Annotated in this window: 46 protein-coding genes (1 of these 46 running past the window's edge); 38 read left to right on the top strand and 8 right to left on the bottom strand. The window is 41.0% G+C overall.

The features are described 5' to 3' along the window. From I2D69_RS06280 to I2D69_RS06240, 9 genes are all read left to right on the top strand, one after another. Positions 1-573, top strand: partial view of a histidine kinase gene (locus I2D69_RS06280; protein WP_173715717.1) — the 3' portion only. Its footprint begins 1,161 nt before the window's first position; the window shows 573 of its 1,734 coding nt (coding positions 1,162-1,734); its start codon lies off the left edge, out of view; its stop codon occupies positions 571-573. 34 nt (positions 574-607) lie between these two features. Further along, complete coding sequence (locus tag I2D69_RS06275) at positions 608-1,678, top strand: response regulator (protein WP_173769400.1); 1,071 nt, start codon at positions 608-610, stop codon at positions 1,676-1,678. A gap of 297 nt (positions 1,679-1,975) precedes the next feature. Beyond that, complete coding sequence (locus I2D69_RS06270) at positions 1,976-3,280, top strand: extracellular solute-binding protein (protein WP_118577669.1); 1,305 nt, start codon at positions 1,976-1,978, stop codon at positions 3,278-3,280. A 155-nt stretch (positions 3,281-3,435) separates the two neighbouring features. Next, positions 3,436-4,314, top strand: a complete 879-nt coding sequence (locus I2D69_RS06265) for a sugar ABC transporter permease (protein ID WP_173734799.1) — start codon at positions 3,436-3,438, stop codon at positions 4,312-4,314. A 14-nt stretch (positions 4,315-4,328) separates the two neighbouring features. Continuing rightward, on the top strand, positions 4,329-5,156 hold the full coding sequence (locus I2D69_RS06260) for a carbohydrate ABC transporter permease (RefSeq protein WP_118577667.1): 828 nt from the start codon (positions 4,329-4,331) through the stop codon (positions 5,154-5,156). A 4-nt stretch (positions 5,157-5,160) separates the two neighbouring features. Continuing rightward, the gene (locus I2D69_RS06255; protein WP_195379576.1) at positions 5,161-6,462 is read left to right on the top strand and encodes a trehalase family glycosidase; all 1,302 of its coding nucleotides are present in this window, start codon (positions 5,161-5,163) and stop codon (positions 6,460-6,462) included. A 204-nt stretch (positions 6,463-6,666) separates the two neighbouring features. Then, positions 6,667-8,412, top strand: coding sequence for a glycoside hydrolase family 43 protein (locus tag I2D69_RS06250; RefSeq protein WP_195379575.1), 1,746 nt, complete (start codon positions 6,667-6,669; stop codon positions 8,410-8,412). A gap of 281 nt (positions 8,413-8,693) precedes the next feature. Then, positions 8,694-10,310 (top strand): DUF5605 domain-containing protein, encoded by a 1,617-nt coding sequence (locus I2D69_RS06245; RefSeq protein WP_195379574.1) that lies wholly within the window; start codon positions 8,694-8,696, stop codon positions 10,308-10,310. A gap of 149 nt (positions 10,311-10,459) precedes the next feature. Then, entirely contained in the window at positions 10,460-11,830 is a 1,371-nt protein-coding gene (locus I2D69_RS06240; protein ID WP_148461482.1) for an MATE family efflux transporter, read from the top strand. A gap of 118 nt (positions 11,831-11,948) precedes the next feature. On the opposite strand, the gene I2D69_RS06235 is transcribed toward I2D69_RS06240, so the two are convergent. After that, positions 11,949-12,788, bottom strand: a complete 840-nt coding sequence (locus I2D69_RS06235; protein ID WP_195379573.1) for a NifB/NifX family molybdenum-iron cluster-binding protein — start codon at positions 12,786-12,788, stop codon at positions 11,949-11,951. Positions 12,789-12,984: 196 nt separating this feature from the next. On the opposite strand from I2D69_RS06235, the gene I2D69_RS06230 reads away from it, so the two are divergent. Both I2D69_RS06230 and I2D69_RS06225 read left to right on the top strand, forming a co-directional pair. Further along, on the top strand, positions 12,985-13,716 hold the full coding sequence (locus I2D69_RS06230) for an ATP-binding cassette domain-containing protein (protein WP_173718622.1): 732 nt from the start codon (positions 12,985-12,987) through the stop codon (positions 13,714-13,716). Continuing rightward, complete coding sequence (locus I2D69_RS06225; RefSeq protein ID WP_118577643.1) at positions 13,716-14,639, top strand: SufD family Fe-S cluster assembly protein; 924 nt, start codon at positions 13,716-13,718, stop codon at positions 14,637-14,639. The genes I2D69_RS06230 and I2D69_RS06225 overlap by 1 nt, the downstream gene beginning before the upstream one ends. Positions 14,640-14,813: 174 nt before the next feature. Here I2D69_RS06225 and I2D69_RS19995 read toward each other — a convergent pair whose 3' ends face one another. Continuing rightward, positions 14,814-15,896: a hypothetical protein gene (locus I2D69_RS19995; RefSeq protein ID WP_243243771.1), complete on the bottom strand. Its 1,083-nt coding sequence runs from the start codon at positions 15,894-15,896 to the stop codon at positions 14,814-14,816. A gap of 296 nt (positions 15,897-16,192) precedes the next feature. Here I2D69_RS19995 and I2D69_RS06215 point away from each other — a divergent pair, with 296 nt between their 5' ends. From I2D69_RS06215 to I2D69_RS06205, 3 genes are all read left to right on the top strand, one after another. Further along, complete coding sequence (locus I2D69_RS06215; RefSeq protein ID WP_173734793.1) at positions 16,193-16,627, top strand: Hsp20/alpha crystallin family protein; 435 nt, start codon at positions 16,193-16,195, stop codon at positions 16,625-16,627. Between the two features lie 635 nt (positions 16,628-17,262). Next, on the top strand, positions 17,263-18,213 hold the full coding sequence (locus I2D69_RS06210) for a 3'-5' exonuclease (protein WP_118577640.1): 951 nt from the start codon (positions 17,263-17,265) through the stop codon (positions 18,211-18,213). Between the two features lie 124 nt (positions 18,214-18,337). Further along, positions 18,338-19,621 carry a hypothetical protein gene (locus I2D69_RS06205; RefSeq protein ID WP_195379572.1) on the top strand — a complete coding sequence of 428 codons (1,284 nt, stop codon included), beginning with the start codon at positions 18,338-18,340 and terminating at the stop codon, positions 19,619-19,621. 137 nt (positions 19,622-19,758) lie between these two features. Here I2D69_RS06205 and I2D69_RS06200 read toward each other — a convergent pair whose 3' ends face one another. After that, on the bottom strand, positions 19,759-20,991 hold the full coding sequence (locus I2D69_RS06200; RefSeq protein WP_243243770.1) for a D-alanyl-D-alanine carboxypeptidase family protein: 1,233 nt from the start codon (positions 20,989-20,991) through the stop codon (positions 19,759-19,761). Between the two features lie 617 nt (positions 20,992-21,608). On the opposite strand from I2D69_RS06200, the gene ileS reads away from it, so the two are divergent. Genes ileS through I2D69_RS06185 form a run of 3 tightly spaced genes read left to right on the top strand, consistent with a single transcriptional unit; the run spans position 21,609 to position 29,159 of the window. After that, positions 21,609-24,761, top strand: coding sequence for an isoleucine--tRNA ligase (gene ileS / locus I2D69_RS06195; RefSeq protein ID WP_195379570.1), 3,153 nt, complete (start codon positions 21,609-21,611; stop codon positions 24,759-24,761). A 28-nt stretch (positions 24,762-24,789) separates the two neighbouring features. Then, positions 24,790-27,264, top strand: coding sequence for a glycogen/starch/alpha-glucan phosphorylase (locus I2D69_RS06190; protein WP_334285807.1), 2,475 nt, complete (start codon positions 24,790-24,792; stop codon positions 27,262-27,264). A gap of 56 nt (positions 27,265-27,320) precedes the next feature. Then, complete coding sequence (locus I2D69_RS06185) at positions 27,321-29,159, top strand: AAA family ATPase (RefSeq protein WP_330656000.1); 1,839 nt, start codon at positions 27,321-27,323, stop codon at positions 29,157-29,159. A 54-nt stretch (positions 29,160-29,213) separates the two neighbouring features. Here I2D69_RS06185 and I2D69_RS06180 read toward each other — a convergent pair whose 3' ends face one another. Continuing rightward, on the bottom strand, positions 29,214-29,975 hold the full coding sequence (locus I2D69_RS06180) for a PIG-L family deacetylase (protein WP_195379568.1): 762 nt from the start codon (positions 29,973-29,975) through the stop codon (positions 29,214-29,216). A 135-nt stretch (positions 29,976-30,110) separates the two neighbouring features. On the opposite strand from I2D69_RS06180, the gene I2D69_RS06175 reads away from it, so the two are divergent. The 4 genes from I2D69_RS06175 (at position 30,111) to I2D69_RS06160 (ending at position 35,698) form a co-directional block, all read left to right on the top strand. Continuing rightward, the gene (locus I2D69_RS06175) at positions 30,111-32,147 is read left to right on the top strand and encodes a beta-galactosidase (protein WP_195379567.1); all 2,037 of its coding nucleotides are present in this window, start codon (positions 30,111-30,113) and stop codon (positions 32,145-32,147) included. 504 nt (positions 32,148-32,651) lie between these two features. Then, positions 32,652-33,068, top strand: coding sequence for an IS200/IS605 family transposase (tnpA, locus tag I2D69_RS06170; protein ID WP_148461503.1), 417 nt, complete (start codon positions 32,652-32,654; stop codon positions 33,066-33,068). 55 nt (positions 33,069-33,123) lie between these two features. Then, complete coding sequence (locus I2D69_RS06165) at positions 33,124-34,380, top strand: transposase (RefSeq protein ID WP_226814884.1); 1,257 nt, start codon at positions 33,124-33,126, stop codon at positions 34,378-34,380. Between the two features lie 301 nt (positions 34,381-34,681). Then, the gene (locus I2D69_RS06160; protein ID WP_243243769.1) at positions 34,682-35,698 is read left to right on the top strand and encodes a DUF4143 domain-containing protein; all 1,017 of its coding nucleotides are present in this window, start codon (positions 34,682-34,684) and stop codon (positions 35,696-35,698) included. A gap of 58 nt (positions 35,699-35,756) precedes the next feature. Here I2D69_RS06160 and I2D69_RS06155 read toward each other — a convergent pair whose 3' ends face one another. Then, entirely contained in the window at positions 35,757-36,878 is a 1,122-nt protein-coding gene (locus tag I2D69_RS06155; protein WP_173734787.1) for a DUF362 domain-containing protein, read from the bottom strand. A gap of 147 nt (positions 36,879-37,025) precedes the next feature. After that, the gene (locus I2D69_RS06150) at positions 37,026-37,565 is read right to left on the bottom strand and encodes a nitroreductase family protein (RefSeq protein WP_118577635.1); all 540 of its coding nucleotides are present in this window, start codon (positions 37,563-37,565) and stop codon (positions 37,026-37,028) included. 177 nt (positions 37,566-37,742) lie between these two features. Here I2D69_RS06150 and I2D69_RS06145 point away from each other — a divergent pair, with 177 nt between their 5' ends. From I2D69_RS06145 to I2D69_RS06125, 5 genes are all read left to right on the top strand, one after another. Continuing rightward, positions 37,743-38,228 carry a sigma-70 family RNA polymerase sigma factor gene (locus tag I2D69_RS06145; RefSeq protein WP_118577634.1) on the top strand — a complete coding sequence of 162 codons (486 nt, stop codon included), beginning with the start codon at positions 37,743-37,745 and terminating at the stop codon, positions 38,226-38,228. 64 nt (positions 38,229-38,292) lie between these two features. After that, positions 38,293-38,793 (top strand): hypothetical protein, encoded by a 501-nt coding sequence (locus tag I2D69_RS06140; RefSeq protein ID WP_227200824.1) that lies wholly within the window; start codon positions 38,293-38,295, stop codon positions 38,791-38,793. Between the two features lie 156 nt (positions 38,794-38,949). Beyond that, a complete protein-coding gene (locus tag I2D69_RS06135; RefSeq protein WP_195379565.1) occupies positions 38,950-39,741 on the top strand; it encodes a GNAT family N-acetyltransferase in 792 nt (263 codons plus the stop codon). Positions 39,742-39,936: 195 nt separating this feature from the next. Beyond that, positions 39,937-40,473: a DUF3877 family protein gene (locus tag I2D69_RS06130; protein ID WP_148461508.1), complete on the top strand. Its 537-nt coding sequence runs from the start codon at positions 39,937-39,939 to the stop codon at positions 40,471-40,473. 138 nt (positions 40,474-40,611) lie between these two features. Continuing rightward, positions 40,612-41,004 carry a VOC family protein gene (locus tag I2D69_RS06125; RefSeq protein WP_148461509.1) on the top strand — a complete coding sequence of 131 codons (393 nt, stop codon included), beginning with the start codon at positions 40,612-40,614 and terminating at the stop codon, positions 41,002-41,004. A 165-nt stretch (positions 41,005-41,169) separates the two neighbouring features. Here the strand turns inward: I2D69_RS06125 and I2D69_RS06120 are convergent, their stop codons facing one another. Next, positions 41,170-42,738, bottom strand: coding sequence for a response regulator (locus I2D69_RS06120; RefSeq protein WP_195379564.1), 1,569 nt, complete (start codon positions 42,736-42,738; stop codon positions 41,170-41,172). After that, entirely contained in the window at positions 42,735-44,465 is a 1,731-nt protein-coding gene (locus I2D69_RS06115; RefSeq protein ID WP_195379563.1) for a sensor histidine kinase, read from the bottom strand. The genes I2D69_RS06120 and I2D69_RS06115 overlap by 4 nt, the downstream gene beginning before the upstream one ends. A 294-nt stretch (positions 44,466-44,759) precedes the next feature. Here I2D69_RS06115 and I2D69_RS06110 point away from each other — a divergent pair, with 294 nt between their 5' ends. The 12 genes from I2D69_RS06110 (at position 44,760) to I2D69_RS06055 (ending at position 57,443) form a co-directional block, all read left to right on the top strand. Then, complete coding sequence (locus I2D69_RS06110) at positions 44,760-46,061, top strand: extracellular solute-binding protein (protein ID WP_195379562.1); 1,302 nt, start codon at positions 44,760-44,762, stop codon at positions 46,059-46,061. A 24-nt stretch (positions 46,062-46,085) separates the two neighbouring features. Next, positions 46,086-46,967: a sugar ABC transporter permease gene (locus I2D69_RS06105; RefSeq protein ID WP_148461513.1), complete on the top strand. Its 882-nt coding sequence runs from the start codon at positions 46,086-46,088 to the stop codon at positions 46,965-46,967. After that, on the top strand, positions 46,964-47,809 hold the full coding sequence (locus I2D69_RS06100; RefSeq protein ID WP_195379561.1) for a carbohydrate ABC transporter permease: 846 nt from the start codon (positions 46,964-46,966) through the stop codon (positions 47,807-47,809). The genes I2D69_RS06105 and I2D69_RS06100 overlap by 4 nt, the downstream gene beginning before the upstream one ends. 83 nt (positions 47,810-47,892) lie before the next feature. Then, positions 47,893-49,281, top strand: a complete 1,389-nt coding sequence (locus tag I2D69_RS06095) for a glycoside hydrolase family 32 protein (RefSeq protein WP_195379560.1) — start codon at positions 47,893-47,895, stop codon at positions 49,279-49,281. Positions 49,282-49,570: 289 nt separating this feature from the next. Beyond that, positions 49,571-50,878 carry an extracellular solute-binding protein gene (locus I2D69_RS06090; protein ID WP_195379559.1) on the top strand — a complete coding sequence of 436 codons (1,308 nt, stop codon included), beginning with the start codon at positions 49,571-49,573 and terminating at the stop codon, positions 50,876-50,878. A 59-nt stretch (positions 50,879-50,937) separates the two neighbouring features. After that, entirely contained in the window at positions 50,938-51,828 is an 891-nt protein-coding gene (locus I2D69_RS06085; protein WP_118577622.1) for a sugar ABC transporter permease, read from the top strand. After that, entirely contained in the window at positions 51,825-52,661 is an 837-nt protein-coding gene (locus I2D69_RS06080; protein ID WP_195379558.1) for a carbohydrate ABC transporter permease, read from the top strand. Before I2D69_RS06085 ends, I2D69_RS06080 begins: the two co-directional genes overlap by 4 nt. A 4-nt stretch (positions 52,662-52,665) precedes the next feature. After that, positions 52,666-53,535, top strand: coding sequence for a PfkB family carbohydrate kinase (locus I2D69_RS06075; RefSeq protein ID WP_195379557.1), 870 nt, complete (start codon positions 52,666-52,668; stop codon positions 53,533-53,535). Positions 53,536-53,565: 30 nt separating this feature from the next. Further along, complete coding sequence (locus tag I2D69_RS06070) at positions 53,566-54,558, top strand: SIS domain-containing protein (protein ID WP_195379556.1); 993 nt, start codon at positions 53,566-53,568, stop codon at positions 54,556-54,558. Positions 54,559-54,596: 38 nt separating this feature from the next. Beyond that, complete coding sequence (locus I2D69_RS06065) at positions 54,597-55,577, top strand: SIS domain-containing protein (protein WP_118577618.1); 981 nt, start codon at positions 54,597-54,599, stop codon at positions 55,575-55,577. Positions 55,578-55,756: 179 nt separating this feature from the next. Further along, entirely contained in the window at positions 55,757-56,509 is a 753-nt protein-coding gene (locus I2D69_RS06060) for a GntR family transcriptional regulator (RefSeq protein ID WP_173681746.1), read from the top strand. A gap of 61 nt (positions 56,510-56,570) precedes the next feature. Next, positions 56,571-57,443: a YitT family protein gene (locus I2D69_RS06055; protein WP_118577616.1), complete on the top strand. Its 873-nt coding sequence runs from the start codon at positions 56,571-56,573 to the stop codon at positions 57,441-57,443. Positions 57,444-57,671: the final 228 nt, after the last annotated feature.

The raw sequence follows: 57,671 nt of genomic DNA, 5'->3' as shown, positions 1-57,671 counted from the left end.
GAGCTGCTTTTGCTTCAGTCTCAGATCAATCCCCATTTTCTTTATAATACACTGGATTCTCTGTACTTTGTTGCAATCATGCATGGGGATGACCAGATGGCAGAAATGGTAGAGGCACTTTCTGATAACTTTAAGCTGGCGCTGAATAATGGAAGCAAATATATTAAAGTTGCGGATTCTGTGAAATGGATGCAGGGCTATATGAAGCTTCAGAATATGCGCTACAATAATCGTTTTGAACTGTTCGTGGATATCAGCAGAGAAATTCTTCAGCGTGAAACGATCACCTTTATTTTTCAGCCATTTATTGAAAATGCCATGTATCACGGTCTGGAGCCGAAGATTGGAAAAGGAAAGATTTCCCTTCGCGGCTGGCAGGAGCAGAATAATATGATTTTCACTATTGAAGATGATGGTGTGGGAATTGACGATATGTCCAGACTGGAGAACGGTTATGGAGTGCGCAATGTAATAGAGCGTATAAAGTTGAATTACGGGGAAAAATACGGCGTAACATTTGAAAGCAGTCCAGGAAATGGAACGAAGGTAACGATTGTGGTTCCAGTAAGATAAGGGATAGGGAAATGCAGATACAAGGAGGATTTTCATGTATCGCTTAGTGGTAATTGATGATGAATATATAGTTGTGCAGGGAATTAAGGCTTTAATTTCCCGCCTGAAGCTGGATTATGAGGTAGTAGGGGCTGCTTATGACGGAATCCAGGGACTGGAAGTGATCCGAAGTGAGAAACCGGATGTAGTAATTACGGATATCCGAATTCCGGGGCTGGATGGTCTGTCTGTGATCGAGGCGGCGAAGGAAGAATGTCCGGATACATATTTTATTGTGATCAGTGGCTATTCTGAATTTGTGTATGCGCAGAGGGCGCTTACTCTTGGCGTAAAAGATTATATTGATAAGCCGGTTACAGCAGATAAACTGAAAAATGCCCTTACCAGAATTGAAGATGAATGGGCGAAGACTCGTCATGAGGATAATCGTAAGGCACAGGCTAATCGCGAGAAATTTCAGGAATTGGAAAGAACTTTTGAGAGCAGTGTAAAATGTATTACAGACTGTGATGCTGCAGCATTTCGGGAAGAATGCCGGCAGGCAATCAGATGCCTGCAGGAACTTTACCCGGAACTGCAGGATTTTCGCAGGGAATTTTACAAGCATCTCTGTGTGCTCAGCGATGTACTGATCGAAAGTCAGAAGCAGGTGGAACGAGGGTCACTTGTCTCTTTTCAGGAGATGGTAAAATGTCAGAGCATAGAAGAAGTACAGGCCTATGGGGAAAGCGTTCTGTCTGATATCAGCAAGCATCTGACAGCAGACCAGACCGGAAGCAAACACAGAGTTATCCTGGAGCTTCTTACTTATCTGGACGAGCATTATGATCAGGATATCGGGCTGAGTGAGCTTGCAGACAGAGCTGGAATGAGCACGGCGTACTTAAGTGTTCTTTTTAAAACAGAGGTTGGTACATCTTATGTGAAATATTTGACGGACCTTCGCATAAAAAAGGCGAAGAAGCTGTTGCAGGATGGATATAAGGTTAATGAAGTCAGTGAAATGGTGGGATATAATAATTACAGATATTTCTGTGATATTTTTAAAAAACACGAGGGCATGACTCCCAATGAGTATAAGGGAAACGTGTGGAAAGCAGAATGATAAAAACAGGATTTGCAAAAATGCACATATTCAAATTGCTGAATATGTGCATTTTATATATTTAGCACAATTGAATGCCTGGACAAGTGAAACTTTTTATAAAAAACAGTCTAAAAAAACTGTACATTACCAAAAAAATTAGGCACTGGTAAAAAAACAGAACAATGGTATTATATAACCATAAGATATTTCCCGGGGATACAAAGAAACAAATTAAACGTGACCGAAAAGTAAATGGCTATCAAGAGTAAATTATAACAAAGTTCAATAATTTTGAAAATTCTGGAGGAATTTATAATGAAAAAGAGAGCATTAGCTATTTTAATGGCAGCATTAACAGCAAGCACAATGTTTGCAGTTCCTACATTTGCAGCAGATTACTCAGGAGAGGATCCGCAGCTTGAGAAAAACATCAAAATCCTTACCATCTGGGCAGAAGATAATGACAATGGTATGCTGTTAAACAAAATCTGCGAAGACTATCAGAAAAATGTAAACCCGAATTTCACATGGGAATATGAGATGGTTGCTTCTGACAACCTTCAGCAGAAAATTGCTACACTTGCAGCATCCAATGATCTTCCAGATTTGTTCGCTTACGAAGCAGGTGCTCCACTCAGCGTTCTCATCGATTCCGGAAAGGTTAAAAATATTACAGAAGCTGTTGACGAGATCGGAACAGCAGATTATTTAAACAGCGGTGCTGTTGAGCTTCTGAAAGGATTATCCGGAACAGATGATCTTTATGATCTTCCTCTTGGACTGAATGTAGAAGGCTTCTGGTACAACAAAGCCCTGTTCGAGCAGGCAGGATGCGAAGTTCCTACTACATGGGATGAGTTTGAAGAGGTTCTTCAGAAACTTTCCGATGCGGGTATCCAGCCTCTTACAACCGGCGGATCTGACAAATGGGGTGCAACCCGTCTGATCAATGCATACGCAGTAAGAACCGCAGGAAACGACATTATGACAAAAGCAGCTGACGGCGAAGTTCCTTATACAGATGAGAAACTTGTTGCAGCAGCTGATAAGATTGCAGAGTGGGCAGAGAAAGGATACTTCGGAGAAGGTATCACAACAGTTGATATGAACACAGCTGGTTCCATGCTGATGAGTGGAAAAGCAGCTATCTTCTACAATGGTTCCTGGTTTACACAGAACCTGACAGATGATTCCCAGAACCCGGCAGGCGAGGACGGAATCGGATTCTTCAACATTCCGGTTGCAGATGAGTCCATCAGCTCCGCTACTTCTTACTCTATGAACTGTGGTAACATTCTTGCACTTGACAACGACAAATATGATGAGGCTACTGGCTGGTTCCTGAAATACTTCATGGAGAACATCGGAAACGTAGCTATGGAAGATCAGGGAACTGTTAAAGGTTACACATATGATGTTGCAGCAGATGATATGGATAACTACACCAAGCTTGTTCTTGACGAGATTGACAAATCCACAGAAGGATTTGCATGGTGGGAAGCAAAAATGCCTAGCGAAATCTCCAAGACAGCTCAGGAAAATGTACAGCCTCTGTTAAACGGCGAAATGACTGGCGAAGAATATATGCAGTCCATCCAGGATGTATATGACATGCAGTAAGTAACAGCTTTGGCAATATAAGCTTTGAACTTCAAATGGGAGTGTTTGCCAGCAGACACTCCCATTTTTATGTTAGAAGATAGGATGTTAGATGTGGGAGCGCCAAAGGCGCAGAGCATCTGACTTTCGTATGAAATCAGAAAGGAAGGAATTTTATGAACAAGGTATTAGGTAATAAGAAAGCGATATCCCTTTTCGTAGTTCCGGCATTAATTATTTACACCATCATCGTAATGGTACCGGTTATCTGGTCGTTGTATTATTCATTCTTCAGCGGCAGCCCGGGACTTCAGTGGGAATTTGCCGGATTTGACAATTATGCAAGACTTTTCAGAGACAAGAACTTCTTAAATGCATTGACAGTAAACTGTAAATATGTATTGGTAGTAACCGTTGGCCAGGTTGGAATGGGACTTTTACTTTCCCTGATGTTTAAATTCTGGCTGAGAAGATGCAAAACCATCGTAAGAACTCTGGTTTTCTTCCCGGTAGTACTTCCTACTGTTGCAGTAGGTCAGCTGTTTGCAAAGATCTATGAGATTCAGCCAAACTATGGTCTGTTAAACTCATTGCTTGACTCTCTTGGTTTTACGAACCTTGTTCAGCCATGGATCGGCCAGTCCAGCACAGCTCTCTGGGCATTGTGCGTAATGGATATCTGGGTAGCCATGGGATTCTATTCCGTAATTTTCTATGGAGCACTCCTTGATATCTCTGATGATATCCTGGAAGCAGCCAGAATCGACGGCTGCGGTGGATGGCAGTTATTTAAAAACATTCTTCTTCCGCTTCTTCGTCCGATGGTAATTACCAGCCTTGTATTCAGCTTCTCTGGAACTGTAAAAATGTTCGAGTCTGCTATGGCTCTTACAAAGGGCGGACCTGGAAGTGCAACAAAATCACTGTCCATGTATATGTATGACGTTGCATTTACTTATAATAAGGTTGGTTACGCCAGCGTTATCGCAATCGTGATCTTCCTGATCTGTGTAGTTGGATCTCTTGTTATCAACAAATTTGATGTGAAAGACTGAAAGGAGGAAATATTATGAAAAAAGTAAAAGCAGCTTTTCGAGGAATTGTAATTTTCCTTCTTTGCGTAATTGAGATCTATCCGTTATTCTGGATGCTTACTGCATCCTTCAAGAAACAGGCTGAGTGGAGTGAGAAGCCAGCTTATGCGCTAAATGATGGCTTTTATTTCCAGAACTATTCTGATGCATGGACGAGGGGACATATGTCCACCTTCTTTAAGAACAGTTTGATCACTACATTAGTAGCACTTGTATTTATTGTATTTTTCTCAGTAACTGTAGGATTTGCTGTAACAAAGATGAAATGGAAATTCAGAAATGCAGTTGCACAGTATTTCCGTTTCGGTATCATGATTCCGGTAGCAATTGCTTTGATCCCGCTGTTCCAGATTTACAGCAGATCAAACCTGTTAAATACCAGAACATGTCTGATCATTACGTACATAGCATTTGGTCTGTCGCTGTCCATTTATCTGGTTCAGGGATATCTTCGTTCCTTCCCGGATGATATTATGGAGGCAGCCGTTATTGATGGCTGTGGTATTTACAGACTGATGTGGCATATTGTAACACCACTTATGAAGAACTCTATTGTAACCGTACTGGTTCTTCAGTTCTTCTTTAAATGGAACGACCTTCTGTTTTCCATGACATTCATTAGTGATTCTGCGCTGAAGACTGTTCAGACAGGACTTCTGTACTTCTCTGATGAGTTTGGATCCAAGAACTGGGGTGCAATTTTCGCTTCTGTATCCATGAGTGTATTCCCGCTTCTGATTCTGTACATGGCACTGAATAAGAAACTGATGGAAGGTATGACAGCCGGAGCTGTAAAGGGTTGATTTTATGGAAGATAAAAGGACAGAGCAGTATAGACAGGAATTAAAAGAATTTGTAATGTCTCATACGGAGGATGTGCTTAAGAATCCGCGAAGCTTTATCCGTTACCCGTTTATTGATCCGGGCTCTGTTTACGATGGAAATGTATGGGACTGGGATACCTACTGGTCCGTATATGGCTTTCTGAATCTGGCGGATTCCTACCAGGATCCGTCTGTGAAGCCAAGAATTATAGAGCACGCACAGGGAAATATCCGCAATTTCTTCGACCATCAGCTGGAAGATGGATATATTCCCATGATGATCGAGGTGGCAGACTGGCCGGAGCCTTATCTGAATATGAGGCATAAGGAAGGCAAGATTATGAATATGCATAAGCCCTTTCTTTGCAGTCAGATGTGCCTGATCAGTGATTATACTGGTGACTATGCCTGGACGGAAGAATTTCTTTCAGGCGTGGCGAAGTATTTTGAATGTTATGATCACTATTATTTTCATGAAAACAGCGGACTGTATGTATGGCAGGATGATATTATGATCGGCATGGACAATGATCCGGCTACTTTTGGCCGTCCGCCATTTTCCACTGCCAATATTTATCTGAACAGCTTTATGTGTGTGGAGCTGGAAGCTGGTGCCAGATTATACAGAAAGTTTGGCAAGGAGGAAGAGGCGAAGAAGCTTCTGGATAAGCGCGAGGCGCTGATCGGTGCTATCCAGCAGGAATGCTGGGATAAGCGTGATCGTTTCTTCTACTCAGTTGATGTGGATATTAAGACGAGGAAATACGACTGGTTCCATCAGGGACTGGGAGTCTTCTGGAAGACATTGCCTATCAAAGTACGTGTATGGTCTGGCTTTATTCCCATGTATGCAGGAATTGCCACAAAAGAGCAGGCTGCAGATATGGTGAAGCATATTTTTGATCCTGATACCTTTGGTTCTGACTTCGGTCTGACCACGCTTTCAAAGGATGAAAAAATGTTTGACCTGTCTGTTACCAATAATCCGTCCAACTGGCTTGGCCCGATCTGGCTGGTTGCAAACTATGTGGTATTTCGCGGACTTTTGAACTACGGATACCGCATGGAGGCAGAAATTATGTACAAGCGCACCATGCGCCTTATGGGAGAGGACCTGGAGAAAACAGGATGTCTTCATGAGTATTACAATCCATTTAATGGAGAACCGGTTATGAATGGTGGCTTTATTAACTGGAATATACTGGCATTGAATATGGCAGATGAGCTGGAAGGAAAGAAACCAATGTGTCTGCCAGAGCTGCTGGAAAAACAGGCAGAAAAGTAATCATTAGAATAAGGTTTTCTGCTGTGAGGTAAGTAAATATAGGAAAAGGATTGCAGAATACGTGTAATTTTGCAGTCCTTTTTTGTTTGACCGGTAAAAAACATCTTTCTGAAACAAAGTGTGTACAAAAAAATTTAAATAGCTTATACTTAGAATGTGTTTTAAGTTTATTTTGTAAAATGAAACAGATAAAGGAGCAAAAACATGATTCAGAACCCGATTCTTCCGGGATTTTGCCCGGATCCAAGTATTATACGTGTTGGAGAAGATTATTATATTGCAAATTCAAGCTTTGAATGGTGGCCTGGTGTGAAAATCTATCATTCTAAAGATCTGAAGCATTATGAACAACTGCCATCGCCGCTGAACAGAATGAGCCAGCTTAATATGGTTGGTGAGGATGATTCCTGTGGCGTATGGGCACCGGATATTTCCTGGGACGGGGAATACTTCTGGCTGATTTATACGGACGTGAAAACTCGTACCGGAGGACTTTTTAATACCCATAATTATCTTGTAAAATCAAAGGACATCCGTGGCGGCTGGTCTGAGCCGGTTTATCTGAACAGCTCAGGTTTTGACCCATCTGTATTTCATGATACAGATGGCAAAATGTATATTGTGAATATGATCAACAATTTCAAGGGAATTCTGGTGCAGGAGTATGACCCTGAGAAGGAATGTCTGGTGGGAGAGGCGAAAAATGTTTTCCCGGGAACCGGACGCGGCTATACAGAAGGTCCACATATTTACCATATTGGAGAATATTATTATCTGCTGATGGCAGAAGGCGGAACCGGATATGAGCATATGGTAACTATGGCGAGATCCCGTTCCATCTGGGGACCATACGAGGAAGATCCAGGCAATCCGGTACTTACCTCTGATGTGGATAATCCAGAGAAACTGCAGAAATGCGGACATGCAGATCTTGTATGCACTCAAAACGGGGAGTGGTACATGGTACATCTTTGTGCAAGACCGCCGAAGGGGAGCAGACAGTGCGTGCTTGGTCGTGAGACTGCAATTCAGGAAATGGTATGGAACAAAGAGGGCTGGCTAAGACTGGCCTGCGGTGGACGATTTGGACAGTGGGAGACAGAGGAGCCGACAGGAATTCAGGAGTATCTTTTTCCAGAGGAAGAGGGGAAGGATTATGGAAAAGAAGACTTTGATTTAGAAATTGTAGACAGTGCTGGAAATAATGAAACTGCAAAGAATGCGGACATTGCTGAAATTCCTTCGAAAACAAAAGAGTATCTGAATGAGAAGAATGCTGTGGACGAAGAATGTGATAAAAAGTTAAGTATGCCAGTGAAGAAGACCTCTGCGCTTTTAGATGTGCGCTATACTTCCCTGCGCCAGCCCTATGACAGCTACACCAGCCTGACAGAACGTCCTGGCTATCTCCGCCTCTACGGTCAGGAATCCCTGAATTCCTGCTATAACGTAAGTCTGGTGGCGCGGCGGCAGCAGGACCGCTATGTTCAGGTGGAAACCTGTGTAGAGTTTGCCCCGACCTGCAGAGAGCAGATGGCAGGACTTGCCTATATGTATGATACTGGCAATTTCTACCTTTTGGTAAAGACCAGAGAGGAAGAGTTTGGCTCCCAGACACTCGATTTGAAAAAGCCTGCAAAGCTGCGCCTGATAAAGAGCGATCACTTTGATGTAGAAGATGTGATTCCGGCAATCTCCATCCCGGAGGAAGGCCCCGTATACCTGCGCGTGACCACCACCCAGGAAGGACTTTACGCAAAATTCTTCTACTCCCTGGATGGAAAAGACTATCAGGAACTGGCTGAAGTCCCCACCAACATTCTCACCGACGAGCAAAGCGATGGATTCACCGGTGCTCACTTCGGAATGTACTGTCACGATATGACGGGGGTGAGACGGTATGCGGATTTTGATTATTTTGAGATTGTCAAAACGCGTAAAGAACAATAGAAAAGGCATTCAGCCACTTTTTCAAACACGCTCTGGACAGATTAAAAATTCATACATTTTCTTAATAAAGTAACGTTGCAAACCCCATGTTTTCTGACGTATTATGATAGTAGAAAGCATGGGGGATTTTTATTTACACGGGCAGTAAATCAAAGTCTGCATCCTCATAAGATGTCAGATGCGGCAGTGATATCGAGACAAATCCGCAACGCGTATTTGGAGTTTTGAAAGAGAGATATATAAAATATAAGAGATCTAAAATGGAGAAGGAGACAAGAAAAATGAAATTAAATTATGCAAAAACAATAGAAAAATGGGGCATTTTTGAAGTGACCGTAAGCGGTCCCAAGGAGGGGAATCCATTTTGTGACCAGTGGATTAAAGGTACTTTTTGTTGTAAAAATGAGAAGAAAACGGTAGATGGGTTTTATGATGGAGATGGTACTTATAGAGTAAGATTTATGCCGTCTTTTACAGACGAGTATACCTTTGAAATTGAGGCTTCCTTTGATATTAACGCGGGGGAAGAAGTGCCGGATGAAGAAGCGCCTGAACATAAGCTAGGAACTGCTGATGGTGGGAAGGCAGCAGAAAAATGTGCTGTCAGAAATATACTGACCGGAAGTTTTACTGTAACTTCTCCTTCAGCAGACAACCATGGTCCGGTTCGTGTTGCAGGTACCTATTATCTTGCCTATGAGGATGGAACACCCTATCACTGCATTGGAACTACATGTTATGTATGGAATCTGCAGAACGAAGAATTGCAGAAGCAGACACTGAAAACTCTGGAAGAAAATGCTTTTAATAAGATCCGCTTCTGTATTTTTCCCAAGCACTATGACTACAACCTTCATGAGCCAATTACCTATCCTTATGAGGGAACACCCTGCGACAGCTCTGTGTTAAATGAGAATAATTTCGCGGAATATAATGGCTGTGCTCCGGGCAATGACTGGGACTTTACCAGATTCAATCCAGCCCATTTCCAGCATATTGAAAAGTGTATTCAGGCACTTATGAATCTGGGAATTGAGGCTGATCTGATTGTTATGCATCCATACGACAGATGGGGATTCTCCATGATGAAAGCAGAGGATGATGACCGTTACTGGAAGTATGTGCTGGCACGTTTTTCCGCATACCGAAATGTATGGTGGTCCCTGGCTAATGAGTATGATCTGATGCATGAGAAGACTCTTTCTGATTGGGAAAGATATGCCGGCATTATCTGTGAGAAGGATCCTTACCATCATCTCAGATCCATTCATAACTGTAAGGCATATTACGATTATAACCTGCCTTGGATTACCCACTGCAGCATCCAGAGAACAGAGACATACCGTTCCTCCGAGCTGGTAAATGAGTGGCGTGAGAAATATCATAAGCCTGTAATTCTGGATGAAATCTGCTATGAGGGCAACATTCAGTTTGGCTGGGGAAATATCAGCGGTGAGGAAATGACAAGAAGATTCTGGGAGGCATTCTGCCGCGGAGGATATCCGGGACACGGTGAAACCTATCTCAGCCCGGATCGTATTCTCTGGTGGTCTCATGGCGGCGTTCTTCACGGAACCTCACCGGATCGTATTAGATTTCTTGCAAAAATCATGGAAGAAACACCGGGACTTGGTGTGGAACCAATGCCTTGTAAATGGGATGAGGTTGCCTGCCGTGCTGCCGGTTTCCCGGCGAGGAAAGATTATTTTATTTACTATTATTCCTTCATGCGGCCGGGCTTTCGTGACTTCTACTTTGATGATACTACAGAGTATCAGGTGGAAATTATCGATACCTGGGAAATGACTATTACAGATGGAGGTATCCACAAAGGTAAATTCCGCGTGCAGCTGCCGGGGAAAGAGTATATGGCAGTGCGCCTACAGATAGCGAAATAATAACCATATTCATACAAAAATCCCAGTTGTGTATGCAGCTGGGCTTTTTGAGCATAAAATTCTTGAATCGTTTTTCAGAATTTGTTATGATTCATATCAGAATTTATGAGAAATAAACAGAAATACTTTTAAACAGGGGAGGAGATTTTTTGGAAGAAACAAACATCAGTCAGGAGCAAAATCCATTGGGAACGGCTCCGGTAGGTGGTTTGATCGGGAAATTTGCAATTCCGGCTATTATCAGCATGCTGGTCAGTGCTTTGTACAATATAGTGGACCAGATTTTTATTGGCCAGGGCGTGGGGATGCTGGGAAATGCGGCTACCAATGTTGCATTTCCTGTAACAACTATTGCAACGGCGTTGGCACTGCTTCTGGGAATTGGAGGTGCGTCTAACTATAACCTGGAAATGGGTGCCGGAAGAGAGAAGAAGGCAAGCTCCATAGCCGGAACTGCACTTTCCACACTGGTGATTACCGGTGTGATTCTGGCAGTGGCAGTACTTCTGTTTTTGCGTCCGCTTCTAAGCTTATTTGGTGCAACGACAGATGTTATGCCCTATGCGGTGGATTATCTTGGGATTACAGCAGTGGGACTCCCTTTTTATGCATTATCCATTGGAGGCAATCATATTGTCCGCGCAGACAGAAGCCCCACATATTCTATGACCTGTGTTCTTACAGGTGCCATCATCAACACAATTCTGGATCCCCTTTTCATCTTTGGGTTTGGTTGGGGAATCAAGGGTGCTGCCTGGGCAACGGTGATCGGACAGGTTGTTTCCGGAATTTTGGTGATTATTTATTTTGGAAAATTTCGTAAAATGTATCTGGAGATGAGCATGTTAAAGCCTTCTTCAGAGTGCCTGAAAGCTATTATTTCTCTCGGAATGGCGTCCTGTATTAATCAGATCGCTATGGCGGTTGTTCAGATTGTACTGAATAATATTTTACGTTATTATGGCGGTTTATCTGTCTATGGAAGTGATATTCCAATCGCCTGTGTAGGAGTTATTTCAAAAGTAAATCAGGTGTTTATGGCGATTTGTATTGGAATTTCCCAGGGCTGTCAGCCAATCTGGGGCTTTAATTATGGAGCAAAAAAATACGACAGAGTAAGGCTTGCATACCGTTATTCTGTGACTGCATGTACGGTGATTGCCACCATATTTTTCCTTTGTTTCCAGCTATTTCCCCATCAGATTGTGAGCATTTTCGGAACAGGAAGTGACCTTTATTTCCAGTTCGCAGAACGCTATCTGAAGATTTTTATGTTTATGACATTTGCAAATGGGATTCAGCCAATGTCCTCAGGATTTTTTACATCTATCGGAAAAGCAAAGCTTGGAATCGTCATGTCCCTGACCAGACAGGTGCTATTTCTTTTGCCATTGATCGTTGTTTTCTCATTAATAATGGGAATTGACGGGGTGATGTATGCTGGACCGATCGCAGATGCAGCGGCATTATCATTGGCGATATTGTTTGCACGAAGAGAGCTTGTGGCCATGAAGAAATAATAAAAAAGACTGATATAAATGATACTGTACTTCAGGAGGTTGTTGGAGTCCGGTATGTTATATCAGTCTTTTTTATAAATACAGCTGATTAACCGTTAGGTTAAATCTGTGTCAGATATTAATGGCAGGAATGACTTCCGCAGCCATGATCGCCACAGCTGTGACCTGCTTCATGATCATGGTGATCGCAATGTACATTGGGGTTATAGCCAAGATTTCCTGCGAGTAATGCGTTTACAGCTTCATCAGCGTTGCCGCTGACACCACCGAAAAGACGGATTCCAGCCTGGGCAAGTGCATTCTGGGCACCGCCGCCAATACCGCCGCAGATCAGGGTATCTACGCCATGTGCAACCAGGAATCCAGCCAGTGCGCCGTGACCGCTTCCATTGGTATCGACTACTTCGGCACTTACAACCTTGCCATCTGCAATGTCATAGATCTTGAATGCTTCTGTGTGTCCAAAGTGCTGAAAAATTTCTCCATTTTCATAAGTAACTGCAATCTTCATAATGATATCTCCTTCATTTTGTAAATTTGATTTGGGAAGTGAACTATTAAATCGGTCAGCGGCTGGCAGTTCCTGTGAAAGGTCTAAGCTGGTAAGCGGAGTCTGTTTAGATCCCTTTCGGCAACAGCATTTCCCGCAGCGCGTATGCTCCCGTCCTTCGCAGAGCCGGTAATTTCCCCCGGCTATGACAAGGCGCTGTCCAAGGACGATACATCGGGCAATTTTTCCCCGGGCAGTTTCATAAATTTCTGTGACAGTTGTCCGGGAAATATCCATCTGGGCAGCACATTGCTCGTGAGTTTTCTTCTCCAGATCTACCAGACGGATGACTTCATATTCATCCAGAGTCAGAGTGACAGCTTCCGACTCTCCGGGACATTCTTCCGGAGAAAAAGATTCATATTGGGGTGCCTGGCAGATTCTGCGGCATCTGGGCGGTCTTGGCATATACGTCACCTCCTTGTTTTCGACATATGTCGATTATAAACCAGAAGAAGAGAAAATTCAATACTAGTTGACAATTTTTTTTATTTGGAGTACAGTCCAAGAAGAGATAAAATCGTTATTGCTCAAAAACATTTTTTTTCTGGAATTTCGGGCACAATTGGAGCAGTAATGTAAAATTAACAGAAGAGGTACGAATATGCTGAAAGTAAAGAACCTGACTTTTGAAGTGAATGAAGAAGGGAAAAAGCGCTGTCTGGTAAATCACATCAGTTTTGATGTTCAGGATGGGGAAATGCTGGTAATCACCGGACCTAATGGAGGTGGAAAATCCACCCTGGCCAAGGTACTGGCTGGCATTGAGAAAGCAAACAGCGGAGAAATTTATCTAGATGATGAGAACATTACAGGATACGATATTGATCATCGTGCAAATGCGGGAATTGGCTATGCATTTCAGCAGCCACCCCGCTTTAAAGGTATGACCGTGGCAAGAATGTTATCTCTTGCAGCAGGAAAGAATTTAACGGAAAAAGAGAGCTGTGACCTTCTCTCAGCTGTAGGACTTTGTTCCGAAGATTACCTGAACCGTCAGCTGGATGGAACCCTTTCCGGCGGTGAAATGAAGCGAATTGAGATTGCCACAGTTTTGGCGAAGTCTCATAAAGTAAGCATTTTTGATGAACCTGAAGCAGGAATCGACCTGTGGAGCTTTTCCATGCTGATCAAGCGCTTTGAGGAGATTCATCGTGAGAAAAAGGAGTGCCTGATCCTGATTTCCCATCAGGAAAAAATCATCAATATGGCAGATAAAATCATGGTAATTGAAGACGGTGAAGTAAAGAAATATGGTACGAAAGAAGACGTTTTCCCAACCTTATTTCAGCAGGAAAAATGTCAGAAATGTCTGAATGAAGGAGGAAAATGTTGATGGTTAAAGTAGAAGAAACAACCCAGGGTGTGCTTGATAAGATCAGCGAAGGCTTTGCGCAGAAAGGTGCTTTTAATCTCCGTCAGAATGGTATTTCCATCTGTCACGGTGACAGCGAACATATCAAAATAAAGAAAAAAGAGGACAAGCCGGGAATCGATATTTTCATTGACGGGGAGACAAAGGGAGAGAAGGTTTTCATCCCGGTAGTGGTAAGTGTATCTGGAATGACCGATCTGGTTTACAATGATTTTTATGTGGCAGACGGTGCAGATGTTGACATTGTTGCAGGCTGCGGAATCCACAATAGTGGCTGTAATGACAGTCGTCACGATGGTATTCATACTTTCCATGTGGGTAAAAATGCTAATGTACATTACGAGGAAAAACACTATGGAGAGGGGAATGGAACCGGAAGCAGAGTGCTGAATCCCGTAACTAATATTGAGCTTGGAGAGAACTCCGTATTTACGCTGGATACCGTTCAGATCAAAGGTGTTGACTCCACAATCCGTACCACAAATGTTTCAATGGATGCAGATTCCAAGCTGTTTGTTCTGGAACGTCTGATGACAGATGGGGAGCAGAAAGCGGAGTCTGATATTGAAGTCTGTATGAACGGAGCGGGATCTTCTGCACAGATTATTTCCCGTTCTGTTGGAAAGGGAAACTCTTCCCAGGTTTTCCATCCGAAGGCTGTTGGAAAGAACAAATGTCACGCACATATCCAGTGTGATTCCATTATTATGGATCATGCAGAGGTGGGTTCTATCCCGGAAATCCAGGCGAAGCATGTGGATGCTGCAATTGTTCATGAGGCCGCTATTGGAAGAATTAACGATGAGCAGCTTCTGAAGCTAAGAACTCTTGGAATGACGGAAGCTGAGGCGGAAAATGTGATCATTGAGAATTTTCTGAGTTGAGAAAAACTTAAACAGAAAAATAACTATTCAGTAGGTATGTACTATTTTGCGGAGATTGTAACTGTGAAGATGCTGAATAGTTATACAGAGAATATAGAATCTTCAGGTTAGTTTGGAAGATTTATGAAAAAATGCCAGGCAGCGTCGTTCAAAGACGCTGCCTGGCATTTGACATTATCTAATTTTTACGGATTTTTTGGAACTCCATTTGGAATAATATTTTTTGCCGCTTACAACTTTGTAGGTGCGGATCCGTACATAATATTTTTTCTTTGAAACCAGTTCCTTTAAGGTTGCGCGTGTAGCAGAGTCTTTTACGGTAAGGGTTTTCGCCTTTTTCATGCTGCTGTTCTGGTTGCCTTTATCGGAATCATCTTTACCGGAGTTATCTTTACCGGAGTTATCTTTACCGGAATCGTCTTTACCAGAGTTATCTTTACCAGAATCATCTTTACCGGAATCGTCTTTACCGGAGTCATCTTTACCAGAATCGTCTTTACCGGAATCGTCTTTACTGGAATCATCCTTACCAGGATTATCTTTTCCTGCGTCCGAGTCATCCTTGCCAGGAGCAGCTGTGATCGTAAAGGTTGTGTTAATAATGCCGGTGTAATTTCCAGCTCCAGTAATAGTTACAGTAGCAGTACCTTCCTTCACATTATCTTTATAAGAAACTGTGAAATCAGTGCCTGCCGCAAGTGTCTTGTCTCCGTATGTAACGGTAACATCCGGGCATTTCTCTGTTCCGTCACTGGTGTAGGAATACTGGGAAAGGGAAGCGGAATAGCGGCTGATATCCAATGGTTTAATGGTAAAGTCTTTCGTAACAGAACCAGTGTAATTTCCAGTTCCAGTGAGGATTGCGGAAGCAGTACCTGCATCCCAGTTGTTTCTGTAGGAAACGTAATAATCCTGGTTCAGGGTTAATTCCTTGTCCCCGCTTTTTACTGTGGCGGTTGGGCGTAAAGAGGAGCCTGTGTAGGTAAGGCTTTCATCGGAAAGCGTAACCGTGCAGCTGCTGATGTCAGCTCTGTTTATAGTAAAGGATTTGGTTACATACCCCTGGTAATTTCCAATTCCATCAATTCCAACCCACGGAGAATTGTAATAGCTGCTTGGTTCAATGTTGTTGTGGTATGTTACGATGAAATCCCTGTCTTTTACCAGGGTTTTACCGCTGTGGGTAACTGTCACTTCAGGAGTTACCTCGGAACCAGTGTAATATGCCGGGGCAATGGAGAATCTGGCATTTGCCATGATCTACAATACAATCACTGGAAATACAGATGCAGTAGAGGAAAATGGAGAGGCAGTCCGTTTGTACCAGAATTTCTGGAGATTCACAAAGGAAAATATGAAAAGGGACACAAATTTAGCTTTTCATTTAAGAAAAATGTGAAAAAAATGTGAAATTAGCACTCGCCTCTTGACAGTGCTAACAATGCGTGTTATATTACATGCAGAACAAAGGAAGAGAGAAAAAGAAATCTTCCAGTTTCAACAACGATGTTAATTAAACACGCAAGTGTTCACAATATAAGGAGGAATGGATTATGTTAATGCCTAGTATTTTTGGAGAAGATTTATTTGATGACTGGATGAGATTACCTGTAGAAAGAGAGAATCACAGAGGTTACAGAGCAGCTGAATTGATGAAGACAGATATTAAGGATGTGGATGGAAATTATGAGCTGAGCATTGATCTTCCAGGCTTCCATAAAGAGGATGTGAAGATTCAGCTGAAGGATGGCTATCTGAACATTCAGGCTTCCAGAACCGAGAATAAAGATGAGAAAGACAATAACGGCAAATACGTTCACAGAGAGCGTTACACCGGACAGTGCTCCAGAAGCTTTTACGTAGGTAAGGAACTGGAGCATGAGGACATCCATGCGAAATATGACAATGGTGTTCTGACTGTTACTTTCCCGAAGGAAGCGAAGAAAAAAGTGCCGGAAGAGAAGAAGTTTATTTCTATTGAAGGCTGATTTCCGGGGAAAGAGCTGTTTTAACAGATAAGAATTCCCGTGGGAAACTGATAACAGATAATAACTGGCGCGGAGCAGTTCACCTGCTTCGTGCCGATGAAATAAATAATTGAAATAGACGATTGAAATAGATAATTGAATTAGATAATATAGAGTGTGCATTAGCCGTAAATCAGAAGCGGCGGCTGATATTGCCGACTTACATAAGTAACGAGTGAAGGCGGCAGAGCATGTTTTGTTTGATGTGCTTGCAGTGTATGGATTATTCAGCAATATTGAAATAATGGTAAACAGCTTCTTTTATATAGATTGTGTTCATTTTAAGACGATTTTCTAATTTACATAGATTTTGTTTCATACCCCCTCATTTCCTGCCGGCTACCCACCGGCAGGTTTTTTCTTATGTCTTTACATCATTTCACCTGTCTGCTATACTTGTCTGGAATTGTTGATAACTGCAAAGGATAGAACAAAAAATCTCCCACAAATTATAATGTACATCTTGCAGAAAGCCTTTTCAAACAGGCTCCAGAGCGTGAAAACAAGATGTTGCTGCAATAATCGTGGATGGCAAAAATATGTTACTGTTTACCTGTTCACAGTAACAAAAACATTTTCAGAGAAGGAATTTACCCATGAATTACATTGTATTTGACCTGGAATGGAATCAGAGTCCGGGGGGAAAAAGGTGGTCTAACAGCCGTCTGCCTTTTGAAATCATAGAAATCGGCGCTATAAAACTAAATGAAGAGAAAGAAATTGTGGATAGCTTTCAGCGTCTGATCAAGCCCCAGGTGTACAATTGGATTCATGACAGCATTCATGAAGTGATTCACATGAATTATAAGGATCTGCAGAATGGAACTCTTTTCCCACAGGCCATCACGGAATTTTTGGAATGGTGTGGCGAAGAATATATTTTCTTTACCTGGGGAAATCAGGATGTAATGGAACTGCAGCGGAACATGAAATATTATGGAAAACTTTCCCTGCTCAAAGGTCCGGTGACTTATTATGATGTACAGAAATTATTTGCTATTCGTTATGAAGAAAATGACGAGCGCCGTGCTCTGGAATTTGCTGCTGATAAAATGGGCGTGGAGAAGAAAATGGATTTTCACCGCGCTCTGGGAGATGCTTATTATACTGCATGTATTCTCCAGAAAATAGAAGATAAATATATTTTTCCAAACTCATCCCTGGACGTGTATCAGAATCCCAAGAGTAAGCGTGAAGAGATTCACATATCCTATCCAACCTATGATAAATATGTATCCCGAGAGTTCTATTCCCGCGAAAAAGCCATGAAAGATCGGGAAGTAACCAGCACGAAATGTCCATTATGCCATAATCCGGCCAAGCGTAAGATCCGTTGGTTTATGAATAATTCCAAGGTTTATTACAGTGTGTCCCTTTGTCAGGAGCACGGCTTTGTACTGGGAAAAATCAGGATTCGCCGAACGGAAGACAATAAGTATTATGTAATTAAGAAGCTCACCAATGTAACAGATGAAGAAGCCGATGAAATCCGCCAGAAACGTGATGCTCATCGTGCCAAACGGAGACTGAAGAAAGAAGAGCAGTAAATCCGTGAAACTACTGCTTGTAATGAATGAAAAACTAACATTTGGTTAATAGAAAAATCCCCTCCAATCACATATGCTGATTATAAGTAATACAACAACAGCGTATAAAAAAGGAGGGGGTTTTATGAGTTTAAGAAATTATTTTTACAGGTTTGGGAAATACATTCTGACATTTTTCTTTGTAACACTGCTGATGGTTCTCTTTGGTCCGCTACAGGCGCAGGCTGCTATTACCAAGGCGGTTACCACGGATGGTTTTAAACTCAGTGGAACGGGCAGCATGAATGTGTGGGATGGAGACGAATTCCGCTATTATATCGGTTATCAGATCCCTCATGAAGACTCCATGGATTATAAGGTAGATGTGACTATGACTTTTCAAAGCTCCGGTCTGACACCAGGCAGGGCAAGCGTGTATCTGGATGACGACAGCATACCCTTATATTCAAACGGAGGTACGGTGCTGCAGGGCTCAGCCACGTTCTCCAAATCTGATGAAATGGAATTGATGGAAATATTTGTAAATTACGATAGTTTTCCAAGTGAGCAGAACGTAGATTTTTCCATCTCGGTAAATGTACTGGAAAATCGCAAAAACGCAGATATTGCCATTTATCCTCCGGAAAACAATTACGACAAAACCACAGGAGTGTTTCTGGTAACGGTTGACGATCCTTATGTTTTTTATTCAAATAAGGATTCGTCCAAATATTCTGTAAGTATTTCGGACTCATCGGTGGCACAGGTTACAGGCATTACTCCAAAATCCAATGACAGCTTTGAGGTGAGCGTATATTTTGCAAAAGCAGGTTCGGCGGATTTCATTTTTAGATATGGAAATCAGACGAAAAAGGTGACCTTCACAGTAGCGAAAACAGTCATAACTGTTTCCAGTTCCATCTCCCTGAAGGTGGGGGATACCACCATGTTTTCCAATTATGTTTTCAAAACCGGCGGTGGAAGCATCACCATCAAGAAAGTGAAATCCAGCAATAAAAAGATCGTTGATGCAGCCGGAGGATTCCTGATCGCAAAGAAGCCTGGCACTGCCAAGGTAAGCGCCCTGGTAAATGGCAAGCGGAGAACCATAACCGTGATTGTCGGCAAAAAGCCTGCCCCCAAGCCAAAACTGAAACAGCTTCAGGTAAAAGTGAAAGGCTATAAATATTATCCGGATTCTGGCAAAACCATATACACAACCCGTTTCACCAATAAATCCAAAAGTACCATCACCAAAGTGAAGCTTAAATTCACCATGACCATTAATGAAGAAATGACCCGAACCAAAACCTTCAAGGTCAATATAAAACCGGGAAAGACAAAAACCATGAAGCTGAATATAGGAAAATTAATAGCAAATCCTTCAAATATTAAGGTGAAATGCCTGAAATTCTGGTATAAGAGTTGAGGAAAGAAACTGTAGTAATAGGGGCATTTCGAATAAAGAGATAAAAGAATATTGTGTAAAGTAGAGGAGTTACAATAAAAATAATACAGGGCTAAGAACGAAAATGCGTAATGCAGTTTTCATTCTTAGCCCTTATTCTATAAAGTCGGTGTTGTCAGCAGACTGGTCATGATCGACCGTTCATACTGCATTCCCCATCCAACCATCTGACCATTGAAATAATACTTGCTCTTTAATCTCAATGGTCCCACAGCGTTGGAAAGAATGGCCTGTTTCTTGGTAAGAACACTGAGGTCTGTTCCTGTGGGGACGGTCACGTATACATTTTTTGTGTAGTAGAATGGATAAGTATTTCCGCAATTATTCAGCAGATACTGCTCACCTGGAAGATTTTTCTTCGGAACAGGATTCTTTCTGATTTTTACTTTTTTACATTCGAAATTGTCGAAACCGTAATCCAGGAGACTTTTTGTGTCAGCCCAGGCGCCATTTACGGAATTCATCACAACTGCAACCAGGGTCATATTTCCACGCTTGGCATAGGTGATCAGAGTAGCACCGGCAGCATCTGTGTAGCCTGTTTTTCCACCCAGAACACCATCATAGGCGTAATCCCTACCAGCCATCATCTTGTGATGATTGAGCAGATAGCGGGTTTCTGTAAAAATATTGGTAGGCGGAATTTCATAAAGATCTGTGGTGAAAAATTTCCTGCAAAGTGGATTCTGCCATGCAGCCTTGGCTATTTTTGCCATGTCGCCTGCGGTGGTTACATGAGTTTCATCAGGAAGTCCGTTAGGGTTATTAAAATGGGTGTTTTTGCATCCAAGCTGCTGGGCTCTGGTGTTCATCAGCTCTACAAACTTCTTCACAGAACCGGAAACCTCTTCCCCAATACCAAGTGCCATTTCATTGGCTGATTCCAGCATCAGTGCCATAAGACATTGTTCAACTGTAAAAACCTCTCCGGCATCACCATAAATGGTGGAACTTCCCGCTTCAATTCCGTAAGCCGCCTGCTGAGAAAGGGTAAGCTGTGCGTTCACGTCCAGGTTCTCACATCCAAGAAGACAGGTGAGAAGCTTGGTAATACTGGCCGGGTAAAGCTGAGTATTGGCATTCTTGGAATACAGGACCGCTTCTGTATTTAAGTCCATGAGAACTGCTGACTGCGCCTCAATCTTAGGACCCTCCGGCCAACCCTCAATGGAATCGGTATCAGCTGCCTGTGCATAATATTCGGTATGCGGATCCGGAGTAGGAGTGGGAGATTCGCTGGCAGTGTCTGTAGCTTCTGCCCAGACAGCGCCCGTCTGCCCAAGCAGCATTGCTGCTGTCAGGATTCCACAGAAAATCCGCTTTATTTTCATATGAAGATTTTTCCTGATCATATAAAATCCTTTCTTAAAATAGTACATAAAATTCCCAATACGTAATTGCATTATACCACTTTTCTTTATGTAAAACTATTAAAAGAGTGTGAATTGTTCACAGCACCCCGGAAAATCCACAAATTCAGCATTATTTTCCCCTATTCTCCCCATTTTTTCAGCGGAAAAACACTTGACATATAGAAATTCAGACCCTTATAATAGACAGGAAACAGAATAGTTAAAGACTGTGATGGAGACAGTAAGCTGATTTTGAACGTTTAAGGTTGTGCAGACACAGACAGCAGCAATCTTTTCAGCGAGACGGGGATGGTGTAAGCCCGCCGCAAGTAGATTCAGCCGAAGATCACTCCGGAGTTTTATCTCTGAAGGAACAAGTAGGAGATAACGGAATTCCCCCGTTACAGGGAGCGTGTATCGGCTGCGTGTGCAAGCCTGTACAATGTAACAGGTGGTATAACGAGTGCTGACAGCTTTCGTCCTTTTGCAGGATGAGAGCTTTTTTTATGCAGACGGAGAATCCTGCAGGCAGGATTCTTTATGTAACAGGAAATCCCAACAGCAATCGACTGATAATTTTAAAGGAGGAAAAAGCTTTGTACCAGAAAGTAGACACGAATCTGAATTTCGTAGATCGCGAGAAAAAAGTAGAAGAATTCTGGAAAGAAAACCATATTTTCGAAAAAAGTATGGAAAACCGTAAAGAAGGCCCGACTTACACATTCTATGACGGACCGCCAACAGCAAACGGCAAGCCGCATATCGGCCATGTGCTGACACGTGTTATCAAGGATATGATCCCAAGATACCGTGCAATGAAGGGTTACATGGTTCCGCGTAAGGCTGGATGGGATACCCATGGTCTTCCGGTAGAGCTTGAAGTAGAGAAGAAGCTTGGTCTGGATGGAAAAGAGCAGATCGAGGAATACGGTATGGAGCCGTTCATCCAGCAGTGTAAAGAGAGTGTCTGGAAATACAAAGGAATGTGGGAGGATTTCTCCTCAACAGTTGGTTTCTGGGCTGATATGGAGCATCCATATGTAACTTACGAGGACAATTATATTGAGTCCGAGTGGTGGGCACTGAAAGAAATCTGGAACAAAGGCCTCTTATACAAAGGCTTCAAGATCGTTCCTTACTGTCCACGCTGCGGAACCCCGCTTTCATCCCAGGAGGTTTCCCAGGGCTATAAATTAGTAAAAGAGCGTTCTGCAATCGCACGTTTCAAAGTGGTTGGAGAGGATGCATATTTCCTGGCATGGACCACAACACCGTGGACACTGCCTTCTAACGTTGCACTTTGCGTAAATCCGGATGAGACTTACTGTAAAGTAAAAGCAGCAGACGGATACACTTATTATATGGCAGAAGCACTTCTTGACAAAGTACTTGGCAAGCTTGCAAAGGAAGAAGAGCCTGCATATGAGGTCCTGGAAACCTATAAAGGAAAAGACCTGGAATACAAGGAATATGAGCCACTGTTTAAATGCACAGGTGACTATGTAGCATCCAAGGGCAAGAAAGCGCATTATCTCGTATGTGATAACTACGTTACCATGAGTGATGGTACCGGTATCGTTCATATCGCTCCTGCATTTGGTGAAGACGACAGCCGTGTAGGACGTGAATATGACCTTCCGTTTGTACAGTTTGTAGATGGCAAGGGTGATCTTACTGCTGAGACACCATATGCCGGTGTATTTGTTAAGAAAGCAGACCCAATGGTACTGGCTGATCTTGAAAAAGAAGGCAAGCTGTTCGATGCTCCGAAATTTGAGCATGATTACCCACACTGCTGGCGTTGCGATACACCACTGATCTACTACGCAAGAGAATCCTGGTTTATTAAAATGACAGCTGTTAAAGATGACCTGATCCGCAATAACAACACCATTAACTGGATCCCGGAGAGTATCGGTAAAGGACGTTTCGGCGACTGGCTTGAGAACGTTCAGGACTGGGGAATCAGCCGTAACCGTTACTGGGGAACTCCACTGAATATCTGGGAGTGCAGCTGCGGTCATATGGAATCTGTTGGAAGCCGTCAGGATCTCTATGAGAAAACTGGTGACGAGCGCGCCAAGACAGTAGAGCTTCACCGCCCATACATTGACGAGCTTACCATGAAGTGTCCGGAGTGCGGCGGCACTATGCACCGTGTACCGGAGGTTATTGACTGCTGGTTCGATTCAGGAGCAATGCCATTTGCACAGCATCATTATCCATTTGAGAATCAGGAATTGTTCAAACAGCAGTTCCCGGCAAACTTTATTTCTGAGGCTGTTGACCAGACAAGAGGATGGTTCTACTCCCTTCTTGCTGAGTCTACTCTTCTGTTTAATCAGGCTCCATATAAGAACGTTATCGTTCTTGGACATGTTCAGGATGAGAATGGCCAGAAGATGAGCAAGTCCAAGGGAAATGCAGTTGATCCGTTTGATGCACTTCAGACATACGGTGCAGATGCCATCCGCTGGTACTTCTACATCAACAGTGCACCATGGCTGCCGAACCGTTTCCATGGCAAGGCTGTTCAGGAAGGTCAGCGTAAATTCATGGGTACTCTGTGGAATACCTATGCATTCTTTGTACTTTATGCAAATATTGATAACTTCGATGCTACCAAATATACACTTGACTATGACAAGCTTCCGGTTATGGACAAATGGCTCCTCAGCAAGCTGAATACACTTGTAAAGACTGTTGACGAGGATCTGAACGACTATAAGATTCCGGAGACTGCAAGAGCACTTCAGGGCTTTGTAGACGAGATGAGTAACTGGTATGTAAGACGCTGCCGTGAGCGTTTCTGGGCAAAAGGCATGGAGCAGGATAAGATCAATGCGTACATGACTCTTTACACAGCACTGGTAACGGTTGCCAAGGCTGCAGCTCCGATGATCCCGTTCATGACAGAGGATATTTACCAGAATCTTGTAAGATCTCTGGACAAAACAGCTCCTGAGAGTATCCATCTCTGCGACTTCCCGGAAGTAAAGGAAGAGTGGATCAACAAGGATCTGGAAGAAAACATGGAAGAAGTTCTGGATGTTGTTGTTCTTGGCCGTGCATGCCGTAACACAGCAAACATCAAGAACCGTCAGCCAATCGGAACCATGTATGTAAAAGCTCCGAAGGTGATGGATAAATATTTCACAGACATTATTGCAGACGAGCTGAATGTAAAGGAAGTGAAATTTGCAGATGACGTGGAATCCTTCATTTCCTACAGCTTCAAGCCACAGCTTCGTACAGTGGGACCGAAATACGGCAAGCTTCTTGGCGGAATCCGTGCTGCACTTGCAGAAATCAACGGCAACAAGGCAATGAACGACCTGAAAGCAAACGGTGTACTTGTACTTGATATTGATGGAAACAAGGTTGAGCTTACAGAGGAAGACCTGCTCATCGAGACTGCACAGACAGAAGGTTATGTAACAGAGTCTGAAGGCGAGACTGCAGTTGTTCTGGATACCAACCTGACACCTGAGCTGATCGAAGAGGGATTTGTCCGCGAGATCATCAGTAAAGTACAGACCATGCGTAAAGAGGCTGGCTTCGAGGTTATGGATAAGATCCGTGTATCTGTAAAAGATAATGACAAGATTATCGAGACCATGAAGGCAAACGAGGCTGAGATCAAATCTGAAGTTCTGGCTGAGGAAGTCGTTTATGGCGAGACAGATGGTTATGTAAAAGAGTGGAATATTAATAAAGAGCATGTAACTCTTGGTGTTACAAAGCTTTGATTTAACATACAACAGGAGGATCAAAATGATTGACAAACAGTTTGACAAAGAAACCTTCAAGAAAAGTGTAAAAGACAACGTTAAGTTTCTTTATCGCAGAAAGCTTGAAGAGGCAACTCAGGAGCAGCTTTTCCAGGCAGTAAGCTACACAGTGAAGGATGTGATCATCGATAACTGGCTTGATACACAGAACGCTTATGAAAAGCAGGATCCGAAGATCGTATATTATATGTCCATGGAGTTTCTTATGGGACGTGCCCTTGGAAACAACCTTTTAAACCTTGGTGCATACGGTGAGGTGAAAGAGGCTCTTGAAGAGCTTGGAATCGACATCAATGCACTTGAGGATCAGGAGCCGGATCCGGCTCTTGGAAACGGTGGTCTTGGAAGACTTGCAGCATGCTTCCTTGATTCCCTTGCAACACTTGGATACAGTGCATATGGCTGCGGAATCCGTTACCGTTATGGTATGTTCAAACAGGAAATCAGAGACGGATACCAGGTTGAAGTACCGGATGCATGGCTTGAGGAAGGCTATCCATTTGAGCTCCGTCGTCCGGAGTATGCAAAAGAGGTACATTTTGGTGGATATGTAAGAGTTGAATATGACCAGGCAACCGGTCAGAACAAATTTATCCATGAAGGATACCAGGCAGTAAAGGCTATCCCATACGATATGCCAATCGTTGGATACGAGAACAATGTAGTAAATACACTTCGTATCTGGGATGCAGCTGCTATCGAAGAATTTGGATTTGATTCCTTTGACAAAGGTGATTACAAGAAAGCCGTTGAGCAGGAGAACCTCGCAAAGGATATCGTAAACGTTCTTTATCCGAACGACAATAAAATGTCCGGTAAAGAGCTTCGTCTGAAACAGCAGTACTTCTTCGTATCTGCAAGTATTCAGGCTGCAATTGAGAAATATAAGAAAACACATAATGATATTAAGAAGCTCCACGAGAAAGTCGTATTCCAGATGAACGATACTCATCCGACTATGGCAGTTGCAGAGCTTATGCGTCTTCTTATGGATCAGGAAGGTCTTGGCTGGGATGATGCATGGGCTGTAACTACCAAATGTGTTGCTTACACCAACCATACTATTATGGCTGAAGCTCTTGAGAAATGGCCGATCGAGCTGTTTTCCAGACTTCTTCCACGTGTATATCAGATCATAGAAGAGATTAACCGTCGTTTTATCATTGAAGTACAGAATAAATATCCTGGAAACTATGAGAAGATCAAAAAGATGGCAATCATCTATGACGGACAGGTTAAGATGGCTCACCTTGCAATCGTTGCAGGCTTCTCTGTAAATGGTGTTGCAAGACTTCATACAGAAATCCTGAAGAATCAGGAGTTAAAAGATTTCTATGAGATGATGCCGGAGAAATTTAATAACAAAACCAACGGTATCACTCAGAGACGTTTCCTTCTTCACGGAAACCAGAATCTTGCTGCATGGATCACAGACCATATTGGACCAGACTGGATCACAGATCTTTCCCAGATCAGCAAGCTGAAGGTATATGTTGATGATGAGAAAGCACTTCAGGAGTTTATGAATATTAAATTCCAGAACAAACAGCGTCTTGCAAAATATATTCTGGAGCACAATGGTGTTGAAGTTGATCCTCACTCCATTTTCGATGTACAGGTTAAGAGACTTCATGAGTATAAGAGACAGCTTCTCAATATCCTTCATGTAATCTATCTGTACAACCAGATTAAATTACATCCGGAGATGGAATTCTATCCAAGAACCTTCATCTTTGGTGCAAAAGCTTCTGCAGCATATGAGCGTGCGAAAAAGATCATCAAACTGATCAACTGCGTAGCAGATGTTGTAAACAACGATCCATCAATTGGCGGCAAGATCAAAGTTGTATTTATCGAGAACTACAGAGTATCTAATGCTGAGATGATCTTTGCAGCAGCAGATGTTTCCGAGCAGATTTCTACTGCAAGTAAAGAGGCTTCCGGTACAGGTAACATGAAGTTCATGCTGAACGGTGCTCCTACACTTGGAACCATGGACGGTGCAAACGTAGAGATCGTTGAGGAAGTTGGTCAGGAGAACGCATTCATCTTCGGTATGAGCGCTGACCAGATCATTAATTATGAGAACCATGGCGGATACGATCCAGACTTTATCTACAACACAGATGCTGAGATCCGTCAGGTACTGATGCAGCTGATCAATGGAACCTTCTCCAGCGATACAGAGCTGTTCAGAGATATCTATGATTCTCTTCTGAACACTAAGAACTGCTCCAGAGCAGACCAGTATTTCATTCTCGGAGACTTCAGATCCTATGCTGAGGCTCAGAAGAGAGTGGAGGCAGCTTACAAGGATGAGAAGAAGTGGGCGAAGATGGCGCTTCTGAACACTGCATGCAGTGGTAAATTCTCCTCTGACAGAACCATCCAGGAGTATGTAGATGATATCTGGCATCTGGATAAGGTTACTGTAACCAAGAGCGAGGCTGCTGAGAAATAAATAAGGGCAAATTTATTTTGCGAAAAAGATTATAAGAAATAATAAAAGCTGTATCCATGCCAGAACCTGAAAAGGTTGGTGTGGATGCAGCTTTTTTCCGCTACAGTAAATATGAATTTTTTCAGATTGAGTTTACCATTCAAGTGTGCCATAATGAATATATACATATCAGTGTGGGAAAAATGCGGATAAGGAGGTCAGAGGCTGTTATGAAACCAATCGTATCCATTGGAAATCAGGATTTCAGATCCATTCGGGAGAATCATAATTTTTATATTGATAAGACAGCGTTTATCAAAGAATGGTGGGAAAATCAGGATACAGTTACGTTGATCACCCGCCCCAGACGCTTTGGCAAAACCTTGAACATGAGTATGGTGGAGAATTTTTTCTCAATTCAATCCAAGGCGGAGGAGAATCTTTTTACAGGGCTTGAGATTTGGAAAGAAGAGAAGTACTGGGAACTTCACGGCAAATATCCGGTGATTTTTCTTAGTTTCGCTTCTGTGAAAGGCGATACTTATTCCGATGTGCGCGAAGGAATCGTGCAGACCATCCTGGATCTATACGCGAAGTATGATTATCTGCGCCAGAGTGATGCACTGAATGAGAAGGAAAAGGCCTATTTTGACTATGTGAATGGTGAAATGTCCAATACCATTGCAGCTATGGCGCTTCGGAGATTATCTCTTTGTATGAGTCTGTATTATGGGAAAAAAGTGTTGATTCTGCTGGATGAATATGATACGCCGCTGCAGGAAGCTTATGTGAAAGGGTACTGGAATGAACTGACCTCTTTTATGAGCAGTCTGTTTAATTATACGTTTAAAACCAATCCATATATGGAACGTGGATTGCTAACTGGAATCACACGGGTCAGCAAGGAATCTATTTTTTCCGATCTTAATAATCTGGAAATAGTGACAACCACCTCAAATAAATACAGCACCTCTTTTGGTTTTACGGAGGAGGAAGTGAGAAATGCCCTGCAGCTGTTTGGACTCCAGGATCAGGCGGATAATGTGAAAAAATGGTACGATGGTTTTTGCTTTGGAAATAAGAGTGATATTTACAATCCCTGGTCTATTACGAAATATCTGGATACTGGGAAATTTGACAGCTATTGGGTTAATACCAGCTCCAATTCGTTGATTGATAAGCTGATTCAAGGCGGTACTTCAGATATCAAAATTGCTATGGAAGATTTGCTGGAGGGAAAGACCATAGAAACTGCCATTGATGAAGAAATCATTTTTGAGCAGCTGGAAAATAACAGTGCGGCTGTGTGGAGTCTGTTGCTGGCCTGTGGATATTTGAAGGTAAATAAAGCTTCAAAAGATGGCGCTGGTGGAAACTATATTCTTTCTCTGACTAATTTTGAAGTACAGAACATGTTTCGCCGCATGATTCAGGGATGGTTTGGTAATGTGTCCGTAAGGTACAACGATTTTATTAAAGCATTATTGTCAGATGACCTGGATTACATGAATCAGTATATGAATCAGGTTGCGATGCAGACTTTCAGCTTTTTTGATACTGGAAAAAAGGCAGAAGAGCAGGAGGAACCGGAGCGGTTTTACCATGGTTTTGTACTGGGGCTGATGGTTGACCTTGCAGATAAATACAGAATTACCTCTAACCGGGAAAGCGGTCTGGGACGGTACGATATTATGATGGAGCCCCTGGAGAAAAATAAAAGAGCATATGTAATAGAATTTAAAGTGCATAAAGCAAAGCGTGAAAAGGATTTGGAGGAAACCGCACAGAATGCTTTGCAGCAGATTGCGGAAAGAAATTATGATGCGGAGCTTATGGCACGGGGAATTCGAAAAGAAAATATCAGACATTTGGGATTTGCATTTTGGGGAAAGAAAGTGCTGATTGAGCAGGAATAAATCAGGAACGGGCAGCAGCTCTTAGTTGAGTTGCCTGCCCGTTGGTGTTATACATTATTTTTCTATTGCTATTTCCTGCCAGTACTCATAGGCCAGCATATGATACATTTTCCTTACGGTAGTCCGCTGACTGGTGTAGAGTTTGGCTAGTTTGCGCTTCTGGATGTAGAGGTCTTTCGGCATTTCTTCAAGGTCGTAGGGAACCTTATCATTTACATAATACTTTCCAAAAGAATAGAAATCAGCATTGCAGTCTGTCTCTTTATAGGCTTTTTTTACAAGCTGGTGAGTCATCTGGTGGTGGTGATGGCCGTACTCGCCGTCTGCGTTGTGAGTGGCAACCTGTTTCCAGTCTTTGTAGTTCAGGACTGTGGCAATATCTGCTTCCATATCTTTTTTCCAGTAGTTCCAGCTGCTGCGATCTTTTCCGATTTTGTCAGGGTAGGAAAGAATCAGATATTTGTCCCCGGTAGCTTTCATTACGGATTTAAATTCTGCGCTTCGAACCGGATCATTTCCACGGGTCATACATACTACCAGATACTTCTCCTCAATCAAATGCCGTCCTCCCCAGAGCAGATCATCATCTGGGTGTGCCACAAACATCACCTTGTCGTAACCATCCAGATCAAGGGCGTCCAGATCGGCAGTAGTTACATGGGGCAGATTCAGGTAAGGATAAAAAAGATAAAGCTTATGTCCGGCAAAGGCAATCGCGCTTAGTATTACAATTGCCGCCAGTAACTGTTTCCAGTGCCGCACTGACCAGGAAAAAAGATCGACAGTGCTGGAACTGGCAGAAAAAATATTTTTCATATTAGGTACTCCATTTCTGAGTTTATTTGTATAGACGAAATCGAAAATGAAATTGATTATTTGTAACAATTATACTATATTTGAGATAAGTTACAAGCTAAGATATAATACCATAAAAAACAATGGAGGATGAATATGAAAGAACTTCTTTACGGAGCAGCATATTATGATGAGTATATGCCGTATGATCGCCTGGATAAAGATGTGGAAATGATGAAAAAAGCGGGAATCAATACCGTTCGAATTGCCGAGTCTACCTGGAGCACCTGCGAGCCGCAGCCAGGAGTATTTGATTTTTCCCATGTGGAAAGAGTAATGGATGCCATGGAAGAGGCAGGAATCAATGTGATTATCGGTACACCTACCTATGCTGTGCCTACCTGGATGGTGAAGGCACATCCGGATGTACTGGCTGAAACAGTAAGAGGAAGAGGCATTTACGGCGCCCGTCAGATCATGGACATTACCCATCCGGTGTACCTTTTCTATGCGGAGCGTGTAATCCGAGAACTGATGAAGCTCACAGCACATAGAAAGTGCGTCATCGGTTTCCAGCTGGATAATGAGACGAAATATTACGGAACTGCTGGAAAAAACGTGCAGGAGCAGTTTGTGAAATATATTCGTGAAAAATTCCATGATGATCTGGATGCCCTGAATTACGAATTTGGCCTGGATTACTGGAGCAATCGAATCAACGCCTGGGAGGATTTTCCAGATGTGCGCGGAACCATCAACGGAAGCCTTGGCGCAGAATTTGAGAAATTCCAGAGAACTCTGGTGGACAAATTCCTCGGCTGGCAGGCTGATATTGTAAATGAATATAGAAGAGAAGACCAGTTTGTAACCCATAATCTGGATTTTGAGTGGCGTGGATATTCCTATGGCATTCAGCCTTATGTAAACCATCTGCATGCGTCCCAGTGCCTGACAATTGCAGGAACCGATATTTACCATCCTACACAGGACGACCTCACTGGCGTAGAAATTGCATTCGGCGGAGATCTGATCCGCTCCCTGAAACAGGATAACTATCTGGTAATTGAAACCGAAGCACAGGGATTTCCTGGATGGACACCATATAAAGGACAGCTGAGATTACAGGCATACAGTCACCTGGCATCGGGAGCGAATAGTGTGATGTACTGGCACTGGCATTCCATTCACAATGCCTGTGAAACCTACTGGAAGGGAATTCTTAGTCATGATTTTCAGGAGAATGCCACTTACAGGGAAGCCTGCATAATTGGTAACGAGTTTGCCCGCCTTGGAAAACATCTGGTTAACCTGAAGAAGAAAAATGAAGTGGCAGTACTGGTCAGCAATGAAGCACTTACTGCTCTGAACTGGTTCCGAATCCAGGAACAGGCACCCGGCGCGGATGCTAAGAGTATCTATTATAATGACGTTATGCGTTGGATGTACGATACTCTGTATCACATGAACATAGAATGCGATTTCATCTGGCCAGAGTCCGAGAATCTGGATCAATATAAAGCAATTATAGTACCAGCCCTTTATGCGGCACCTGATGAGCTTCTCATACGGTTAAATCAGTATGTGGAAAATGGCGGAACCCTGATTGCATCCTTTAAAACTGCTTTTGCAAATGAAAATGTGAAGGTAAGCCATGAGGTGCAGCCGCATATTCTGAGCAACTGCTTCGGAGTCCATTACGATCAGTTCACTTTCCCGAAAAATGTGGGCTTAACAGGGGAAGTTATTCTGAAAAAAACAGATCAGAAAGGCAATGCACACCCAGCTGCGAATGTATTTATGGAGCTTCTGGTTTCGGAAGGAGCAGAAGTGCTGGCATCTTACGAGCACTATAATTGGAAAGATTACGCCGCTATCACCCGAAACCACTACGGAAAAGGCCAGGCCGTATACATCGGCTGCATGACAGACGAGGAAACCCTGAAGTCCGTTTATAAAGCCGTGCTCCCGGAAGCAGACGTAGAAATCCCAGAATACCACTACCCAATTATTGTGCGAAAAGGTTTGAATGATCTGGGAAAAACTGTTTGTTATTTCTTGAATTATTCTGGTATGGAACTGGAAATGCCTTATGATTATAAAAATGGCATAGAGCTGTTAGAAAACACCGCCGTAGAAAATGGCACCGCTCTCCAAATGCCTGCATGGGGTGTGAAAATCGTGGAAGAAGCTTAAAAAGAAACCATAAAAAGTCCCGGTAAACGGTGGAAAGACATCGGTTACCGGAACTTTTTGTGTTACCAGTATTTGTTTGGAACACCAGTAGCGTGATTTGTTTGGTCCGTGTGTTGGTTTATATGCTGGCGGCTTTCTGCCTGGTCTGATTGTGGTTGTAAGGAAAGCGGATATAGGTCTAAATAATTTAATGCACATAAAACGTGATTTTTGTGTTAAGATAGTAATGAAAAACGTGAGAAAATTGCGAATAAAAGCTTATAAAACGTGATGACTTTTCTTGAAGGGGTGAGACTATGTATTTTAGGACGATAAGCGGGAATCCTCGGCAATTCAATTACCGAGATGAAAGCGTAGAATTGTGCATATCTGCACATTGAAATAATATAATAATCTCTTTACTCTTTGATATTAAGCTCTTTGATATTAATGCCGTAACCGGCATACAACAAGTCGAAAATATGTTCGGTTTTCATTGCATGTTTCAATTCATTATGTTATACTATATGTATGAAAGAAAATCTAATACATTATAGAACTTGTGTATGTAATATTAACTACCATATGGTATGGTCGGTGAAATACCGACGGAAGATATTAACCCCAGATATTGAGGAATACCTTCAGGAACTGGTGCAGCAGATTGCTGAGGATAAGGGCTTTACTGTTCATTTATTTGAATGTGGTGAAGGAGACCATGTCCATTGCTTTGTATCAGCTCCACCAAAGCTGTCTATAACAGCAATTGTCAAGTATCTGAAAGGGATCACCGGCAGAAAATTATTCGAACGTTTTCCGGAAATAAGAAACCAGCTGTGGAAGGGAGAGCTATGGAATCATTCCTATTATGTGGAAACAATCGGGTCTGTATCTGAAGAAAATATCCGCCGTTATATTGAACATCAGAGCAAATCGTATTAAATCAAGGTGAAGGGTAAATTTTTATCTGCATAGCTGCTGGAAGGGGGAAAGAGGAATGCTGCTGTCACACAGGACATCTGTAAAAATCCGGCCGGAATATTCCAACATTATAGGACATATGTGTTATGCAGCTTCCAAACTCTGGAATGTCTGCAACTATGAACGCCATCATTATAAAGAACTGGGACTGGAAAAGTATCCTGACTGGTATTATCAGAAAAAAGCACATAAAGAAAATCTGTGGTATAAACAGCTTCCGTCACAGACAGCGCAGGAGACCTGCAAGCAGCTGGACAAGGCATGGAAATCTTTTTATGTCCTGAAAAAGACCGGAGGAATCAAAGCTCCAAATCCGCCCCGTTTTAAACAGGACAATATCCCGGTTACATACATGCAGATGGGGATCCGGCATGAGAAAGGTTCAGATCAATTGCGTCTGTCGCTGCCAAAAGATCTGAAAAGCTATATGGAAGAAACATACGGGATCCATGAAAAATTTCTATATCTTGAAAATAAGATTTTCAGGGACATGGATCATATAAAACAGCTGCGGATCTATCCGCCGGAAAATGGAACATGTGACCTTATTGTTATCTATGAGATTGAAGAGCCGGAACAGCTTTCTCAGAATGGACATTATTTATCTGTTGATCTTGGGCTTCATAATCTGATGACCTGTTATGATTCCGGAAATGGCCGGACTTTTATCCTGGGAAGGAAATATCTTTCGTTGGAAAGATATTTTCATAAAGAGATTGCCAGAGTACAGTCTGTATGGTATGCACAGCAGTCGGAAAGAGGGATAAAATATCCAAGATCATCGAAACATATCCAGAGGCTTTACAGGAAAAAGCAGAATGCAGTGAAGGATTATCTTCATAAAGTGACCAGATGGATTGCAGAATACTGCAGAAAAGAAGACATCCGCTGTGTGGTTGTGGGAGACATCCGAAACATCCGCAAAGAAAATGATATGGGGCATAAGACCAACCAGAAGTTACACGAACTGCCATATAACAAGCTGTATATCATGCTGGAATATAAGCTGAAACTGTATGGAATACAATTGATAAAACGGGAAGAAAACTATACCAGCCAGTGCAGTCCGTTAGCACCAGAAGTATCAAAAAGATATGCAGAAGCATCAAACCGAAAAGAACGGGGCATATATATAACCAACGGAGTAAGATATAATGCCGATGCAGTAGGAGCATTTAATATCCTGCGGAAATATCTTTCCGTATCCGGAAAGCAGAAGGAACTGTCCGTAACCGGACTAAAAAATCCAGAAATAATAAAAGTAGCTGTATAGCCGAAAGGCAAGCAGTATTGGTGTCATGGACGCACCCTGAAAAAAGGCGGTATCCCGCCAGATTTCAGATACTCTGGTAACTTAGTTGCCGAGTAGTTCACGAGAAAGGTAGATAGTTATTTAAGACAGTGGAAGGATAAAGAAAACAGGCTTCCGCTAATCATTAAAGGTGCAAGACAGATTGGGAAAACGGAATCTATTGTTCATTTTGCAAGTGAAAATTATGAGAATATAGTTTTTATAAATTTTGTGCTGGAGGGGCAGTATAAAACTATATTAAGTGACGGATATTGCCACTTCTTTGAAGGCTTTTAAGCTGGATGGAAGATTTGATGTAATTTGCAGCGGATCTCTACTTGGAATTAACTATAAAAAGATCCACAGCAATAGCGTTGGCTATAAAACAGATTACGAAATGTTTTCCATGGATTTTGAGGAGTTTCTCTGGGCAAAGGGTTACTCAGATTTACACATCGAACAGATCCTGGAACATATGTGTTCTGGGAAAGCATTTTCTGATACAGAGCTGTCTGTTTACAAAAAAATGTTTCTTGAATATTGCGTGCTTGGGGGCATGCCAGCAGTGATCAGACAATATATAGAAACGAATACATTTTCTGATACTTTGGAAATTCAGCATCAGATTCAATTAGATTATGAAGAAGATATCAGAAAATATGCAGAAGGGTTAGACCAAACGAAGATTGCCAGTGTATATCGAAGCGTTCCGGTACAGCTGGCAAAAGAGAATAAAAAATTCCAGTTGAGTAAAATTGAGAAAAACGCAAGAAGCAGAGAGTATTCGGGCTGTATTGACTGGCTTAAGGATGCGGGAGTTGTTTCTGTCTGCTACTGTCTGGAATATCCGGAATTGCCGTTAAAAGGAAATTATGATGAATTGAAGTTTAAGCTGTACTATCCAGACACTGGCCTGCTAATTGCCTCTTTAGATGAAGAAGCGCAGGAAGATTTACGTGCAAATAAAAATATGGGTGTTTATAAGGGGGCTTTATATGAAAATTTCGTTGCAGAGGCGTTTCTGAAACAAGGATTAGGATTATATTATTACAAAAAAGAAAATGCAACTTTGGAAGAAGATTTTTTTGTCAGGACAAAAGATGAACTGGTTCCGGTTGAAGTAAAGGCAAATAAAAATCGCTCAAAATCTTTAAGAAAACTGATTGATAATGAAAGTTACAGCGATATTAAGTGGGGAATAAAACTGGCTGACAGCAATGTGGGAATAGAAAATGGCATTTATACATTTCCATATTTCTGCTCCTTTTTGATTAAAAGATATCTGGCAAAAAAAGGTTAAAGTTAAACGGCTGCCGCATTGTTCAAAGTGTTTTGATAATGCGGCAGCTGTTTATTAATTAAATTCTCTTCAGTTCATAGCTTCTTGTTCCAAGTCCAATCTTCTCACCATGATCCAGAGTTGCTTCCCACTCCACATTCGGATTGGAATCCATAAAGTGGTTGTGGTGGCAATGCCATTCCGGTTTCGCAAGGTTGTCGCCAAGCTGGCTGTTGCGGATTGGTTCTGCAGCAAGACATGCATCTACGCAGGCCTGATCAAGAGCGATGGGATCGAAGCTTGCGAATATTCCGATATCCGGAAGAATCGGAGCGTCATTTTCGCCGTGGCAGTCACAGTTAGGGCTGATGTCCTGAACCAGAGCGATATGGAAGCATGGGCGCCCATGACAGACTGCCTGTGCATACTCTGTCATTTTACGGCAGAGAAGCTCATTGGAATTGCTGTGCGGGTTGTGAATTGCATCAAAACTGCAGGCACCGATACAACGGCCACAGCCCTTGCATTTATCATAATCAATGACAGCTTTTTTCTCTGGATATGTAATAGCATCACTTCCGCATTCTTTTGCGCAGCGTTTGCAGCCGTGGCAAAGGTCTGTTTCGATAACTGGTTTACCACTATTGTGCTGAGCCATTTTTCCGGCACGGCTTCCGCAGCCCATACCAATATTCTTGATTGCGCCGCCGAAACCGGTGGCTTCATGTCCCTTGAAATGAGTAAGGCTGATGAATACGTCAGCGTCCATTACAGCACGGCCGATTCTGGCAGTTGGACAATACTCCGCATTCTCTACAGGAACTTCTACATCATCTGTACCGCGAAGTCCGTCACCGATAATGATCTGACAACCAGTGGTGATAGTATTAAAGCCATTCAGATTCGCACAATCCATGTGCTCCAGGGCATTCTTACGGCTTCCCGGATAAAGGGTGTTACAGTCAGTAAGAAACGGCATTCCTCCAAGCTCCTTACAAAGATCGGCTACTACTTTTGCATAATTGGGGCGCAGGAAAGCAAGATTTCCAAGTTCGCCGAAATGCATTTTGATGGCAACGAATTTACCCTCCATATCGATGTCTTTGATTCCTGCTGCGATGCAAAGCTTTTTCAGCTTGTCCAGCTGGCTTGTGCCGACTTTACAGCGGAAGTCAGTGAAATATACAGTTGATTTTTCCATAAAATTCCTCATTTCTGATTTTTATTTATCTTCATATTATTCTTGTGATTGCTTTAATGTCAAGTTATTTTTGTACTATAGCGTGTCCTCAAAATCGTTCCCACAAATTGTAACTCACATCTTGCAGAAAGCCTTTTCAAACACGTTTTAAAAGAACTTCAGAACATCCTCCAACTCTCTGCGTCTCGGACGGCTGGGCTCCTCATCGGCTTTTCCCACAGCAATAACGGAAACAATGGTTTCACTTTCCGGAATAGAAAGCATTTCACGAATTTTGTCCCCATCCCGAAGTCCCATAATCAGAGTGGAAAGACCAAGCTCTGTGGCTTTCAGAATCAGGTTTTCGTTCTGAAGACCAAGGTCGTAACAGCCCCATCCATTTCCAATCTCATTATCAGGAGTGCCGTCTGTCTGGAAACCGGCACGGTTATGTACGAAGGTGGTGACGATTAAAGCTGCATGCTCAGTTTTTACATCGTTATTAGCGTAACACAGGCATTCCTTACGAAGCTTCTGACTCATGTCCGCTGATAAAACACAGTAATAACGACCTGTTTCTGTATTCTTCCATGATGGCGCTTCCAAAGCGGCCTGTACAAGCTGCTGGATCTGCTCTTTAGTAACATTTGTATGGGAACTGTACTTACGCACAGATCTTCTGTTCTCAATAAGTGTCTGAAATTCCATGAAAAAGCCCCCTTAAAGTATGTTTTGGCTGTATTTTAGCATAATTCATTGGATGTGAAAAGTTAAAATTTTTTGTAACCTTTCTCCCTATTTATTTGTATAATTAGTGAAGGTACCCGACACAAGAAAATAACAGACCGCTGCTTTTCATACTGATCAGCAGCCAGAGGAGTTCTCATGAGACAACCAGTTCAACAGCTGATCCAGCTCTACCAGAACAATCTTTTTACCGCAGCGTTTAATATTTGTCAGAATCAGATGGATGCGGAGGATGCTGTTCAGGAGACGTTTGTTCAGTATTACACCAGCAGAAAAGAATTTGAAAATGAGCAGCACATCCGGGCATGGCTCCTTCGTGTGGTTATCAATAAGGCGAAAAATATAAACAGGACTTTCTGGAAGAAAAATAAATGCTCTCTGGAGGATTATATGGAAACTCTTTCTTTTCCAGATTCCCAGTCAAGAGATTTGTTTGAAGAGGTAATGAAGCTTCCGGACAAGTACCGCATTGTGATTCACTTGTTTTATTACGAAGATTATCTCGTCAGGGAAATAGCCGAAATCCTGAAGCTTTCAGAAAGCAATGTAAAGGTTCGGCTTTCCAGGGGAAGAGCCTTGCTTAAGGATTCTTTAAAGGAGGAATGGGAAAATGACGAATGGTGAAAAATATAAAAAAGCTTTTTCCGTATTGCAGACTTCAAAGGGCTCATTACAGGAGGTTGAAAATATGGCAAAATTACAGAAAAGAACAAAAATGAAAACTGCAGCTGCAGTGATTGCAGGCTGTATTATCCTTGGAGGAACCGGTACTGCATATGCAGCGAATGTTGGAGGTATCCAGCGCACGGTTCAGATCTGGCTTCATGGTGATCAGACACAGGCGACCTTAGATGTTTCCAATGACGGTACTTATACTATGGAATACTATAATGAGGATGGCACACTTCATCAAACCGGTGGCGGTGGAGTATCTATTGATGCTGACGGAACTCAGCGCGCTCTTACAGCGGAAGAGCTTATGGAGGAAATCAATTCTCCTGATGTAGAATACGAAGAAGATGGAAGCGTATGGGTTTATTTTCATAATCAGAGTATTGACATTACCGACAAATTTGATGATAATAATGTTTGTTTTGTAAAGGTTACAGATGGAAAAGAGACATTCTATTTAACGGTGAAATATAAGAATGGGTACACTTTTTCAAATGATAAATATATAGAACCGTAGAGCTTTTTTCAAACACGCTCTAAAGCGTTTGGTAGGCGTGGAACAGCTGACTTTCATATATGGTGATGTCACCGACATGTTCGTTTAGATAATTGAATTAAGCAAGGATGGCGAGGGGCAAAGGTCTCTCGCCTGATTTACGTAAGGGGGATGAATATGATTTATGAATTAATAGAAACGGGCAGAGCCAGTGCTCTTTTTGCAGGCTGGCAGGATAGTGTGGTCTGGTCCGCATTGCAGGGAGTGATGGGGAAAATATATGTGGATTCTCTGGAAAAACCGGAGAGTGGTGTTGTTATGCTTGGGGATTTCTGCTTCCTGAGTGGAAAACCGGAATCAGAGATCATTTCCGGAGCTTTGACAAATAGTGCATCAGAGGAAGTGATTCTGGTTCCGCAAAATGATGACTGGGCACAGATGATTGTGGAGTGTTACGGGGAGAAGGCAGAGAAAGCGCTCCGTTATGCAATCAAAAAGGAACCTGGGATTTTTGATTTAAAGCAGCTTCAGAAGGTAGCACAGAGTTTGCCAGGAGAGTATGAGATGAGACTGATCGATCAGGAGCTTTTTGAAATTTGCAGAGATACACAGTGGAGTAAGGATTTGACAGCAAACTACGAAAGCTATAGTCAATACAAAGAGTATGGACTTGGTGTTTGTATTTTAACGGGCGGGGAAGTAGTCGCCGGAATTTCCTCTTATTCTGGTTATGGAAGAAGTGACGAGAATCTTGGCTGCCATGGTGGAATTGAAATTGAGGTAGTAACCCGCGAGGACTACCGGAGAAAAGGTCTTGCATATATCGGAGCAGCGCGACTGCTTCTGGAGTGTGACAAACGTGGGCTTTATCCAAACTGGGATGCAGCTAATAAAATGTCAGTAGGACTGGCAGAGAAACTGGGGTATCATTTCAGCCATGAGTATGTGGTTTATAAAGTGAAAAAGTAAGTTGCCGCGAACCGGGAAGTATGATAGAATATGAAATGCTGAAACGGAGTATTATATAATTGTGATTTTTGTTATAAAAAAGCAAAGAAAATACTCGAAATGGAATAAATTTGTCAACTAATTGAAAAAACAGCGGAAGCATCCAGCTGAAAGAATGGGATGTAAGGCCGCTTTTTAGAGGAAATAGGAGAACTTATGACTGGATTTGAGAAGCTGGAAAATAGTTTAATAGATGTAATAAAGGAAGAACAGGCTAAGCTTGGATTTAAGGAAGAGAAGATTCACTTATATTATCCGCTGCTTTCCCTGAATCATTTCTTTTCTGTACTGGACAGCGCAGATGAAATGGAAGCCCGTCTCCAGAACCTGCCGGAAGAATTGATTTCCAAACTGGGAGATGTGGCGGTGTCTCATAAAGGGGACAGATTCTGTTTTTATATACCGGAGCCGGGAAGCGTTTATGTGCATGAGAATATGAAAGAAAATGAATTTATTAAAGTTCTCATCGAACTGGTTCAGAAGCACGACTGCACGAAAGAGAAGCTGCTTGAACTGTTTGCGTCCTACTGGGAAAAAACAGAGTGTCAGGAACTGGACAATGGGGAGTTTGATTTCTATATCCGCTTTCTGGATAAGGAAGATGACGCGTATTATTACTGCTTTAAGGATGAGGGATTTCACTTTATTTATCATAGATTTTTGCCAGAGGATTATGAGGATTTTGGATTTTGAAAAACAAACAGTATGTTGGAGTGATGATTTACAATCTTGACAAATAAGAAAATTTGTGCGTATATTGTAAAAAAGCTGTTTGGCAAAACAAATTTCTAAACAGATTAAAACATTCAGACTACAAAGGGGAGATTGAAAATGGATCTGAAAAATTATTCAACAGGTGTCCAGCACATTGGAATCCCAACGAACGATATTGATAAAACGGTAGATTTTTACCACAAACTGGGCTTTGAAACCGCTTTTGAAACGGTTAATAAAGAGGCAGATGAGAAGGTTGTATTTCTGAAGCTTGGAACTCTGGTTGTAGAAACATATGAGAATCATGCAGCAGTCCTTCAGGCTGGTGCAATTGATCATGTTGCACTCGATGTTAAGGACATAGAAGAAATTTATCAGTACGTTAACGAGGCTGGTTTGAATACCACACAGGACAGTATTCATTTTTTACCATTCTGGGAAAACGGAGTAAAGTTTTTCACTATTGAAGGACCGAATAAAGAGAAGGTTGAATTCAGTCAGTACTTATAAAGGATATTTATAACAGGAAAGGGGCTGTCACACTGAACTGCATCAAGTGCGACAGCCCCAGTTTTGTGGGCTATGAATTAAGATGTCATGTACGCATGGATATTTGCTAACTGTTGTAAAGGTAAACGTCCAGGTGCTTATAGCACTGTTAGTTTCATTGTCTGATTATCGGCATAGCTTAGGGGAGATTCCATAATATTTCTTGAATACTTTGCTGAAGTAACCGGAATCTTTATAACCGACAAGAGAAGAAACTTCTGTAATACTGGTATTTCCCTGTTCCAGTAATCGTCTGGCATGTTCCATTCGGACTGAAAGTATATAATCTGTAATGGTGCATTTCATATATTTGTTGAATATTTTCCGAATATAGCTGGCATCCAGAACAACATTTTCCGAAATTTGTTTCACTGATAACTCTTCGTCCATATAATGCTGCTGAATATAATCCTGAACCAGATGAATTATTTCCGATGCACGTGAAGGCTTGGAACTGTCAGAAAGCAGAATCGCTTTCTGACATATGTGAAACAACAGATTACAGCTGTCATGTGCTGAGGATTTCAGAAAAATATTTGGATATAAAACAGGATCATTATCTAGCACATCATTGATGTTAATTTCTTTTTCAGAAAGAAAAGAAAGAATGATGGAAAAAAGCGGAGATAATAGAAGCTGAGCAGTATACATATCAGAATTCTGCAGCAAAACCTGTTGTTCAATTTCCAGCAGTACTTCTTTCGCATCTTCCAATGATGTCTGACGCAATGCCATAAGAAAGCGGTTGTAAATATCCAAACCAGCAAAGCGTGGTGAAAATATGTGATTATTATTGCTATAGCGGTAAATGGGACTGTCCTGCGATGTCTTATATTGTAAAGCAAGTAAAGCCTTTTGGTAGCTGTCAGCTATCTGACCAGAATCTTCTGCAATGGTTCCAATTCCGAAAGCAAGGTCTATAGAAAACCATTTTTGAATGAATGTTTTGACGGTTTTCATAAAATCAAAGGAAAAATTCTCCGCTCTTTTTTGTGTCTGAAAATTAAAAAGGTAAACAATGTTATTATAAGTATCCTGGAAAGAGTAATAGTTAACTGTTGAATTTATCAATTCATCCAGGCAGTTTTTTACACTGAATTTCAGAAGAGATAAATTTAATTTATTAAGCTCCTGGCAGGAGATATAATTAAATTCTACTATGGCAATCTGATAAATATCTGATACTTTCCATTGGTCAAAAAGATATTTTGCACCATCATCAGATTCAGATGGTTCTTTTGAGAAGGAAAGAAGAGAATACATATAATTATCCAGGGTAAAGTCATGCAATTTTTTTTTGCGAATAGTTTCCTGCTGCTTCTGTTTATATTTTTGTTTCAGAGTTTGAAGAAGCTCAGAGAGTTCATCCGGAGATATTGGCTTTAGCATATAGTCTTCAACCTGGAGTTGTATTGCCTTTCTGGTAAATGAGAAATCGGAATATCCGGTTATAAATACAATCATAATATGTGGATGTTCTTCCTTGATTTTTTCTGCCAGTGTTAATCCATTGATATGGGGCATATTAATGTCCAGAAAAACAATATTAATAGTATTTTTTGAAAGCTCAAAAAGAACTTCCTCTCCGTTCTGAGCAAGGCAGCAGACCTGGAAACCAAGGGAATGCCAGTCTACGGCAGTAAGCATGTAATTACGAAAATATAGTTCATCGTCAGCTATTAATACACGTATCATAATTCCTCCCAATTCTTTGGTATACAGATGACAACAGCTGTACCGGTATCTTTTTGACTGAAAATCCGAAATTTGCATTTGTTATTGTAGTAAAGGAAAAGTCGGTTGTAAACACTTTTCAGTCCGAAATGATCTTCTGCTTCAGGAGAATTCAGATAACGGCGAAGCTTTGCCTGTTCCATTCCTACTCCGTTATCACAAACACATAAAGTAATATGGTCAGTCCGTACTCTGGAGATAATCGTGATAATTCCCGGAGATGTTTTTTCCTTTATTCCATGATATAAAGAATTTTCTACAAGAGGCTGTAAGGTCATTTTGGGGATTATATAGTTTTCTGCCTCTGGTTCAGCTTCGATCTGGAAATCCAAAATAGTAGCATAACGGTATCTCTGAATGAGCAGATAATTTTGCAGCATACGGAATTCTTCCCGAATTGGAATCAGTTCTTTTCCATTACTGAGCACACAACGATAATAATCTGCAAGATATTTTGTTACAGTAGCTGCTTGTTTTTCCTGTTTTTGATAGCAGGAAATATAAATCAAATCCAATACATTATAGAAGAAATGGGGATTGATCTGAGCCTGCATTAAGGACAGTTCATATTTTCGTTTCTGACGCTCATCCTGCTTGATTTGTGCAGTCAGTTTTTCCAGTTCGTGAACCATAGTATTAAAATTATTGGATATATCTCCGATTTCATCGTTTTGCTTAAGATTAGAGCGAACTTTTAAATCTCCAAGTTCAACGTGCTGCATTCTTTCAGAAAGATATTCCAAAGGGGTTGTAATAAGTCTGGTAAAAGCAGAAATCAGAAAAATAATAGTGATTGTGCTTAATATCAGGATAAGAACCAGTAAAAACATATTTATGGCAAAAGTGGATCTGAGGCTTTCTAGTGGAGTTTCATTGACCAGAATATAATCAAGAAAACCTGTGGGAGTCCAAGTCAACATGTGCTTTTCTTTATCTATGTTTATAACCTGGGAACCGGTTTTAGCACTATATATAAAAGAATAACTGTCAGGATCTGCCTGACACAAAGCAGTGCTTTCTGAATTGGAAATCACAATTCCCTGTTTGGAGTTGATTATATAATAGTTTTGATTTAAATTGTCAAACATAGAAGAAATAGTAGCAACTTTTGTGTTTAAAAATAAATAACCAAGTGTTTTTCCGGTATTAATATTGAGTACTCTTTTTGAAAATGTTAAAACTGGTGAATCGATTCCGAGATATGCACGCTTCTGTATATTGAGAAACTGATTCTGCGGAACCCCGGTTGAAGGAATAGAATCAAGCAGTTCTTCCTTGATTTTGCTGAGATCAGGTTCCATGTCGGTACCGGCGCAGACAATTTTATCATTTACAGTGAGATAAACCACAGAGTCTACAAAAGAAAATAAGTGCAGGTTATAATTAAAAGCAGACTTTAGGTAGGAATTAGCCGGATTGCTAAAATAATAACTTTGAGTTTGGTTGATTGTACTGATCAATTCATTTGAGCAGAGAATGACATTATGATATTGGGTTTTCATGTCATTGTCGAGTAGATGACACTCATTCTGAATATGCTCTATAGAACTTTTTAGCTCTTTTTGCGAAAACTGGTAATTGGCGAAAATAAGTAAAACAATGTTTTGCAACAATACAAGAAACATGATGATAAGAATCAGTTTCTTTTTTAATGTAAAGCCAGGTAATGCCAATTGTTTTGCAGACATGATTTCTCCTCCGGTTCCGAAATAAAGTAATCTCACAATATAAGATAAGTACAAAATAATTTTAAGGATTCACGTACTGTAAACCTGTAATGAATTATAACATTATCGTATGGAGAGTTAAAGCTGAACAAAAGAAATGCCTGTTTTTTCTAAAAAGAAGCCTGTTTTTTCCAGATGAAGAAAAGAAGCCTGTTTTTTACAAAAACAAACCTATAAAACACAGGAAATTGTTAATGAAATCGAAGATAATAGAGCCATCAAATACAACAGGTAATCAAAAAGGAGGATTAAGAAATGAAAAAAAGAGTAATCAGTTTTATGATGTCGGCAGTCCTTACATTGTCAGGACTTGGCTGCTATGGACTTGCAAATGTGCATGCAGAAACAGATACGAATGTTGAACGGAAATTAAAAATTTTTGCACATTATGCAGAAGCGGAGAAACCGATTCTGGATTATGCAATCAGCAAAGTTCAGGAGAAATACCCAAATGTAACGTTCGAAATTGAGGCACATCCTAATGATGATGGTCAGACATTAAAGACACGTGCCGCAACAGGAGATATGCCTGATATTGCACATGTAAATGCCGGAGATGTGGAATCACTTTCAGCAAGTGGCAGCTTACTTGATGTAGCCGAGTATGTAAAGGACACCGGATATGCAGATAAAATGACCGAATCTGCAAAGGGAACTGAAGTCTATGATGATGGAAAAACATATATTTTCCCGGACTCCGGAGCTTCTGCAATTCTGCTCTATTACAATAAAAAGGTATTCGAAGATAATAACATTAAGATACCGGAAAATTATGATGAACTTCTTGAGGCAACGAAAGAACTGGTAGCAGATGATATCATTCCATGTGCTCTTTTTGCCAAGGAAGGTTTTGTGAGCGGCGCATTTTTCGATATGTTTGCGCTGAAATCAAATCCAGCTGGTTTAAAGGCTTTATCAGAGGGAAAGGCTCATGCATCAGATAGTGGATATGCAGAGGGCATTAAAAAAATGGTTGACCTTGTAAATGAGGGATTCTTCCAGGCTGGATGTACATCTACAGACTATGAGACAGCACAGAATCTGTTTACGTCAGGTCAGGCAGCAATGTTTATTAACGGTGACTGGGATATTTCTTCTTTAGTAGAAAAAATGGGCGATGATGTAGGGTATTTTGAATCCTATCCTATGGCTGATGCTGGAAAAGAGCAGGATAATTACTATGCATTTTCCGGTGGTTTTACATATGAGGGATATGCTGTTTCTTCTGATACAGAGGATCCGGAGCTTGTTGCTGATATCGTTTCAATTTTGGCAGAGGGTACTGTAGAAGGAAACTATATCTATCAGTCCAAAATTCCAACTGTAATTAATATAGATTCTTCTATTGAACCGAATACTCCGGTTCCGGAACTGGCAAAAAAAGAAGCTGAAGAATTAAAGAACATGGATTTCCAGACTGCATGGACACACACTTTGAAAAATGCTGAGTTTGCCACAAGTTTTGTAGAATTATTACAGGAAATGCTTACAGGAATGGATGCAGATGATGTGATTGTGTCTATTGATGATCTCGTAGACAGCGTTGGTGGAAACTAAGAGTATAGACAGAGGTGAATATATATGAATAAGGTGATGGCAGATAAGAAAGCAATAATGATTTTTACACTGCCTTGTCTGATCTTCTTTGGGCTGATAGCCTTTTATCCGGTCTTTCAAACTGTAATCATGAGTTTCTTTGACTGGGATGGATTGACGACCAAAACATTTACCGGACTTGCAAACTACATAAAACTTTTTCAGGACAGAATATTCTGGACATCTTTCCGCAATAGCTTTCTGGTTGCAGGAGTTCTGATTGTTTTTGAAGTAATTCTTGGAACGTTTCTGACACTTGTGCTTATGGATAAGAGGATTCAGTGCAGAAAATTTATTCGCAGCAGTTTATTCATACCAGTTGTTTTGTCAGTAACAGTAGTGTGTCAGCTGTGGTCCTCCATATTAAATCCGGAAATTGGACTGATCAATCAGATTTTCTCTGCATTAGGTCTTGATTTCCAGCAGCAATGGCTGTCAGACAAGCATGTGGCGATTTTGGTCGTGGCATTTGTAAACGCATGGCAGTACATGGGATATCAATTTGTAATTATTTATTCAGCGGCAAATTCTATTCCAACAGATTATATTGAAGCCAGTCGTATTGATGGTGCTACCAGATGGCAGACAAATTTTTACATTATTTTGCCTATGCTGAGAGATACGCTGAGAAACTGTCTGATCTTTGCTGTGACAGGTGGATTTAATATTTATTCGCAGATGCAGCTGCTTACTCAAGGTGGTCCTGGAACTGCTACATATAGCCTGACTTATATGACATTCCGCAGTGCATTCAAACTTAGAAAATATGGATATGGCTGTACTTCAGCAGTATCGCTAATGCTTATGTGTCTGGCTTCGATTGCAGTTATTAACATGCTTATGAGCAAGAAGAAGGAAAATGAATGATGGAAAGAATCAAAGTAAGATCTCACAAGGCCTGGGTACAAACAATTATATTATTGATATTTGCCTGCCTTAGCATATACCCACTATTATATCTGACATGCTATTCGCTGAAAACAAACGATGAAATATTCTATTCAAATCCTTTTGGGCTTCCTTTGCATCCGCAATGGAGCAACTATATAAAGGCAATTACAACCTTTGATATTATGACATATTTTAAGAACAGTCTGCTTACTACTGCCATTGCGTTGGTTGGTGTTTTTATTCTGATTTTGCCATTTTCCTATGCAGTAGCAAGAATGAAGTGGAAGTTAAAGGGAGCAGCCTCCATGTTTATTTCAATCGGCCTTTTTATCCCTTTGCAGGTCAGCCTGATTCCTCTTTCTGTTCTTATCAAAAACATGGGACTTGCGAATACTCACTGGGCATTGATTTTGCCGTATATTGCTTTTAATCTGGCATTTCCGTTTATGATAATTTCATCCTCTTTTCGGGCTCTGCCTGCTGAACTGGAAGAGGCAGCGGTAATTGATGGAGCAAGTATTTATAAAACTTTTTTTTCAATCATGCTTCCACTGGTAAAACCTGCAATCACTTCAGGAGCTTTATTTGCCACACTGGGAATATGGAATGAGTATATTCTTCCAACGGTTATGATTTCCAGTAATGAGCTGAAAACTTTGCCGGCAGGACTCGCAACCTTTGTGGGACAGCACAGTACCAGCTGGGGAGCTATGGGTGCAGCAATGATGATTGCCAGTATACCTACAATTATTCTGTACCTGTGCTTCAGTGACAAAATTGAAAACTCTCTTACCGTGGGAGGCGCAGTAAAAGGATAATTAATTGATAAAAGGACTTTTTTACCATATGGGACAGGCATTCGATACATGAATGCCTGTAAAGAAAAGGAGAATATATTGTTATGCAGAAATTATACTATCAGTTTCCGGAAACCTGGTTCGGTGATTGTATGCCATTTGGACATGGGGATAAATTCTATTTATATCATCAGAGAGACACCAGAAAACCGGGACCATTTGGAGAGCCGTTTGGCTGGGATTTAGCAACAACCTCTGATTTTGTTCACTATGAAGACTGTGGTGTGGCAATTCCAAGAGGAACTGATGAAGAGCAGGATCAGTTTATTTTCGCAGGAAGTGTTTTTGAAGCAGAAGGACAGTATCATATTTTCTACACCGGTTACAACCGTGATTATCCGGCTCTTGGAAAACCGTCTCAGGTACTGATGCATGCATATAGTGATGATCTGGTTACCTGGCACAAAACTCAGGATGCTCTTACCTTTACACCTCAGGAAGGCTATGATCCAGATGACTGGAGAGATCCATGGGTGATTCGTGACGAGGAAAATGACCAGTACTTACTGGTTCTTGGAACAAGACTGCAGGGACCGAAAACAAGACAGACCGGTAGAACTGTTAAATTTACTTCCAAGGACCTGAAGAACTGGAAATTTGAAGGCGATTTCTGGGCACCGGACCTTTATACCATGCATGAAATGCCAGACCTGTTTAAAATTGGTGACTGGTGGTATCACATTGTAACAGAATACAGTGACAGAAGCAAAATGGTTTACCGCATGAGCAAGAGCCTGAATGGTCCATGGATCGCACCGAAAGATGATGCATTTGATGGCAGAGCTTATTATGCAGGACGTACCTTTGAACTGAATGGACAGAGAATTCTGTTTGGTTGGGTTGCAACGAAAGACAAAGATGATGATGACGAAAACTTTATCTGGGCAGGAACCTTCATGGCGCATGAGGTATACCAGAAAGAGGACGGCACTCTTGGTGTAAGAATTCCGGAAACAGTATGGAATGCTTTTGACAAAGAGGAAAAGAAGGACGATTTTGTAATCGATACACCAACTAAGAGCTCAGAAGTAGTTATTGGAAGAAATACCGGTGACATTTTCAAGTTCGAAGCAGATGTGGAATTCTCTGATGGTACAAGAACATTTGGTGTAAGATTTTATGAGGATGAGGACAAAGCAGAATCTTATCAGTTTGTATTTAATACTACAGAGAACCGTTATGTATTCGAGAAAAAACCGAACTGGCCATGGCCAGCAAATCAGAACATCGGACTGGAAAGACCAATTGATCTGATCCCTGGAAAGAAATATAATATCCGTATGATCGTGGATGATACAATTGCTACCATTTATGTTGATGGTGTGGCATTGAATGCACGTGCATACAAGAGACCAGGAGAAAGCTTATCTTTATTTGCGTCAGAGGGAAGCCTGAAGGTTACAAATTGTAAGGTTACTATAGGTTTAAAGTGATAGTTTACTAGAGTGTGTTTGAAAAATAATTTTTTAGGTATCATAAGACGGGGCTGATCTTATGATACCTTTTTTGTGTGGCGTTAGAGAATTGTTGTGACTCGAATGAAAATTTATACAAAATACACAATTATGAGCGCTATTTAATACATTTTACACACTAAATTACAACAACATCACAAAAAACAAAAATATATATTGTACTTATTGACATACAAGATAAGATGTCATATAATGTATGCATACAAAACGAGACAACATTAAAACAAATGTTAAAAGGAGGTAATTTATGAAACGAAAAGTAATAAGCACGGTAATTGCAGCATGTATGGTAGTGGGGACAATGGCTAGTTTTGGAACGAGCGTAAATGCAGCTACATCAAAATCGGAAGACAGTGGAGAAAAGGTTACATTAAAACTTTTCCATAACTGGATCAATGTAGATGAGGCACCGTATTTTGAAGACATTGCTGAAGAGTTTGAGTCAACACATCCAAATGTGGACATTGTTGTTGAGAATGTTGGAGATCCGGATTATAAGTCTAAACTTAAGGTTATGCTTGGTGCAGATAATGCTCCTGATATTTTCTTTTCATGGAGCGGTGAATTTGCGTATAAGTTTGCAAGAGCGGGAAGTGCGCTGGATCTGATGGAATACTATGAAGCGGATCCCGAGTGGAAAGATAGCTTTATTCAAGCTGCGCTTGAGCCATTTCAGTATGAGGAAGGAATTTATGGAGTACCGGTACGAGTTGACGCAAAGCTGATGATTTATAACAAAGATTTATTTGAAAAATATAATGTAGAGGTGCCGACTACATATGATGAATTCTTAAATGTATGCCAGACATTTAAAGATGTAGGAATAACGCCATTGGCTATGGGAAACAGTGATCCCTGGACAGCTTGCCATTATATTTCCACATTTAACAGTATGTGTGTACCAAGTGATGTACGTGCAGTAGATAATAATTATAAGACTGGTACATTTACAGATGAGGGATATGTGCAGGCATTGAATATGTTAAAAGACTTGAATGATAAAGGGTATTTTACAGAAAATACGAACTCTATAGACTTTGAGGTGGCAAGAAACGATTTCCTTACAGGAAATGCAGCTATGACGTATATGCAGTCTATTGAATTCAGACGATGTGCAGAAAATAATCTTAATGCAGGTGCATTTAAGATTCCATTCCCAGAGGGAGAAGATGGAGATCCGGAACTGGTAACTGGTTCACCAGATGGATTTATGATTTCAAAATCCTGTAAGAATCCGGAAATTGCCATTGAATTTCTGAAGCTTATGACCAGTAAGCCATGGCAGGAGAGGATGATCACACAGTTATCCAGTCCGGCATCTGTACAGGGAATTCATAATGAAGAAAATTCAGATGCATTGACTTTGCAGGCAGTTGACATTTACAGTAAGGCTTCAGGGTTTGCAAATTGGCTTGATGCAGATATTCACAGTAAGATTGCAGATGTTTATGTACCTGGGCTGCAAGAGGTAATTGCAGGAACTGTGACACCAGAGGACTTGATGTTCGAGGTGCAGGAAATTGCAGAAGAAGTGCAGGGTGATTCAGAAGAATAATAGAACTAACTGTCCATGGGAATAGATAATTCTCATGGACAGTAAAAGGAGATTCGGGAATGAGTATCTATAAAAATAAAAAAATCATAGTACTGTTCCTGGCACCGGTCACTATAGGATTGCTTGTTTTTGTGTATTATCCTCTGATACAGACAATTATAGGTAGTTTGTATAAATGGGTATCCTATTCACCGGATAGGAAGTGGGTAGGAATAGCAAATTATTTGGCCATATTTCAGAAAAAAGGATTCTTAAGAATACTGTTCAATAATACTATATATGCAATCCTTTCTGTCGTGTGTCAGGTGGGTTTGGCGATGGTAATGGCAGCTTGCCTGGAAGAAATATTTATGAGAAAGTTTCAGAAATTTTTCAGGACAGTGTTATTTATTCCGTCATTAATTTCTATGTCAGTTATTGGTCTTTTGTGGAAATGTATTTTTAACCCTAATACAGGACCATTGAACCAATTATTGGTACAGGTTTTCCACGTTCAAAATCCACCCAGCTGGCTGGGTGATGCTGGCCTTGCAATTTTCTGTTGTATCTTTATTTCCCAGTGGCAAAATGTTGGATATTGTATGCTGCTTGATCTGATTGGCATCCAGAAGATTCCGCAGGAAATTCATGATGCCGCACTTATAGATGGTGCCAGTTCAGTAAAAAAATTTTGGTACATAACGTTACCTATGAGTAAAGAGTCGATGTTGGTAACTGCACTTATAACAACAATTGGAAGCTATAAGATTTTTACAGAGATACAGATACTGACAGGTGGTGGCCCGGGAAGAGCAACTGAGGTTCTTGCCACTGCAATGTATAGGGCAGCTTTTAATAACGATGAGATGGGTGTGGCAAGTGCGTATGCGGTAGTAATATTTGTGATTACGTTGGTATTATCTTTGATACAAATGAAGCTATCCAGAACAGGAGAGGAGGCAGAACAATGAAATATAATCGATGGTATTCTTCCATTGGTAAAATACTGGTGTTTCTGTTCTTTTGTCTGTTTGCAGTTGCTATTATATTACCACTTGTATGGATGTTGATTTCCAGTGTGAAAAACAATACAGAGTTTTTGTCTTCACCGTGGTCACTTCCAGATAAAATACATTGGGAAAATTATGTATATGCTGTGAAATATGGTGTTGGTCAGTATTTTTTTAATAGTATCATTGTAACAGTTGGAACTGTAATTATGACTGTGCTCTGTTGTTCGCTGGCCTCCTATGTATTAAGCAGGTTTGAGTTTAAAGGGAAAAATCTCATATTTATTATGATTGTGGCAGGAATGATGATTTCACCAGAAGTAAATCTGGTTTCCTTGTTTAAACTTATGCAGAAACTAAAATTGTATAATACGTATCTTGGATTAATTATTTCCTATAGTGTATTTCAGTTTCCGTTTACAGTGCTGCTGTTTCGTTCTTATATGCTGTCTCTTCCAAAATCTGTGGAAGAAGCTGCTATGTTGGATGGTTGTTCTGTAATACAAATGTTTACAAAAATTGTGTTACCAATGAGCAAACCAATATTATTTTCAGGAGCGTTGTTTGCCACAATGCATGCATGGAATGAATATATGTTTGCTACGGTATTTGTAGAAAGTGATAAGTTAAAAACAGTCCCTGTCGGTTTGGTTTCTTTGCAGACTGCTTTAAGAACAGATTATCCTGTTTTGATTGCAGGATTGACAATATCGGCTGCTGTAGTAGTTGTTGTTTTTCTGGTATTTCAAAAACAGTTTGTCAGAGGGCTTGCACAGGGAGGCGTGAAAGGATAAAAAAATGAGAATACTAGGTTTGGGTGATTGTTGTGTGGATTATTATATTCACAAAAAGATGGCGTTTCCAGGAGGAAATGCATTTAATGTAGCGGTGTATGCAGCGGAGAATGGCGCTGAAGCAGGATTTTTAGGAACAGTAGGTGATGATGTCATAGGAGAACATATCCTGAAATGTGCCAGAGAAAAGCATGTAGATATTTCACATTGTCCTGTGAAGCATGGAGTATCCGGACGGGCTGCGGTCAACATTGTTGATGGTGACAGAGTATTTGTTAGTGGTTATTTTGAAGAAAAACATGGTGTTGGAAGTTTGTACCCACCTATGTTGAGCAGTGCGGATCTGAACTATGTAGAATCATTTCAGCTTGTACACAGTTCCTGCTATGCACATGTAGAAAATCAGATTGAAAGAGTACGTGCATTAGGACCGATTATCAGCTTTGATTTTTCATCTGAAGATAAATATCGTACAGATGAATATCTGAAACAAGTAAGCGCTATGGTGGATATGGCACTGTTTTCCTGTGAAGATATGTCGGATGAAGAGTGTATTAGCTTTGCCAAAAAAGTACAAGGGTATGGTGGTGCACATGTGTTGATGACCAGGGGAAAAGGTGGACAGCTGTTGGTAACAAAAGATGGTCTATGCCATAAGGGACAGGCAAAATTAATACAAGCCGTAGATACTATGGGTGCAGGAGATTCTTTCTTTGCAGCATTTTTGGTAACGTTGTTGAAAGAAGGATGGACCAAAGACGGTATCATTACAGAATCTATGATAGAAGTTGCTTTTGCAGCTGCAGCAGATTTTTCAGGACGTAACTGTTTAAGAGAAGGATCTTTTGGTATGGGACTTTCTATTGAAATGTAAATAATGAAATGCAAATAAAAGGAGGAAAAAATGCTTAAGTTTAATGAGGATGCAATCAAAAAAGATGTAGAAGAGACACTTGCACTGCGCAAAGATGTGGAAGTTGCTGTGAAAAAAATTTGCGAGAAAGGTTATGACAATATTTTTCTCGTAGGTATTGGCGGTACATATGCAGTTGCAGAAGAATTAATGTCTTACCTTAAAGGACATTCCAAAATTGAAATATATCTTGAAAATGCAGCGGATCTGACAGCTGAAGGAAATACAAAGCTTGGAGAAAAGTCTGTTATGGTGATCACATCGGCTACAGGAAATACTCCGGAAATGACAGATGCTGTGCGCTATGGCAAGGAAAAAGGAGCCACAATTTTGGGATTTGTGGATGAAAAAGACTCTCCTCTGGCAAAAGAAACTGAAATTTTGTTTTCATGCAAAGGTGGAGCTTATCTGAAGCTACTTGTGATTATGCTGGCGTTTATGAAAGAAAAGGGAGAGTTCGAATTGTATGATCTCTTTTATCAGCAGGCTGAATCATTAGGGGATGCATTAATTAATGTGCAGAAAGAAGCGGATAAAAAAACAGAAGAATTTGCAGAAAAACATGGTGAGGACAGTATGCACTATGTTGTTGGTGGAGGAATGTTAAAAGGTGCAGCTTATAGCTACGCTATGTGCTACATGGAAGAGATGCTGTGGATGCGTACAAAATCTATTTCCTGTGCAGACTTTTTCCATGGTACACTTGAAATTATTGAAAAAGATACGAATGTAACTCTGTTTAAAGGGGAAGATCATGGCAGAGCTCAAGCAGAACGTGTAGAACGTTTCTTACCTAGAATCTGCGATAATATTACAGTATTTGATACAAAAGAATATCATACACCTGGAATAGATGACACATTCAGAGAACTTTTGACACCAATGGTAATGGCTGCTATTTATGCGCGTATTAATGTCCATTTGGAAAATGTAAGAAAACATCCAATGGAAATCAGAAGATATTATCACAAACTGGATTATTGATGTGAAAGATAAAACAATAAAACTGAGGAGGTCATATTATGAAAATTGATTATAAAGCAGTCGTAAAAGAAATTCTGGATTCAAGAAAGGAAAATGGAGGTATTCATGCGATTTACTTCGCTGCCTGCGGTGGTTCTAAAGCAGGATTAACAACGGCTGACTTTTTCTTAAAGTGTGAGTCAGCAACAATAGATAGTCATGTGTATACTGCAAAAGAGTTTGTACTTTGTCCACCTAAGGCTTTTGACGAAAATTGTATTGTAGTTACCTTGTCTGCAAGCGGAACTACACCAGAGGCTGTTGCAGCTGCAAAAGCAGCAAAAGAAAAGGGAGCAGTGTCTATTACAATTGTAGGTAAGAAGGATTCTCCACTTGCAGAGCAGGGAGACTATGTATTCTTTAATGGTGATGAGCCGAAGTATCAGTACTCCACATGTTCTATGGCAGTAGCTCTGCGTTTTGCGGTGGAACTTTTGCAGCAGGCGGAAGGATATGAGCACTATGATGACATGCAGCATGGTTTTGATATACTGGATGATGTGATTAAAAAAGCACGCGAATACGCAGAGCCGGGTGCTATCCGATTTGCAGAAGAACATAAAGATGATAAAGTGCTTCATGTTATGGCCACAGGCGCAAATTATAACGTAGCGTATACAACAACTACATGTATTTTAATGGAGTGCCAGTGGATTCACTCAAATCCAATTCACAGTGGAGAGTTCTTCCATGGACCATTTGAAGTTGTAGATAAGGAAGTTCCATTTCTTGTACTTGTGGGGGTAGGAAGAGAAAGAGAAATGGATGAAAGAGCTGTTGATTTCTTGAAAAAATATGGAAAACGCATCACAGTGTTGGATGGTAAAGAGTTTGGTATTGATATACTCGGCCCAACAGTTGCAGAGTATTTAAGCCCGCTGGTATTTACCGGAGTACTGAGCAGATACAGCCACCGTCTTGCAGATGCTCGTAATCATTCCGTATATGTACGCCGATATATGTGGCATGTTCCTTATTGATTGGGAAAATGGTATAGAACTGGCTTGAAATACGATAGCCTAGATGAAGTTGAAATATCTAACGCTGGTAACTTTTAGAGGAATATACTTAGAAAGCTTGCTGGATCGGAAAAAAGATTATATAATATAAAATAAAAGCGTATATGTTTAGAGACATATACAGATGAATGAGGTGCATTATGAACGAATTAGATCCGCAGAGTATTGTTCCGCTATATAAACAGTTGAAGGACTTGCTTCTTCAGGAAATTAAAGAGGGAATTTATAAAGCAAATCAGAAAATTCCGACAGAATTGGAATTAAGTGAAAAATATCAAATTAGTCGAATGACTGTTCGGAAAGCACTTGCTGAACTGGTGGAAGAGGGCGTTCTGGCGAAAAAACAGGGAAAAGGAACATTTGTGCAGGAAGAAAAGATGACAGAGGATCTTTCAAGCCCAAATAGTTTTACCAATCTCTGTAAACGTAATGGCAAAGTTCCCGGAGGCAAGACGTTAAAATGCACACTTCAGGAGGCAAAAGACAGAGATCGGCAGCAGTTAAAATTAGAAAATGGTGAAATGGTTATTTTGGTAGAGCGTGTGCGAACAGCAGATGATGTACCTGTTATGCTGGAAAAGCTTTATTTTCCAGGACATTTGAAAAATATACTTGTAGAAGATTTGAATAATGCATCTTTGTATCAGATCCTTCTTGAAAAGTATGGACTGCAGTCTGGAAACTCAGTGATGGAAATTAGTGTGTGCGAGGCTACGCCAGAAGAAGCAGCGGAGTTGAAAGTAAAAACAGGGACACCTTGTTTATTGATGGAAGAAATTGTGTATGATCAATATGATAAGCCCTTCCATCGAACCAAGTCAGTGCTGCGAGGTGATAAATTTAAATATATCAGTCCGCGAATGAATGTGGTAAAGCATGTGAACAGTAATTAAACAAAAAGCCGGAAGCCTTGAATGTGGTTTCCGGCTCTTTTAGAATACGTGGAGGCTTGTAATGAAATTAGAGAAAAAGGTTAAAAAAAAATTAGAGGATCTGGGGATTTTTTTACTTTCTGGTTTTCTGATTGGTATTGCAACATATAATTTTGCATCGGCATTTTCTTTTCCTATGGTTGGGTTTACTGGGATAGGGTTGATAGGTTATCATTTATTTGGGATTCCTATAGGTATGACTGTGGTTTGCTTAAATATACCGATGGCTCTTATTTCATGGAAAATACTAGGACGGGAATTTTTGGAAAAGTCTATACTGTGTATTGCAAGTGTTGCTTTTTTTACAGATTATATTGCACCATTGTTTCCAAGATATACTGGAGAAACGCTTCTGGCAGTTTTGTGTACAGCGACTTTATCAGGAATTGGTTATGCTCTAATGTATACAAGAAATGCATCAAGCGGTGGGACTGATTTTATGATTATGCTTGTGCGAAAAAAATTTCCCCATCTTTCTTTAGGTTCATTAACATTGATTCTTGATTCGTCAGTTATTATTTTGGGAGTATGCCTAGTGTCAAAAAGTGCAGACAGTCTTTTGTTTGGAATTTTAATTACTTTCTTAATATCGGTAGTTATAGATAAAGTAATGAATGGATTTTCAGCAGGAAAAATGACGATGATTATTTCGCATTATCCAGAGCAAATTGCTCAGATGATTGCACAAAAAGTAGGAAGAGGGGCAACATTTCTTTGGGCGGAAGGCAGTTATACACATAATCATAAGAAAATAGTGCTTTGTGCTTGTAATAATAAAGAATTGTATATTATTCGAAAAAATGTATTGTTGATAGATCCTGAAGCTTTTGTTGTCATTATGGATTCAAATGAGGTACTGGGGGAGGGGTTTATTGAACCTGGTGTTGTTAATTAAGAATACAGTGTTATTTGGCAATGTTATGTCAGGAAAAGAATAATGTGAAGCTTCCAGAATGAGGAACTCTGAATAAAATGATGGATAATTCAGAAGCGATGTTGGAATATGATTTTAAAAAAGAGCTGTCGCACTAATCAAAGTCTCAGGTTGAACCGCTCCCCGTCAAGTAGACAATTGAAAAAATATAAATTTTTCCTGCCAGCAGAAATTTATCTGCTGGCAGTT

It is taken from the genome of Ruminococcus sp. D54t1_190329_F1 (genome assembly GCF_015551645.1).
Taxonomy (GTDB): Bacteria; Bacillota; Clostridia; order Lachnospirales; family Lachnospiraceae; genus Blautia_A; species Blautia_A faecis.
The sequence above is the reverse complement of the archived record's forward strand: the minus strand, read 5'-3'. Positions and strand labels throughout refer to the sequence as shown.

Excerpts from the sequence above, each read along its gene's own strand:
- I2D69_RS06090 (WP_195379559.1), top strand. The coding sequence starts at position 49,571 with ATGAAACGAAAAGTAATAAGCACGGTAATTGCAGCATGTATGGTAGTG.
- I2D69_RS06155 (WP_173734787.1), bottom strand. The coding sequence starts at position 36,878 with ATGGAAAAATCAACTGTATATTTCACTGACTTCCGCTGTAAAGTCGGC.
- I2D69_RS06250 (WP_195379575.1), top strand. The coding sequence starts at position 6,667 with ATGATTCAGAACCCGATTCTTCCGGGATTTTGCCCGGATCCAAGTATT.
- I2D69_RS06120 (WP_195379564.1), bottom strand. The coding sequence starts at position 42,738 with ATGATACGTGTATTAATAGCTGACGATGAACTATATTTTCGTAATTAC.
- I2D69_RS06245 (WP_195379574.1), top strand. The coding sequence starts at position 8,694 with ATGAAATTAAATTATGCAAAAACAATAGAAAAATGGGGCATTTTTGAA.
- I2D69_RS06180 (WP_195379568.1), bottom strand. The coding sequence starts at position 29,975 with ATGAAAAATATTTTTTCTGCCAGTTCCAGCACTGTCGATCTTTTTTCC.
- I2D69_RS06175 (WP_195379567.1), top strand. The coding sequence starts at position 30,111 with ATGAAAGAACTTCTTTACGGAGCAGCATATTATGATGAGTATATGCCG.
- I2D69_RS06095 (WP_195379560.1), top strand. The coding sequence starts at position 47,893 with ATGCAGAAATTATACTATCAGTTTCCGGAAACCTGGTTCGGTGATTGT.
- I2D69_RS06115 (WP_195379563.1), bottom strand. The coding sequence starts at position 44,465 with ATGTCTGCAAAACAATTGGCATTACCTGGCTTTACATTAAAAAAGAAA.
- I2D69_RS06200 (WP_243243770.1), bottom strand. The coding sequence starts at position 20,991 with ATGAAAATAAAGCGGATTTTCTGTGGAATCCTGACAGCAGCAATGCTG.
- I2D69_RS06210 (WP_118577640.1), top strand. The coding sequence starts at position 17,263 with ATGAATTACATTGTATTTGACCTGGAATGGAATCAGAGTCCGGGGGGA.
- I2D69_RS06100 (WP_195379561.1), top strand. The coding sequence starts at position 46,964 with ATGATGGAAAGAATCAAAGTAAGATCTCACAAGGCCTGGGTACAAACA.
- I2D69_RS06055 (WP_118577616.1), top strand. The coding sequence starts at position 56,571 with ATGAAATTAGAGAAAAAGGTTAAAAAAAAATTAGAGGATCTGGGGATT.
- I2D69_RS06070 (WP_195379556.1), top strand. The coding sequence starts at position 53,566 with ATGCTTAAGTTTAATGAGGATGCAATCAAAAAAGATGTAGAAGAGACA.
- I2D69_RS06165 (WP_226814884.1), top strand. The coding sequence starts at position 33,124 with ATGCTGCTGTCACACAGGACATCTGTAAAAATCCGGCCGGAATATTCC.
- I2D69_RS06205 (WP_195379572.1), top strand. The coding sequence starts at position 18,338 with ATGAGTTTAAGAAATTATTTTTACAGGTTTGGGAAATACATTCTGACA.
- I2D69_RS06080 (WP_195379558.1), top strand. The coding sequence starts at position 51,825 with ATGAAATATAATCGATGGTATTCTTCCATTGGTAAAATACTGGTGTTT.
- I2D69_RS06060 (WP_173681746.1), top strand. The coding sequence starts at position 55,757 with ATGAACGAATTAGATCCGCAGAGTATTGTTCCGCTATATAAACAGTTG.
- I2D69_RS06135 (WP_195379565.1), top strand. The coding sequence starts at position 38,950 with ATGATTTATGAATTAATAGAAACGGGCAGAGCCAGTGCTCTTTTTGCA.
- I2D69_RS06065 (WP_118577618.1), top strand. The coding sequence starts at position 54,597 with ATGAAAATTGATTATAAAGCAGTCGTAAAAGAAATTCTGGATTCAAGA.
- I2D69_RS06225 (WP_118577643.1), top strand. The coding sequence starts at position 13,716 with ATGGTTAAAGTAGAAGAAACAACCCAGGGTGTGCTTGATAAGATCAGC.
- I2D69_RS06085 (WP_118577622.1), top strand. The coding sequence starts at position 50,938 with ATGAGTATCTATAAAAATAAAAAAATCATAGTACTGTTCCTGGCACCG.
- I2D69_RS06230 (WP_173718622.1), top strand. The coding sequence starts at position 12,985 with ATGCTGAAAGTAAAGAACCTGACTTTTGAAGTGAATGAAGAAGGGAAA.
- I2D69_RS06140 (WP_227200824.1), top strand. The coding sequence starts at position 38,293 with ATGGCAAAATTACAGAAAAGAACAAAAATGAAAACTGCAGCTGCAGTG.
- I2D69_RS06075 (WP_195379557.1), top strand. The coding sequence starts at position 52,666 with ATGAGAATACTAGGTTTGGGTGATTGTTGTGTGGATTATTATATTCAC.
- I2D69_RS06130 (WP_148461508.1), top strand. The coding sequence starts at position 39,937 with ATGACTGGATTTGAGAAGCTGGAAAATAGTTTAATAGATGTAATAAAG.
- I2D69_RS06145 (WP_118577634.1), top strand. The coding sequence starts at position 37,743 with ATGAGACAACCAGTTCAACAGCTGATCCAGCTCTACCAGAACAATCTT.
- I2D69_RS06260 (WP_118577667.1), top strand. The coding sequence starts at position 4,329 with ATGAAAAAAGTAAAAGCAGCTTTTCGAGGAATTGTAATTTTCCTTCTT.
- I2D69_RS06125 (WP_148461509.1), top strand. The coding sequence starts at position 40,612 with ATGGATCTGAAAAATTATTCAACAGGTGTCCAGCACATTGGAATCCCA.
- I2D69_RS06255 (WP_195379576.1), top strand. The coding sequence starts at position 5,161 with ATGGAAGATAAAAGGACAGAGCAGTATAGACAGGAATTAAAAGAATTT.
- I2D69_RS06105 (WP_148461513.1), top strand. The coding sequence starts at position 46,086 with ATGAATAAGGTGATGGCAGATAAGAAAGCAATAATGATTTTTACACTG.
- I2D69_RS06265 (WP_173734799.1), top strand. The coding sequence starts at position 3,436 with ATGAACAAGGTATTAGGTAATAAGAAAGCGATATCCCTTTTCGTAGTT.
- I2D69_RS06185 (WP_330656000.1), top strand. The coding sequence starts at position 27,321 with ATGCCAGAACCTGAAAAGGTTGGTGTGGATGCAGCTTTTTTCCGCTAC.
- I2D69_RS06235 (WP_195379573.1), bottom strand. The coding sequence starts at position 12,788 with ATGCCAAGACCGCCCAGATGCCGCAGAATCTGCCAGGCACCCCAATAT.
- I2D69_RS06110 (WP_195379562.1), top strand. The coding sequence starts at position 44,760 with ATGAAAAAAAGAGTAATCAGTTTTATGATGTCGGCAGTCCTTACATTG.
- I2D69_RS06215 (WP_173734793.1), top strand. The coding sequence starts at position 16,193 with ATGTTAATGCCTAGTATTTTTGGAGAAGATTTATTTGATGACTGGATG.
- I2D69_RS06275 (WP_173769400.1), top strand. The coding sequence starts at position 608 with ATGTATCGCTTAGTGGTAATTGATGATGAATATATAGTTGTGCAGGGA.
- I2D69_RS19995 (WP_243243771.1), bottom strand. The coding sequence starts at position 15,896 with ATGGCAAATGCCAGATTCTCCATTGCCCCGGCATATTACACTGGTTCC.
- I2D69_RS06150 (WP_118577635.1), bottom strand. The coding sequence starts at position 37,565 with ATGGAATTTCAGACACTTATTGAGAACAGAAGATCTGTGCGTAAGTAC.
- I2D69_RS06270 (WP_118577669.1), top strand. The coding sequence starts at position 1,976 with ATGAAAAAGAGAGCATTAGCTATTTTAATGGCAGCATTAACAGCAAGC.